Annotated in this window: 48 protein-coding genes (2 of these 48 only partly in view); 31 read left to right on the top strand and 17 right to left on the bottom strand. The window is 56.2% G+C overall.

The genetic code is table 11. The annotated features are described in order from the left end of the window. On the top strand, window positions 1–340 hold the 3' end of the coding sequence (locus HMPREF1631_RS05380) for a S9 family peptidase (protein WP_052047148.1). Its footprint begins 1,811 nt before the window's first position; only the last 340 of its 2,151 coding nucleotides appear in the window; the start codon falls outside the window, past its left edge; the stop codon is at window positions 338–340. A gap of 83 nt (window positions 341–423) precedes the next feature. Here the strand turns inward: HMPREF1631_RS05380 and mtnN are convergent, their stop codons facing one another. Next, complete coding sequence (mtnN, locus tag HMPREF1631_RS07290) at window positions 424–1,653, bottom strand: 5'-methylthioadenosine/S-adenosylhomocysteine nucleosidase (RefSeq protein WP_084707495.1); 1,230 nt, start codon at window positions 1,651–1,653, stop codon at window positions 424–426. Window positions 1,654–2,451: 798 nt separating this feature from the next. Here mtnN and nrdH point away from each other — a divergent pair. From nrdH to HMPREF1631_RS05420, 5 genes are all read left to right on the top strand, one after another. Continuing rightward, on the top strand, window positions 2,452–2,700 hold the full coding sequence (gene nrdH / locus HMPREF1631_RS05400; protein ID WP_034233164.1) for a glutaredoxin-like protein NrdH: 249 nt from the start codon (window positions 2,452–2,454) through the stop codon (window positions 2,698–2,700). A gap of 115 nt (window positions 2,701–2,815) precedes the next feature. After that, window positions 2,816–3,217, top strand: a complete 402-nt coding sequence (gene nrdI / locus HMPREF1631_RS05405) for a class Ib ribonucleoside-diphosphate reductase assembly flavoprotein NrdI (protein WP_034233165.1) — start codon at window positions 2,816–2,818, stop codon at window positions 3,215–3,217. Continuing rightward, window positions 3,202–5,349 carry a class 1b ribonucleoside-diphosphate reductase subunit alpha gene (gene nrdE / locus HMPREF1631_RS05410; RefSeq protein WP_034233166.1) on the top strand — a complete coding sequence of 716 codons (2,148 nt, stop codon included), beginning with the start codon at window positions 3,202–3,204 and terminating at the stop codon, window positions 5,347–5,349. The genes nrdI and nrdE overlap by 16 nt, the downstream gene beginning before the upstream one ends. A gap of 113 nt (window positions 5,350–5,462) precedes the next feature. Then, complete coding sequence (nrdF, locus tag HMPREF1631_RS05415; RefSeq protein WP_034233168.1) at window positions 5,463–6,437, top strand: class 1b ribonucleoside-diphosphate reductase subunit beta; 975 nt, start codon at window positions 5,463–5,465, stop codon at window positions 6,435–6,437. A 76-nt stretch (window positions 6,438–6,513) separates the two neighbouring features. Further along, window positions 6,514–7,074 (top strand): hypothetical protein, encoded by a 561-nt coding sequence (locus HMPREF1631_RS05420; protein WP_052047149.1) that lies wholly within the window; start codon window positions 6,514–6,516, stop codon window positions 7,072–7,074. On the opposite strand, the gene HMPREF1631_RS05425 is transcribed toward HMPREF1631_RS05420, so the two are convergent. Then, complete coding sequence (locus HMPREF1631_RS05425) at window positions 7,075–7,815, bottom strand: hypothetical protein (RefSeq protein ID WP_034233172.1); 741 nt, start codon at window positions 7,813–7,815, stop codon at window positions 7,075–7,077. Between the two features lie 99 nt (window positions 7,816–7,914). After that, a complete protein-coding gene (gene hrpA, locus HMPREF1631_RS05430; protein WP_232215445.1) occupies window positions 7,915–12,105 on the bottom strand; it encodes an ATP-dependent RNA helicase HrpA in 4,191 nt (1,396 codons plus the stop codon). Window positions 12,106–12,287: 182 nt separating this feature from the next. Between hrpA and nrdD the strand changes: the two genes are divergently transcribed. Together nrdD and nrdG are read left to right on the top strand one after the other, a co-directional pair. After that, window positions 12,288–14,441: an anaerobic ribonucleoside-triphosphate reductase gene (gene nrdD / locus HMPREF1631_RS05435; protein ID WP_052047150.1), complete on the top strand. Its 2,154-nt coding sequence runs from the start codon at window positions 12,288–12,290 to the stop codon at window positions 14,439–14,441. A gap of 51 nt (window positions 14,442–14,492) precedes the next feature. After that, window positions 14,493–15,047, top strand: coding sequence for an anaerobic ribonucleoside-triphosphate reductase activating protein (gene nrdG / locus HMPREF1631_RS05440; RefSeq protein ID WP_034233174.1), 555 nt, complete (start codon window positions 14,493–14,495; stop codon window positions 15,045–15,047). 79 nt (window positions 15,048–15,126) lie between these two features. On the opposite strand, the gene HMPREF1631_RS05445 is transcribed toward nrdG, so the two are convergent. Continuing rightward, window positions 15,127–17,829: a VaFE repeat-containing surface-anchored protein gene (locus HMPREF1631_RS05445; protein WP_034233176.1), complete on the bottom strand. Its 2,703-nt coding sequence runs from the start codon at window positions 17,827–17,829 to the stop codon at window positions 15,127–15,129. 215 nt (window positions 17,830–18,044) lie between these two features. On the opposite strand from HMPREF1631_RS05445, the gene HMPREF1631_RS05450 reads away from it, so the two are divergent. Next, window positions 18,045–19,070 (top strand): endonuclease/exonuclease/phosphatase family protein, encoded by a 1,026-nt coding sequence (locus HMPREF1631_RS05450; RefSeq protein WP_034233178.1) that lies wholly within the window; start codon window positions 18,045–18,047, stop codon window positions 19,068–19,070. A gap of 37 nt (window positions 19,071–19,107) precedes the next feature. Next, a complete protein-coding gene (locus tag HMPREF1631_RS05455) occupies window positions 19,108–19,419 on the top strand; it encodes a hypothetical protein (RefSeq protein ID WP_034233180.1) in 312 nt (103 codons plus the stop codon). A 19-nt stretch (window positions 19,420–19,438) separates the two neighbouring features. On the opposite strand, the gene HMPREF1631_RS05460 is transcribed toward HMPREF1631_RS05455, so the two are convergent. The 7 genes from HMPREF1631_RS05460 to purB form a co-directional block, all read right to left on the bottom strand. Beyond that, window positions 19,439–20,557, bottom strand: coding sequence for an App1 family protein (locus HMPREF1631_RS05460; protein ID WP_034233182.1), 1,119 nt, complete (start codon window positions 20,555–20,557; stop codon window positions 19,439–19,441). 77 nt (window positions 20,558–20,634) lie between these two features. Next, window positions 20,635–22,314 (bottom strand): phosphoglucomutase (alpha-D-glucose-1,6-bisphosphate-dependent), encoded by a 1,680-nt coding sequence (pgm, locus tag HMPREF1631_RS05465; protein WP_034233184.1) that lies wholly within the window; start codon window positions 22,312–22,314, stop codon window positions 20,635–20,637. A gap of 76 nt (window positions 22,315–22,390) precedes the next feature. Next, entirely contained in the window at window positions 22,391–25,021 is a 2,631-nt protein-coding gene (locus HMPREF1631_RS05470; protein WP_052047151.1) for a lysylphosphatidylglycerol synthase transmembrane domain-containing protein, read from the bottom strand. Between the two features lie 10 nt (window positions 25,022–25,031). After that, the gene (locus HMPREF1631_RS05475) at window positions 25,032–27,467 is read right to left on the bottom strand and encodes a cation-translocating P-type ATPase (protein ID WP_052047152.1); all 2,436 of its coding nucleotides are present in this window, start codon (window positions 27,465–27,467) and stop codon (window positions 25,032–25,034) included. A gap of 15 nt (window positions 27,468–27,482) precedes the next feature. After that, window positions 27,483–27,716 (bottom strand): heavy-metal-associated domain-containing protein, encoded by a 234-nt coding sequence (locus tag HMPREF1631_RS05480; protein WP_034233186.1) that lies wholly within the window; start codon window positions 27,714–27,716, stop codon window positions 27,483–27,485. A 129-nt stretch (window positions 27,717–27,845) separates the two neighbouring features. After that, complete coding sequence (locus tag HMPREF1631_RS05485) at window positions 27,846–28,532, bottom strand: DedA family protein (RefSeq protein WP_034233188.1); 687 nt, start codon at window positions 28,530–28,532, stop codon at window positions 27,846–27,848. Window positions 28,533–28,552: 20 nt separating this feature from the next. Then, the gene (purB, locus tag HMPREF1631_RS05490) at window positions 28,553–30,070 is read right to left on the bottom strand and encodes an adenylosuccinate lyase (RefSeq protein ID WP_084707497.1); all 1,518 of its coding nucleotides are present in this window, start codon (window positions 30,068–30,070) and stop codon (window positions 28,553–28,555) included. A gap of 204 nt (window positions 30,071–30,274) precedes the next feature. Here purB and HMPREF1631_RS05495 point away from each other — a divergent pair, with 204 nt between their 5' ends. The 7 genes from HMPREF1631_RS05495 (at window position 30,275) to HMPREF1631_RS05525 (ending at window position 37,452) form a co-directional block, all read left to right on the top strand. Continuing rightward, window positions 30,275–30,967: a type I 3-dehydroquinate dehydratase gene (locus tag HMPREF1631_RS05495; RefSeq protein WP_034233196.1), complete on the top strand. Its 693-nt coding sequence runs from the start codon at window positions 30,275–30,277 to the stop codon at window positions 30,965–30,967. A gap of 133 nt (window positions 30,968–31,100) precedes the next feature. After that, a complete protein-coding gene (locus HMPREF1631_RS05500) occupies window positions 31,101–31,940 on the top strand; it encodes an S-adenosyl-l-methionine hydroxide adenosyltransferase family protein (protein ID WP_034233199.1) in 840 nt (279 codons plus the stop codon). Window positions 31,941–32,016: 76 nt separating this feature from the next. After that, window positions 32,017–32,583 (top strand): ECF-type riboflavin transporter substrate-binding protein, encoded by a 567-nt coding sequence (locus tag HMPREF1631_RS05505; RefSeq protein WP_034233201.1) that lies wholly within the window; start codon window positions 32,017–32,019, stop codon window positions 32,581–32,583. 27 nt (window positions 32,584–32,610) lie between these two features. After that, window positions 32,611–34,419 carry an ABC transporter ATP-binding protein gene (locus HMPREF1631_RS05510; protein WP_198017380.1) on the top strand — a complete coding sequence of 603 codons (1,809 nt, stop codon included), beginning with the start codon at window positions 32,611–32,613 and terminating at the stop codon, window positions 34,417–34,419. Further along, on the top strand, window positions 34,420–35,253 hold the full coding sequence (locus HMPREF1631_RS05515; RefSeq protein WP_034233203.1) for an energy-coupling factor transporter transmembrane protein EcfT: 834 nt from the start codon (window positions 34,420–34,422) through the stop codon (window positions 35,251–35,253). Window positions 35,254–35,467: 214 nt separating this feature from the next. Further along, window positions 35,468–36,658, top strand: a complete 1,191-nt coding sequence (locus tag HMPREF1631_RS06855; protein ID WP_052047154.1) for an acyltransferase — start codon at window positions 35,468–35,470, stop codon at window positions 36,656–36,658. Then, window positions 36,655–37,452: a hypothetical protein gene (locus HMPREF1631_RS05525; RefSeq protein ID WP_034233205.1), complete on the top strand. Its 798-nt coding sequence runs from the start codon at window positions 36,655–36,657 to the stop codon at window positions 37,450–37,452. Before HMPREF1631_RS06855 ends, HMPREF1631_RS05525 begins: the two co-directional genes overlap by 4 nt. 36 nt (window positions 37,453–37,488) lie before the next feature. On the opposite strand, the gene HMPREF1631_RS05530 is transcribed toward HMPREF1631_RS05525, so the two are convergent. Beyond that, a complete protein-coding gene (locus HMPREF1631_RS05530) occupies window positions 37,489–38,301 on the bottom strand; it encodes a FadR/GntR family transcriptional regulator (RefSeq protein ID WP_232215446.1) in 813 nt (270 codons plus the stop codon). Window positions 38,302–38,576: 275 nt separating this feature from the next. Here HMPREF1631_RS05530 and HMPREF1631_RS06860 point away from each other — a divergent pair, with 275 nt between their 5' ends. The 5 genes from HMPREF1631_RS06860 (at window position 38,577) to ispF (ending at window position 43,084) form a co-directional block, all read left to right on the top strand. Next, entirely contained in the window at window positions 38,577–40,133 is a 1,557-nt protein-coding gene (locus HMPREF1631_RS06860; RefSeq protein ID WP_052047155.1) for a GH25 family lysozyme, read from the top strand. A 123-nt stretch (window positions 40,134–40,256) separates the two neighbouring features. Further along, window positions 40,257–40,997 carry a phosphoglyceromutase gene (locus HMPREF1631_RS05540; RefSeq protein WP_034233207.1) on the top strand — a complete coding sequence of 247 codons (741 nt, stop codon included), beginning with the start codon at window positions 40,257–40,259 and terminating at the stop codon, window positions 40,995–40,997. 191 nt (window positions 40,998–41,188) lie between these two features. After that, window positions 41,189–41,761 (top strand): CarD family transcriptional regulator, encoded by a 573-nt coding sequence (locus tag HMPREF1631_RS05545; protein WP_034233209.1) that lies wholly within the window; start codon window positions 41,189–41,191, stop codon window positions 41,759–41,761. A 16-nt stretch (window positions 41,762–41,777) separates the two neighbouring features. Further along, window positions 41,778–42,590, top strand: a complete 813-nt coding sequence (gene ispD / locus HMPREF1631_RS05550; protein ID WP_232215447.1) for a 2-C-methyl-D-erythritol 4-phosphate cytidylyltransferase — start codon at window positions 41,778–41,780, stop codon at window positions 42,588–42,590. Continuing rightward, the gene (gene ispF, locus HMPREF1631_RS05555) at window positions 42,587–43,084 is read left to right on the top strand and encodes a 2-C-methyl-D-erythritol 2,4-cyclodiphosphate synthase (protein WP_034233211.1); all 498 of its coding nucleotides are present in this window, start codon (window positions 42,587–42,589) and stop codon (window positions 43,082–43,084) included. Before ispD ends, ispF begins: the two co-directional genes overlap by 4 nt. A gap of 26 nt (window positions 43,085–43,110) precedes the next feature. Here ispF and HMPREF1631_RS05560 read toward each other — a convergent pair whose 3' ends face one another. Beyond that, entirely contained in the window at window positions 43,111–44,514 is a 1,404-nt protein-coding gene (locus HMPREF1631_RS05560) for an MFS transporter (protein ID WP_084707521.1), read from the bottom strand. Window positions 44,515–44,660: 146 nt separating this feature from the next. Between HMPREF1631_RS05560 and cysS the strand changes: the two genes are divergently transcribed. The 4 genes from cysS to HMPREF1631_RS05585 all read left to right on the top strand — a co-directional run bounded on the left by cysS (window position 44,661) and on the right by HMPREF1631_RS05585 (window position 49,362). After that, entirely contained in the window at window positions 44,661–46,106 is a 1,446-nt protein-coding gene (gene cysS / locus HMPREF1631_RS05565) for a cysteine--tRNA ligase (protein WP_034233213.1), read from the top strand. Between the two features lie 113 nt (window positions 46,107–46,219). Continuing rightward, a complete protein-coding gene (gene rlmB, locus HMPREF1631_RS05570; RefSeq protein WP_034233462.1) occupies window positions 46,220–47,176 on the top strand; it encodes a 23S rRNA (guanosine(2251)-2'-O)-methyltransferase RlmB in 957 nt (318 codons plus the stop codon). A 34-nt stretch (window positions 47,177–47,210) separates the two neighbouring features. Beyond that, complete coding sequence (locus tag HMPREF1631_RS05575) at window positions 47,211–47,750, top strand: ASCH domain-containing protein (RefSeq protein WP_052047157.1); 540 nt, start codon at window positions 47,211–47,213, stop codon at window positions 47,748–47,750. 250 nt (window positions 47,751–48,000) lie between these two features. Beyond that, complete coding sequence (locus HMPREF1631_RS05585) at window positions 48,001–49,362, top strand: uracil-xanthine permease family protein (RefSeq protein WP_034233217.1); 1,362 nt, start codon at window positions 48,001–48,003, stop codon at window positions 49,360–49,362. 30 nt (window positions 49,363–49,392) lie between these two features. Here the strand turns inward: HMPREF1631_RS05585 and HMPREF1631_RS05590 are convergent, their stop codons facing one another. Genes HMPREF1631_RS05590 through ahpC form a run of 3 tightly spaced genes read right to left on the bottom strand, consistent with a single transcriptional unit; the run spans window position 49,393 to window position 52,589 of the window. Then, the gene (locus HMPREF1631_RS05590; RefSeq protein WP_034233219.1) at window positions 49,393–50,292 is read right to left on the bottom strand and encodes a LysR substrate-binding domain-containing protein; all 900 of its coding nucleotides are present in this window, start codon (window positions 50,290–50,292) and stop codon (window positions 49,393–49,395) included. A gap of 39 nt (window positions 50,293–50,331) precedes the next feature. After that, window positions 50,332–51,966: an alkyl hydroperoxide reductase subunit F gene (ahpF, locus tag HMPREF1631_RS05595; RefSeq protein ID WP_034233221.1), complete on the bottom strand. Its 1,635-nt coding sequence runs from the start codon at window positions 51,964–51,966 to the stop codon at window positions 50,332–50,334. Window positions 51,967–52,025: 59 nt separating this feature from the next. After that, a complete protein-coding gene (gene ahpC, locus HMPREF1631_RS05600; RefSeq protein ID WP_034233223.1) occupies window positions 52,026–52,589 on the bottom strand; it encodes an alkyl hydroperoxide reductase subunit C in 564 nt (187 codons plus the stop codon). Window positions 52,590–52,949: 360 nt separating this feature from the next. On the opposite strand from ahpC, the gene HMPREF1631_RS05605 reads away from it, so the two are divergent. The 5 genes from HMPREF1631_RS05605 to HMPREF1631_RS05625 all read left to right on the top strand — a co-directional run bounded on the left by HMPREF1631_RS05605 (window position 52,950) and on the right by HMPREF1631_RS05625 (window position 57,427). Next, a complete protein-coding gene (locus tag HMPREF1631_RS05605) occupies window positions 52,950–53,936 on the top strand; it encodes an L-lactate dehydrogenase (RefSeq protein ID WP_034233225.1) in 987 nt (328 codons plus the stop codon). 80 nt (window positions 53,937–54,016) lie between these two features. After that, on the top strand, window positions 54,017–55,033 hold the full coding sequence (locus HMPREF1631_RS05610; RefSeq protein WP_198017381.1) for an ABC transporter substrate-binding protein: 1,017 nt from the start codon (window positions 54,017–54,019) through the stop codon (window positions 55,031–55,033). Between the two features lie 39 nt (window positions 55,034–55,072). Then, window positions 55,073–55,843, top strand: coding sequence for an ABC transporter ATP-binding protein (locus HMPREF1631_RS05615; protein WP_034233227.1), 771 nt, complete (start codon window positions 55,073–55,075; stop codon window positions 55,841–55,843). Further along, window positions 55,836–56,609 carry an ABC transporter permease gene (locus HMPREF1631_RS05620; RefSeq protein WP_198017382.1) on the top strand — a complete coding sequence of 258 codons (774 nt, stop codon included), beginning with the start codon at window positions 55,836–55,838 and terminating at the stop codon, window positions 56,607–56,609. Before HMPREF1631_RS05615 ends, HMPREF1631_RS05620 begins: the two co-directional genes overlap by 8 nt. A gap of 86 nt (window positions 56,610–56,695) precedes the next feature. Further along, on the top strand, window positions 56,696–57,427 hold the full coding sequence (locus tag HMPREF1631_RS05625; RefSeq protein ID WP_034233228.1) for an HNH endonuclease family protein: 732 nt from the start codon (window positions 56,696–56,698) through the stop codon (window positions 57,425–57,427). Window positions 57,428–57,432: 5 nt separating this feature from the next. On the opposite strand, the gene HMPREF1631_RS05630 is transcribed toward HMPREF1631_RS05625, so the two are convergent. Next, a protein-coding gene (locus HMPREF1631_RS05630) for an ATP-grasp domain-containing protein (RefSeq protein WP_052047158.1) crosses the window boundary here: on the bottom strand, window positions 57,433–57,671 show its final stretch. It continues 970 nt past the right edge of the window; the window shows 239 of its 1,209 coding nt (coding positions 971–1,209); the start codon falls outside the window, past its right edge; its stop codon occupies window positions 57,433–57,435.

Here is a 57,671-nt window from a genome sequence, read left to right on the forward strand (position 1 = left end):
GCTGACTGTCGGCGAGTGGGAAGAGTGGGGCAATCCGCTGCACTCCGCGCAGGTCTACCGTTACATGAAGTCTTATTCCCCTTACGAAAATATCCGGGAAAAGGAATACCCGGCTATTTTGGCAACGAGTGCCGTAAACGATGTGCGCGTGAGCTGTGTCGAACCGCTGAAATGGGTTGCACGGCTGCGCGATACCGTGCGCAGCGATCTGCGCAGAAGTCCGATCCTGCTGCGTACGGAAACGGCCGGCGGGCACGGCGGCGGCTCAGGCCGGCAGAAATCGTGGGAGAACCGTTCCCACGAGCTGGCTTTTATTCTCTCCCTGCTTAATGCGGCTTAGCGGCGTGCGTGTTTAATGCGGATGCGTCTGCACGGACGCGGAAACTTCACGCATACTGCGCGGGAGAGTTCTGCGCCGCTTTTTTACTCTGTTACGGGGCGGCGCAGACGGAGATAAGTTTCCAGGATTCCGTAGGCCGTTTCCGCCGCCGACCGGGCGGCATCGGAGAGTTCGGTATGGAAACTTACGGACTGATCGTCAGGTTTTCCGCACAGATCGGAGATTGCGCGGACCGCAACGAACGGAACGGAAAATTCTGCCGCGACTTGGGCAAGAGCCTGGGATTCCATATCCGTGGTGAGGGCCGCCGGGAACGTTTCGCGCACGCTCCCCACGTTTTCTCCGGTGACAAACGTGTCCGAGGAATTCATCTGCCCGAATCTCACGTCCGCTTTTTTCTGCGCGTCTTCGCCCATTTGGCGGCGCAGATATTCTTCTGCCGCTTTCAGCAGACCGGGAGCGGCTTTGAATACCGCGGGCTGCTGCGGAACCTGTCCCGGAACGTAGCCGAAAGCCGTTCCGTCGGCGCCGGCGTTGACGTATTCGGTGCCGATTACCACTTCGCCCACCCGGGTGTCGGCCGCGAGCCCTCCGGCGCTGCCGCAGCAGATAACCGTCTTGGGGGAAAATGTGGAAAGTACGGAGGAAAGTGAGGAGGCGGCGCTGACCATTCCGATTCCGGTGGTGAGGAGAAGGAGTTTTGCGGGCGGCTGCTCGCCGTCGCAGGTCTTTCGCATGGCTATGCTCAGGTTTTTAAAGCTGCTGGAGACGGGATGGATCTCGTAATCCGGAAGAAGTTTTTCAACTTCCGCCGTTTCTTCCCCCATTGCGCAGACAAACAGCGCGTCAACCGCTTTGATCTGCATGGAATCGCGCTCGCGGGACTGTGTGAGATCCGCGCATGTCTGCTGGCATTTGGGGCAGTATCCCCAGAATGTAACTTCCGCTTCGTCAAGACGGTAATCGTGTGTGTCGTTTGGCGTGAGGCAGGGGGCTTCGCCGATAATGCAGTCGATATTGATCATTTCGTAGCAGTTTCGGCATACCAGATGATGATGGTTGAAATTGGAGTTCAGTTCATATACCGGAACGGATCCTGCCGGCTCTGCGCTACGGAGAATGGATTTTTCCGTCAGTGCGTGCAGCACGTCGTAAACCGCCTGTGTAGACACAGAACCCAGAGCCTTCGAAACGGCAACCCGCACCGCATCGGCGGAGGAATGTGGGTGGCGTGACAGAAAGTCGAGAATTGCGAGGCGCGGCTTCGTGACTCTTAAACCGACTTCGCGTAACTGTTCGGCGTAAGTCTTCATATTTTATATAATTGCCTTTCACAGGTATTTTTTCAACCGATTTCATATATTGCGATAAAATTTTCCCACTTTTTGTATGTTATGCCCGGACCCGTGTCGGTATTTGGGAAGTTCTTCCCGATATAATCGGGTTTTGCTGTGATTTTATACGCTAAGCATTCCCTAATTCCTGCGGGCCGGAACGTTTTTGCCCGAACTTTGTTTTCGCCCGGCGGAAATTTGTTTTTACAAATTTGTCATACGTTTTGCGCGGGGGTGTCTGATGCGGCACGCGGTGTGAAACAGTGCAGCCCGAAACGGCCATATTTTCAGCGGATTTTATTCACAGCTGTGGAAAAATTTATTAAATTTTGTGGACAAGTGGATATTTTTTATACACAGGGTGTTTATAACCGCGCGGATCCGCGCTGCCGTGTTCCGCCTCATTTCAGATTCCGCGTTGTTTTCCGAATTGGTTTCGGGCAGAAAAATTCTGTGGAGCGCGGTGGGATGATTGCCCTACGGCATCCGGATGCGGGGGATTTTATGGAAAGGAGTGTGGAGATTTTGTGGAAACGGGTCCTTTCCGCGCGTTGTCCCGGCGGGGATATACACATGGTTTTTTGTTCTTTCCCCGGCGGAAAACGGTTGCCGGAAAAAATAGTGAGATATTACGCAGACACACACCATGTAGTGGTTTGTGCAAAGGGCACATACTAGGTGTAGTGTTTACTTGTATTGTTCGGAAATGGATAAAGCAGTAAAAATTTAGACATACGGCACCGAAATTCTCGGAACACAGAAACAGGAGAAGGAGTAATGAGCATAACGGTTTACACCAAGCCTTCGTGCGTTCAGTGCAACGCCACAAAGCGTGCCCTGAAGAAAAACGGACTGGAATTCAGCGAAGTTGATCTGACCGAAGACGAAGAGGCACTTGCCACGGTGAAGGCGCTGGGATACAGGCAGGCTCCGGTCGTGTTTGCGAACGGCGACCACTGGGCAGGATACCGTCCGGACAAAATCAAAGCCCTGGCCCGGATTTCGGCGCAGGCCGTCACGGCTTAAACAGCACGGGCGCATACAGAGTCGGCCGGAGTTAAAATTTCGGTTTTAACCCCGGCTTCTTTGCGCAAAGACGCTGTATGCGGCCATACCGACGGTATTTTGGGAGACGGTAACGGTGGTTAATATCGTTTATTTTTCTTCTGCCACAAACAACACAAAACGATTCGTGGAAAAACTGGGCTATCCCGCCCGGCGCATTCCCCTGCGGCGGAACGATGAATTTTTACGGGTAAGCGAAGAATATGTGCTTATCGTTCCGACCTACGGAGGGGGAAACGCGAAAGGCGCGGTGCCCAAGCAGGTGATCAGGTTTCTCAACGACAGCCAAAACCGCTCTCTGCTGCGCGGGGTGATCTCCGGGGGAAACACAAATTTCGGCACGGCCTACTGCATGGCGGGAGAAATTATTGCGGCAAAAACCCATGTGCCGCATATGTATAAATTTGAACTTCTGGGCACATCCGAAGATGTGGAGAAAGTACGTAAAGGATTGGAAGAATTTTGGACACAACTCTGACAGACACCGGCGAAGAAATTACGGATCCGGCGCTTGACTACCATTCGCTCAATGCCCGGCTGAACCTGTACAGCAGCGAAGGAAAAATCCAGTTTGAAGCGGACAGGGCGGCGGCAAGGCAGTATTTTCTGCAGCACGTAAACAAAAACACCGTCTATTTCCACGATTTGGAAGAAAAACTGGAGTATCTGACCGAAGAGGGATACTACGAAAAACGGGTGCTGGACATGTACAGTCCCGAATTTATCAAGTCGCTGTATAAAGCCTGCTATGCCCATAAATTCAGGTTTCCCACATTCCTGGGGGCGTTCAAATACTATACGTCTTATACACTGAAAACTTTCGACGGAACCCGCTATCTGGAGCGGTACGAAGACCGCGTCTGCATGGTTGCCCTTACGCTTGCCGAGGGCAGTGAGCAGAGGGCGGAGGAAATTATGGAAGAGATTATCTGCGGCCGCTTTCAGCCTGCCACGCCGACTTTTCTCAATGCGGGCAAAGCCGCGCGCGGCGAGCTGGTTTCCTGCTTTCTGCTGCGCGTCGAAGACAACATGGAATCCATTTCGCGGGCGGTAAATTCGTCCCTGCAGCTTTCCAAACGCGGCGGAGGCGTTGCGCTCAACCTTTCCAATCTGCGTGAAATGGGCGCGCCGATCAAGAAAATCCAAAATCAGTCTTCCGGTGTAAACCCGGTGATGAAAATACTCGAAGACGCATTTTCCTATGCGAATCAGCTGGGAGCCAGACAGGGCGCGGGCGCGGTTTATCTCCATGCGCATCACCCGGATATTATGCGTTTTCTCGACACAAAGCGCGAAAACGCAGACGAAAAAATCCGGATTAAAACGCTTTCGCTGGGTGTCATTATTCCCGATATTACCTTTGAGCTGGCGAAGAAGAATGCCGATATGTATCTTTTTTCGCCTTATGACGTAGAACGCGTATACGGTGTTCCGTTCACCGAGATTTCCGTTACCGAAAAGTATGAGGAAATGGTAAACGATAAGCGGATTCGGAAATCGAAAATAAACGCCAGACATTTCTTCCAGACGCTGGCGGAAATCCAGTTTGAATCCGGATACCCCTATATCCTATTTGAGGATACGGTAAACCGGGCAAATCCGATTGCCGGAAAAGTGACGATGTCCAATCTCTGCTCGGAGATTCTGCAGGTTTCCGAGGCGTCGGAATTTAATCCCGATCTTTCGTACAAAAAAATCGGAAAAGATATTTCCTGCAACCTGGGTTCGCTGAACATTGCCAAAACGATGGATTCGCCCGATTTCGGAAAAACCGTCGAAACGGCAATCAGGGCTCTGACGGCAGTGTCCGATCAGTCCGATATTTCCAGTGTGCCTTCCGTCGAACGCGGAAACAGAATGTCGCATGCGATCGGTCTCGGGCAGATGAATCTGCACGGTTTCCTGGGCAGGGAACGGATTCACTACGGCAGCGAAGAAGCGCTCGATTTTACGAATATGTATTTCTATACGGTTGTGTATCACGCTATCCGCGCTTCGATGACGATTGCCCGCGAACGCGGTGAAAAGTTCGACAACTTTGAAAATTCGCGGTACGCCGACGGCACGTTTTTCAGGAAATACACGGAGAAAACGTGGGAGCCGAAAACGCAGCGTGTTCGCGAACTGTTTGCAAATATCCATATTCCCACCCGGCAGGATTGGCGCGAACTGCAGGCGGATGTGGAAAAATACGGGATGTACAACCAAAATCTGCAGGCGGTTCCGCCTACGGGGTCCATTTCATACATCAACAATTCGACGTCCTCCATTCACCCGATTGTGTCGCGGATAGAGATCCGCAAAGAAGGAAAAATCGGACGTGTTTACTATCCGGCGGCCTATATGACCAATGACAATCTGGAATATTATAAGGATGCGTATGAAATCGGCCCGCAGGCGATTATAGATACCTATGCGGTTGCCACGCAGCACGTGGATCAGGGTCTCTCCCTTACGCTGTTTTACCCGGATACCGTGACCACGCGCGATGTAAACAAAAACTATATCTACGCATGGAGAAAGGGAATCAAGACTCTCTACTATATGCGTATCCGGCAGGCGGCACTGGACGGCACGGAAGTGGACGGCTGTGTCTCCTGTATGCTCTGACTAAATGTTTCGGGCCCGGGCCGCCCCGGGCCCGAAACGGACAGCCGCAAATTCGCGGCGAAAAGCGGAAAACGGAAAAGACGTGAACAAAAGGAACGGAATAGGGATATACAATGAGCGGAAAAATTAAACTCGTAGACTCCGTGCAGGCAATCAACTGGAATAAAATAATCGACGAAAAAGATCAGGAAGTGTGGGAACGGCTCACGGGAAATTTTTGGCTGCCGGAAAAAATTCCGCTGTCGAACGATATTCAGTCCTGGAACACGCTGAAGCCGCACGAACAGACTATGACCACAAGAGTGTTTACCGGTCTTACCCTGCTCGATACGATCCAGGGAACAGTGGGGGCAATCTCCCTGATTCCCGATGCACGCACGCCGCATGAGGAAGCGGTCTATACAAATATCGCTTTTATGGAGTCGGTGCACGCAAAATCCTATTCCTCCATCTTCTCCACGCTGATTTCCTCCGAAGAAATCGAAGAAACTTTCCGCTGGTCGGAAGAAAATGAATTTTTGCAGAAGAAAGCCGAAATCGTGCTCGGTTATTACCGCGGGGACGATCCGGAGAAACGCAAGGTTGCCTCCACGATGCTGGAATCTTTCCTTTTCTATTCCGGTTTTTATACGCCGATGTACTGGTCGGCCCACGCAAAGCTGACGAACACCGCCGATCTGATCCGTCTTATCATTCGCGACGAGGCGGTGCACGGATACTATATCGGATACAAATATCAGCAGGCGGTGAAGGAAGCAACTCCCGCCAGACAGCAGGAGCTGAAAGACTATACTTTCGATCTGCTGTCCGATCTGTACGACAACGAGGAACTGTACACCGAATCCCTTTATGACGAAATGGGACTGACGGAAGACGTGAAAATGTTCCTGCGTTACAATGCAAACAAAGCGTTGATGAATCTCGGTTACGAGGCTCTGTTCACATCCGACCAAACGGCTGTGAACCCTGCCATTCTTGCCGCTCTTTCGCCGAATGCGGACGAAAATCACGACTTCTTCTCCGGCTCCGGTTCCTCCTATGTGATCGGAACGGCGGAAGCCACTGAAGACGACGACTGGGATTTCTGAACGGGAGTCTGCGGGAGGTTTTTAAGTGCCGTATCGGATTTTGGTTGTATGTACGGGAAATATCTGCCGTTCCCCGATGGGGGAGATAGTGCTGCGGGAGAAAATCAGCCGTTTGCCGGAAGCGGAAAACCGGAAAGAGGGGAATTCTGCCGCGCGTACGCCGGCGCGTCCGACGGTGGGTTCAGCCGGTGTTTCGGATGAGGAACACGGCCATTATCTGGATCCGCGGGCGGCACAGATTCTACGGGAAAACGGCTATCCGCTGCCTCGGGAACACCGGGCACACCTTGCCACGCGCGAAGAGCTGAGCCGGGCGGATTTGATTTTGCCAATGACGCTCGGTCAGGCGCGTGCATTAAGGCCAATGCTCAAAGCGGCCGGCGCGGATCCGGCCAAAGTTCACCTGTGGCGGGAATTCGACGGTACGGCTCCGCTGTTTCCCCGCGGTGTATATGCTCCCGGCGCACCGCTGGGGGAAGACAGCGGCGCGCCGGGGTCGCGGCAGGAAAATTTCTACACTTCGGACGGGCGTTTTGATGTGCCTGATCCGTGGTACGGTTCCGTAGACGGCTTTCGTAAAACACTGAAAACGGTAGAAAACGGAGCTGCGGGAATTATAGATTATCTGTATCGGTAGCTATTTGGAAATTTTTGGTCTGCGGATCTGCTGATAGCGGTCTACGGCAGTGACTACCGAAGAACTGATAATTTTTCCGTCCTGCAGAATTTCGGATTTCAAAGTCAGATAATCTTTTGTGACATAAAAACGAAACGTCCTGACGGGAATGCGCCCCTGCGGATCGCGGTTTTCGGCCGAGATTTTTGTAACTTCCCGCCCCAAAAGCGTGGTTTTTCCTTCTATGGAATATGTCTGCTGCGGATCGGTTCCGGCTGCCCGAAGTTTCGGGTTCAGCATTGTTTCGAAATAACGCGGCATCCGGGAGATAAGGGCATAATTTTTGTCTGCGGAATCTGCGCCCGCCTCTTTCCAGGTTCCGTTTTGCCGGATAAACGTCTTTCCCTCAATCAGGATAATTTCCGCATTCGGCAGCGGGGCATTTGCTTTAGTATCGATTTTTACCGCCAGCGGACGCACATTCACAGCCGCTTTCGACACGGGTTTTCCGCCCGGACCGTAGTCTTCCTGCGTCCACCCTTTTATTTTCCCCAAAGATTCGGCAAGACAGAAAGAAATTTCCCGGGCACCGATCCGTTTTCCGCCCCGGGAAAGAGGATCGGTGCATTTGTCGGGGACAGCGGGAGCATGCGCGGAAAGATCCGTATCCTGCCCTTTATGCGCCCTGTGTGCACACGAAGAAAGAGAAAGGCAGAGAAGTGCTGCGCATCCGGCGGCGTAAATTTTCTTTGCCGTATCCATTCCGTGTTCCTTTACGTTTCGCTTTACCTTACCTACCGATCATAATGCGTTCCCGTCCGGGGGCGAAAGCGCAAAGGGATTCTTTGGCCATGGGAAAAATCAGCTTTCCAGCAGTTTGCGGATCCGCTGCACGGATACTTTTCCTTTTGTGCCCAACTGCTGGGCGAATAAAGAAATGCGCAGTTCTTCGAGCATCCACCGTGCCCGGGTTAGTTTCCGCAAAAGCTGCGGGTCGCATACGCCGGGCACAATCCGTTCCCCGAAATCGCAGATCAGATCTTCCGTCTCCCTGATCTGCAGAGAAAAGGCGTCGTCGGCAAAGAGCTTTTCGCCGGCTTTTTCCAGTCGGATGTATGCCCCGCGCAGATAGCGCGGTATCTGCGCCAGATATTCCTCCGGTGTGGCAAAAATAAAACCCGGGAAAATAAGGTTTGCGATCTGTTCCCTGATTTCCCCCGCAACGGGAGCCAGAAGCGGGGCGGATGTGCGCCCCAAAAGCGATTCCAGTTCCGCCTGTGCGGAGAAAATGTGTGTGCAGATCTGCGCCAGCCGGTATGTTTCGTCTTCGCTTTTTTCCCGAATTATTTTCCGCAGGGATTCGTATTCGCTTTCGGTGCGCACGTTTCCCAACTGTATTTTTTCCTGCTTTGCCGCGCGTGCGGCAGTGTTTCTCACCGCCTGCAGCTGCAGATCCGCCACGAGATCCGCCGTATCGGCATACGGCGATCCTCCCAGAAGCAGGCTCTGCGCACCCGTCCAGCGTGAAGTTATTCTGCCGTCGGGCAGGGCGAGTTCGTTTTTCAGCAGCAGCACGAGTCCGTTTGTGTGAACCTGCCGCCGCTGCTGCGCATCGGCCAGAATCTGCAGCGCAACCCCGCTTTTGCGGGTGGGAAGGCGCAGTGTCTGCCCGTAAATTCTACGTTCCTGCGTGTTTTGGGCAACCAGTGCCGGGTAGCCGCGCACGCAGATATTGCCCGGGCCCGGGGTTTCCAGCACTTCCGGGATAATGCCGTTCGGTATCTGTTTCCATGATGTCAGATTTCCTGCGGGGGAGATCTGCGGCTTCGTTTCCGGATGCCCGCCGCGCCCTGCGCCGCGCGTCTTTTCCGCCGCGGACGAATTGCGCGTTTTGCTGCCGCCCGGGCCGGTGTTTTCTTCCATCGCGTGTGCCACTGCCGAAGACACAACCGAGGAAACCGCTTTTTGCGTCTGCGGGGCAAGGGCACGCTGCAGCCGGGTGAGCGAATCTCCCTGATCCAGCACGGCTCCCCTTTCCGAACGGATCAGAAAGGAAATTTTCAGATGTTCGGGCAGATTGGTCTGCTGCCACTGCCCATCGTCGACAGTTACTCCCCGCAGCCTGAAAACAGCGTCGGAAAAAGCCTTCCGAAAGGGGATATGGTCGCGGTGCACGGCTTCTTCCCACGGCGGAAGACATGCCATGATCTGCCGTGCCGCATCGGGTGCGGGTACCAGCTGTTTTCGTACAGGCTTCGGCAGGGCGCGGATAGTGCCAAGAGTCAGTTCCTCCAGCATTCCGGGCACAAGCCAGTCGAAACCCGTGTCTTTGATTTGCGCCAGCAGCGTGACGGGGATTTCAATCGTGAGCCCGTCATCGTATTTTCCGGGGTTAAAACCGTAACGGATGGGAAGCGTAATTTCGCCCTGATGCCATGTGTTGGGAAAATCGTGCGGTGCGGCACGGTTTTCCCCCAATAAAAATTCTTCCGTGAAATTCAGCAGATCCGGATTTTTTCCGCGTTCTTTCTTCCACCAGGCGTCAAAATGGCGTGCGGAAACGATATGGGCCGGGATTATGCGGTCGAAGAACGAAAATTGCTCTTCTTCGTCTGCAACCAGGGCGTATTCGCGCCTTCTGGCTTCCGTTTCATGCGCCTTTTCCAGGGCTGCCCTGTTGTGGGCGGCAAATTTGTGGTGGGTACGCCACTGATTTTGCACAAGCGCATGACGGATAAAAAGTTCGCGGGCAATCTCGCGGCAGTGTTCGCTTCCCGTTTTGGAAAGCAGCGTTTTTCGGTCCGCAACCAAAGTTATCCCATACAGAGTGACTTTTTCGCAGACCATCGCGGCGCCCATGCGCTGAGACCAAAACGGTTCCGAATAGCTCCGTTTTACCAGATGTTTTGCCGCTCTCTCTATCCATGCGGGATCGATTTTTGCCACTGTGCGTGCAAACAGACGGGATGTCTCCACCAATTCCGCGGCAATTACCCACTCCGGGCTGTGTTTATACAGACCGGATCCGGGCCAGATCACGAAATGCGTGCCGCGCGCTCCGCCGTAGTCGTGTTTGCGTTCGTCGCGGTGCCCGATATTGGACAGCAGACCGGTCAGCAGGGAACGGTGAATTGCGTCTGCCGCCGGCGCATCGGAGTATTCCCCCACGTTTTTCACCGCCCGGATCACATCCCGGTGCTGCGTATTGTCGGTATCTTCCGCGGCTGCGCCGCGCAGCTGTGCCGGTGTGGGAAGCGTGATCGGTTTCAGATGGATTCCAAGCTGCTTTGCAGCCTGTTTCAGCTGGGTGACGACGTCCTGCCATTCCCGAAACCGCAGAAAATGCAGATATTCGGCTTTGCACATCCGGCGGAAAGCGGCACCCGAGAGTTCCCGCTGCTGCACACGCAGATATCGCCACAGATTCAGATAAGCCAGGAAGTCCGAGTTTTTATCGGTGAACCGGGCATGAAGGGCATCCGCCTGTGCCTTAAATTCTGCCGGGCGCTCGCGCATATCCTGCACGCTCATCGCCGCAACCAGAATCAGTACTTCGCCGGCGCATCCGTTTTCCCCGGCAGAGAGCAGCATTTTGCCCAGCCGCGGATCGATGGGCAGCCCGGCCAGAGACTTCCCGGTCCGTGTCAGACGCAGCTTTCCGTCTGTGTCTGTTTTTATCGCTCCTATTTCTTCCAGGAGCTGTGTTCCCGCACGTACTGCGCGCGTATCGGGCGGATCTATGAACGGGAAGTGCTTTGCGTCTCCCAGATTCAGAGCCGTCATCCGCAAAATAACGGATGAGAGCGATGTGCGCAGAATTTCCGGTTCCGTGAACGCCGGGCGCGAAAGAAAATCCTGTTCGGAATAGAGACGGATGGCAATTCCGTCCGCCACACGTCCGCATCTTCCCGAACGCTGGTTTGCGGAGGCTTGGGAAATCGGCTCTATCGGAAGACGCTGGACTTTTGTTTTGTTGGAAAAACGCGAGATTCTGGCGGTTCCGGGATCAATTACGCATCGGATTCCGGGGACTGTGAGCGATGTTTCGGCAATGTTCGTGGAAAGTATTATCCGCCGGTGTTTGGGGTGTGAAAAAATCCGGTGCTGTTCGGCGGAGGAAAGACGGGAAAACAGCGGAAGAACTTCGACCGCCCCGGGGATGTCGGATGTGCCGCCCGGGGGAATATAGCGTGTTTTCAGGGCGTCGCGAAAAGCTTTTTCGGTTTCGCGTATCTCTCCCTCGCCGGAGAGAAAAACGAGGATATCTCCCTGTGATGCGGTGAACAGCTCGCGTGCGGCTTCCAGAATTCCGCTTATCTGATCGGCCGCACCGTGTTTCTCCGTTTGCGTTTCCGCAGCGCCGTCATCCGGCAGATACCCGTTTTCCGGCGGGCGGTAGCGTATTTCCACCGGATATGTGCGTCCTGTGACGTTGATAACCGGTGCTTTGCTCCCGGCCGTGCCGCCGTAGCGGTGCAGGCCGAAATGGGCCGCAAATTTTTGCGAGTCGATGGTTGCGGAAGTGACGATCAGTTTCAGATCTTTTCGTTTGGGCAGGAGATTTGCCAGATATCCAAGGAGAAAATCGATGTTGAGCGACCGCTCGTGGGCTTCGTCGATAATAATTGTGTCGTAGCGCAGGAGAAGGGGATCGGATTGGATTTCGGCGAGCAAAATGCCGTCTGTCATCAGTTTGATTAATGTATTTTCCGACACGGTTTCGTTGAATCTGACCTGATATCCGACAATTCCGCCCGTCTGCGTGCCCAGTTCGCGCGAGATTCTCTCGGCTACCGCGCGTGCCGCGATTCTGCGGGGCTGGGTGTGTCCGATCAGTCCGTTTATTCCCCGTCCGAGTTCGAGACATATTTTGGGCAGCTGAGTGGTTTTTCCGGATCCCGTTTCCCCGGAGACAATCACGACCTGGCTGCGTTTGATGGCTTCTGCTATTTCCGCGCGTTTTGCACAGACGGGGAGCTCTTCCGGGTAGGTGATATCCGGCACGCTCTGTGCGCGCATCAGGAGCTGTTGGGGTGTAAACGGTTTTGGCACACATATATTGTGGCACATTTTCCGCACTCTTTTTGCGCCGTTTTCCCCTTCCCGGAAAAGAGAAAAGATGGGTGTGGGGGTGTATCGGAAAAGTACACAAAACACGCGTGCGGAGAAGTTTTAATTTTTGAAAAATACCCTTAGAATCTATATCTAGTGGTTAAAAAAAAATAGGACGCAATATGTTGATTAATTCTAAAGTTATTACAGATCTTGAAGTGGTGAAACGGGACGGACGGAAGGTACAGTTCGACCCGGCGAAGATTTACCGTGCGGTTTACCTTGCGTTAAACAGCCGGGGCATCGAAGATCATCCTTTCGCGATGCGGGCTGTGCGTGAGGTGCTCGCGGCTCTGCCGGAAAAGGAACTGTCTATCGAAGAAATCCAGACTGCCACGGAAAATTTCTTAATGCGTTCCGAATATCCGCAGGTTGCCCGGGCGTATATCGAATACCGCCACGACCGTGACGTCATCCGCGACCAAAGCATGGATCTGCTTCACTCTGTGGGCAAGCTTCTCAGCCGCGACAAAACAGTGGTGAATGAAAACGCAAACAAAGATTCAACCGTTTTCAACACCCAGCGCGATCTGACTGCCGGCTCGGTGGCAAAGGCATACGCGCTGCGAAAAATTCTTCCCCGGGCCGTGGCCAATGCGCACATCAAAGGGGAAATCCATTTTCACGACCTGGATTACAACCCGTTCCAGCCGATGACGAACTGCTGCCTGATCGACGTTGCCGGGATGCTCCGCGAAGGTTTCCAGATCGGAAACGCCCGTGTGGAGTCCCCGCGTTCAATCAACACCGCGACCGCCCAGATTGCGCAGATCATCGCCAATGTGGCTTCCTCGCAGTACGGCGGATGTTCCGTGGACCGTGCGGACGAAGTGCTTGCACCCTATGCCAAGATCAATTACCGCAAGCATCTTGCCGACGCCCGGGAATGGGTGGCGGAAGACCGCAGGGAAGAGTACGCCTGGGTAAAAACGAAAAAAGATATCTATGACGCGATGCAGTCTTTGGAATATGAGATCAATACGCTCTACTCCTCGAACGGGCAGACCCCGTTTGTGACTCTCGGCTTCGGCATGGGAACATCGCGTTTTGAGCGGGAAATACAGAAAGCGATTTTGCGGGTTAGGATTCAGGGAATCGGAAAAGACCGGCATACGGCTATTTTCCCGAAACTGGTATTCGGTCTGCGCCGGGGCGTAAATCTGAATCCGCAGGATCCCAATTACGATGTGAAACAGCTGGCTTTGGAATGTTCGGCAAAAAGAATGTATCCGGATATTCTTTCCTACGACAAACTCACCGAGCTGGAAGGCGATTACAAAGCCCCCATGGGCTGCCGTTCATTCCTTCCGAAATGGGTCGATCCCGAAACGGGTGAAGCGGTGAACGCCGGACGGAACAACCTTGGCGTGGTTACGCTCAACATTCCGCGGATCGCCATTGAGGCACACGGTGAAAAAGAACGGTTCTGGAAGATTTTTGCAGAACGGATGGAAGTTGTAAAAGAGGCGCTGCTGTTTAGAATCCGCCGCTGCGAGGATGCCACGCCGGACAATGCTCCGATACTTTACAAGTACGGCGCTTTGGGAATCCGGGCAAAGGACGGGGAGAAGAGCGTCACGCAGTTCTTCCGCAACCACCGCGCCACGGCTTCCATCGGATATATCGGTCTGTATGAGGCGGCAACCTGTTTTTACGGTGCGCAGTGGGAAGAAAACCGGGAGGCGAAAGAGTTTACGCTCGACATTATGCGCAAACTCAACGAATACGCGGCACAGTGGAAGAAAGACTATCCGTATTGGTTCTCGATTTACTCCACTCCGTCGGAGTCTCTGACCGACCGTTTCTGCCGTTTGGATCAGGAAAAATTCGGTATGATTCCCGACGTCACCGACAAGGATTACTACACCAATTCTTTCCACTACGATATCCGCAAAAAAGTTACGCCGTTTGAGAAGATTGCCTTTGAATCCGAGTATGCGCCCTACACGGCAGGCGGATTTATTCACTACTGTGAATATCCGAAGCTCGTGCACAATCTTTCGGCGCTGGAGGCGGTCTGGGACTATGCCTACGACCGTGTGGCGTACCTGGGCACAAATACGCCGATTGACCACTGCTACAGGTGCGGGTTTGACGGCGAGTTTCTGCCTACCGCGGAAGGATTCCGCTGCCCGGACTGCGGAAATGAAGATCCTGCGACCTGCGACGTGGTAAAGCGTACCTGCGGATATTTGGGCAATCCCCAAAAGCGTCCCATGGTTCACGGCCGCCACGTGGAGATTTCCAAGCGGGTAAAGCACATGGATCTTTCCTGAGCAGCTGCGCGTTAAGCATTCGGTTTTAACAAACTGCTGAGGTGAAGCACGATGGCAAAAAAGGATGCTTACGGTATCACTCAGCCCGATGTGGGAGAGTGGCGGGGAGAGAAGCTGTGCCGCCGCTACATCGCCGATTATAAACCGTTCAATTTTGTGGACGGGGAAGGTGTGCGCTGTTCGCTCTACGTTTCCGGGTGTCCGTTCAAATGCCCCGGATGCTACAATGCCGCCGCGCAGAGTTTTCGCTACGGCCGGCAGTACACGGCGGAGTTGGAAGAACAGATTATCTCCGATTTGGCACAGCCTTACGTGGCAGGTCTTTCCCTGCTGGGCGGGGAACCGTTTCTCAGTACGCCGATTCTGCTTCCCCTGGTGCGCAAAGTGCGCAAGCGCTTCGGGAAGGAAAAAACCGTATGGATCTGGTCCGGGTATCTGTATGAACAGCTGCTGGCGGAACCGGAGAAACGCGAACTGCTGAATCTGTGCGACGTACTGGTGGACGGTCCGTTTATCCGCAAAAAATTTGTGCGGGATCTGCCGTTTCGCGGTTCACTCAATCAGCGGATTATTGATCTGCACACGGGCGGGGAATACCGAATTTAGCTTCCGTGTTTTACGGACCGGCAGCCGTGGGGTGCGCCCGCCCCCGCAGGGCCGGCCGAAAATCAGCCGGCCGGAAAACTCAGCGTTTCTTCCGCCGCGGGAAACGCATACACATTCCCCCGGAAACCGCCGCTCCGCAAAAAGCCGATATTCCCCCGATAAATATGCCCGTTTGTGCCAGCTTCTTTTGCCGCGCGGGAGGATGCGGTTCCCGGGGACCCGGATTTTCCCGCGGCAGGAAAAAGGATACGGTCTGCTGCCGGTCGTTTATGTCCCGGTGCGCGGCAAGCAGTTTTCCGTGCAGATAAAGATCTTCAAAAACCACCACTTTCCTGCCCGCCAGCCCGGAAGCATCAAATCTGATCGGAATATATGCGCACCCGTCGGCAGTTTCCGGAGTAAAAACAGTTCTGATCGCGGAGGGAAGCACGCTCTTCGGTTTTTCGCCGCCGTTTTCCGCCACCACCGCATCGGTATGGATTTCATAGGTCTCTCCCGGAATCAAAGCGGAGTTGCGCTCGCATACCCGATCGGTTATTTCGGCGTTTTTCGTTGCCGGGAGAGTTTTGTCTCCGTCTGCGGAATCGGATGCGACCGTTTCCAGCCGGGGAAGAAAAGAAAATTTTACGCTTTGGTTTTCATTGCGGATGTCTTCGTGCGCCGCCGTTTCTTTTCCGCCGTGAAACAGTTTTTCAAACGCAACCGCGGTTTTTCCTGCGAATACATTGGCGTGCAGCGAAAATTCCACTTCAACACATCCGGCCGCGCCGGCTGCGGTGAAATCCTTCCGGGCCCGGATTTCCTGCCCGTTTTCCGTAAGGGGTTTTTCCGTTTCCCTGTCCATCAGTATGCCTTCTATCCGATACGCTTCTCCTGCACGGAGATTGGTGTGGCACACAAGATCGGTAAGTGTCTGCACGCCTTTGGCGGGCACTGTTTTCCCTTTCCCGTGGGTTAAAATGGTGTGCAGTTCCGGTTTGGACGATATTCTGTACTGTTCTTTTACATCCGTAACCTTGGACGCAAACGGTTTTACGCGCGAGTCGCCGGGAAAAGATGTAACGAAAACATATGTGCCTGCCCGAATTTTACCCCCACTGTCTCTCCGGACCAGATATTCGGTGGATCCGAGAGCGGGATAGTATCCGTTTTTTGCGGGGATCTGCAGCGGCTGCCCGATTTTTTCCGCGCGTGCGCGATTTTCTTCCCGTACATCCAGACCTTCCGGGAAAAACAGCAGTTCCTGGAGGATATACTGCCCATCCTGTTCAAAGCGCCCATCTCCCGCAAACGACTGATGATTTTGGGGAAACCCCGTTACGAAAAGGTCGTCGGTGAGGTATGTGCCCGATTTTGTTTCCCTGATCTGCAGCGCGGAATCAATTTCCGCATGGTGACGCGAAGAAACGGTTTCTTCGGGAATGCCGTAGTTGTCGGACCGGTCCGCGTGAATCAGTTCGCCAAGCGCGCCCTGTTCGGATTTGACCACTTTCCACACCACGGTGGCAAATCCGGGTTTGGCTCCCGTGAACCGGGCTGTGAGTTTTCCGGGCCCCGGAGCAGTGATTTTCCGTGTGCCGATTATCTGTGCGCCGGCCGGCACGGATCCTGTTTCCTGCGCGGGCAAATCTCCCGTATGGTAGGCGGTTACGGTGTAGGTTACGGGGACGGTTCCCGGCCGTACGCCGTAATGTTTCGCCGCCTGTTCGTTTAGGATCAGCCATTTTCCCTGTGCGTAGCCGGGGTCGGCGGCGGCTTCAAAGGTGTCGGTGAAAGTCCCGTCGTCGGTGATCAACGCTGCCTGCGATACGCCGGCGGGCTGAAAATCGAAAATAACTTCCCAGGTGGGAGTCTCAATTTTGGTTTCGACGATGTCCGAGGCGGGCCGCAGGCCGTAAGTGATGACTTTTTGTGTGCTCCGACCTGTTTCCACCAGGGAAAGCGTGCTGCGGACGGTTTTATAGGCGAGTGTTGCGTGCACGGTTCCGTTCCCGGTTGCCTTCCATGCAAAGCTTAACGGGATGCGCTGTGAGATACCGGTCCATACGTTTTTCCCGGAGTCGGAAAAGACGGCCGGCCCGTGCAAAGTTACCGTCATTGCGATACCGCCCGTGTATTCCCCGTTTTTGTTGACCACGCCGATATCGCTGAGCATTCCGCTGCGCATTCCCGCACCCGAGACGACACCCTTTTTGTAGCCGCGAACGCCGGAGGAGACGGCCTCCGAGACAAGAGAACGCGCCCTGCGGTCGATTATTGCCGCCTGAGCGTCATTTTGCACCAGTTTCAGCATCCAATTCACATTTTTCTGCGCCGCAGTGTGTGATCCGCGCGTGGGCTGTTCAAAATTTCCGTGTACAAGATAAGAGAGCGCCGCCATCACAGTTCGGTCGGCGGTATTTTGATATCTGTCCAAAATATATGCCATCTGTGCTGTTGTTACCCGCAGTCCCGCTCCCGGGTTTACCGTGGGGGCGGTGAGTGTGGCAACGTTGAGGATCGGAGTGTCGGCAGAGGTGGAAGATTTCTCCATCTCTGTGCAAAACGAGGGCATACCGTCTATTTTCATGCTTTGCACGCCCAGCCAGAGCTCGTATTTTCCGGTGTCGGTATGCGCTCCGACAGCGTATCCGAGACGGTTGCGGTGTGCCGGATCGGATGCCAGGATACCTGCGTGCGCAGGCGCAACGGAAGTAAAAGACAACGTGCAGGCGCACAGGACGGTTAAACTGAAAAATACGGCGTATTTTCGCAAGGATGCGAAATTCAGAGCTGATTTCAATGTTCCTCCAAAGTAGATATCCGACGGGTAAAGGCTGATATATCATTTTTAAGGATGCGCCCGGCAGGACGGATCATCCGGGAGAAAAACATTTTTGGGGACAAATATGCCGCCACGGAAAAATGTGACCAACAGACACACAGACACAGCCCCATTACCGAAAATTTTTTCTCCGGCGGTTTAGGATAAAACTGAAGGAAAACACAGAGGATAAAATGACGTTAATTTTTCTGGCGGCGGCCCTTGTTCTGGCGGCGGCCGCGCTTTTCACGGTGTCGCCGACGCTGTTTCTCCCCCCGGCAATACTTTTGGAACCGCCTTTCGCACAGCTGCTTGCCCTGCGCGCGGAAACAGCGGTTGTGCTTCTCGTATTGGCTGCGGTAATGCTTTGTCTTCGGATGCTGTGCAGAAACAGAATCAGAAAACTGATTGTTGCCCTCGCGGCAGCGATTCTTTTTCTGTGCAGCGGATTTCAGTTTTCCGTGCTGCTGAAACGCGGTATGTCCGCAGTGGAAAAAATTTCTTCCTCCGCTTCGTCCCATTCTTTGGGGCAGATAGTGTTTTTGACATACAACACAAAGGGCGGAGCCACACCGCCGGCCCGGCTGGCGGAAATAATTGCGGAAAACGGGGTAAATGTTGCGGTATTGCCGGAAACCTCCGCTGCCGACGGACGGCGTCTGCTGAAGCTGCTGGCAGAGCGAAATCTGCGTTTTCAGTATTTTGACACGCATACCGACAGATGGACGCCCGCTTTTGCATCCACCGTTTTGCTTATTTCCCCGCAGCTGGGGCGGTATGTGCCCTATCGGAGTGTGTTTTCGGGGGCAAAAGAAGCGCGGGTATCTCTTGTGGGCGCCCGTCCTCTTTCCGCCGCGGGCCCGAAAATAGTGGGCGTGCATCCCGTTTCGCCCATCGTAGGCCGAACCGACGTGTGGAAAAAAGGGATAAGCGGAGTTTACGCAATGTGCGGAAAAGACAGCAATCTGATTATCGGCGGAGATTTTAATTCAACTTTCGACCATCAGCGGATTGTCGGCGCCCGGTGCGCGGACGCCGCCCGGGAAGCCGGAATCGGGGGTCTGGGAAGCTGGCCGAGCAGCGTTCCGAATCTGCTTGCTTCCCCGATCGACAGAATAATCCACACTCAGACCAAATACCGCGGATATGAGGGTAAATTTGTGCGCAGGGGAGATTCCGACCATTACGGAATGATAATTTCGCTCAGAATTAAAAAATAGACAAAACCTGATATTGTAGAAATGTCAAAGGAGAAAAATGAGTCTGTTTTCCAAAATTGCCGTCGGTATGGCTGCCTATACGCTGGGAGCCCGTGCGGGCAGAAAACGCTATATGCAAATCAAAAATACCGCCGCGAAAGTATGGGAATCTTCTCCCGTTAAATTCGGGCGCGACGCCGTTAAGGGTGCCGCCTGCGGCACATTCGGATCCGTTTGCGAAACGGCATTCGAAAAAGTAAAGACCACCGCGGACCGGGTGCAGGAACAGCTCCGGGAAAAACGGGAAGTGGAAGTGCCGGACACGGTCTGCACCGCAGACGAGGCCGCCTGGGACTGCGAACCCGCATAAAATGCCTGCCGCGGCAGATCTACGCGAAAATTTCGCGCGCCGCGCCAAGCAGTTTCTCCCTGATTGCGTAACCGTCTTTTCCGCGTACGACAAGCGTTCCCTGACGTTCTATATCGGAGTCGTTTCGGCTTGGCTCGGTCGCTTCCGGCGTTCCGTGTGAAAGTACCTGCTCCACCATGCCCAGCTCGCGGAGCATAATTATTTTCACGCGCGAAGGATGCTCGCGCGCCAATTCGTCGTAAATCAGCGGGTCATGCTGCCCGTCGTCCCCAACCAAAATCCATTTCAGCCGGGGAAACATAATCAGCAGATTACGCAGCTGCGTTTTTTTGTGCTCGGAACCCGAACGGAACAGTCCCGTGGGAGTCGGACCCCAGTCGGTGAGGAGAAGCGGTCCCACAGGATAGCGGTATGCGGAAATAAATTCCAGCAGCGTCGAATAGGTGTTCCATGCGCCCGTGGAAAGATAAAAAATCGGCACGTCGGGTTTTTTGGCCAGGATTTCCCGATACAGTTCGGCCATTCCCGATACCGCCTGACGCGTATTGGTATGTTTCACAAAAGAATTCCAGGCCGCCAGGGCCGGCCGCGGCAGCCAGGTAACCATAATTGTGTCGTCCACATCGGAAACGATTCCCGTTGTTTCGCTCTCGGGCACGATCATCACGGGCGCGGGCACACATTTTCCGTGCAGGGGAGTAATGTTTACTTCCTGCCATCCCGGCTGCAGCCCATGCCCTTCCACCAGCAAATCAAGGTATCCGTTGCGGTCGGTGCGCGTGTGGATGATTTTCTTTCCGATGCGTACCGTAACGGGCAGAAATCCAACCTGCGTGGTAAAAAACTGCCGCCATCCGCGCTGGGCCTGTGCGCCGCGCTGAATTACCGGCCGGGCAAAATCGCGCACGGCGTCTATGTTCAGTCTGCTGCCCTGCCGGAGCAGAAAATTCAGGTTCAGCCGGGCGGGGGCGTTTTTTGGTTTCACCATCAGGGCGCGGGCCATGATTTTTACGGCGGCGGCAGAGCCGTATCCCGCATAGGGGATAATTTCGGGTACCCAGCCGTCGGCGCGTTTTTTTACGATTCCGCGGCGATTTATCCCGTCTTCCAAAGAGCGGGCAAAATCAGCAAGAGCCATATCAGTCCTTTATCTGCGCACGGAACGCCCGTAATTTGGCGCACCGCTGCCGGCCGTGTGCCCCCTCCAAGGGGCGTTTACTCTTCCAGCGCGGCAGCTACCACGCTTTTTGCCTCTTCCTGCACGCGGTGCAGATGCTCTTCGCCAAGGAACGATTCGGCATAGATCTTGTATACGTCCTCGGTGCCCGAAGGGCGTGCGGCAAACCATGCGTTTTCGGTAACGACTTTCAAACCGCCGATCGGAGCCCCGTTGCCCGGGGCTTTTACCAGACGGGAGACGATAGGCTCTCCCGCCAGTTCCGTTGCCGTTACGGCAGAAGCGGACAGCGCGGCAAGCCTGGCTTTCTGCGCCTTTGTTGCGGGAGCGTCGATCCGCGCATAGGCAGATACGCCGTATCTGTCGGTTAATTCGCGGTGAATCTGCGAAGGTGTCTTTCCCGTTACGGCAAGAATTTCGGAAGCAAGGAGATTCATCACCAAACCGTCTTTGTCGGTTGTCCAGACGGTTCCGTCTTTACGCAGGAAAGAACCTCCCGCCGACTCTTCTCCTCCGAATCCCGCGGTCCCCGTGAGAAGACCGGGAACGAACCATTTGAATCCGACCGGCACTTCCGTCAGTTTCTTTCCCATACCTGCAACAACGCGGTCAATCAGGGACGAAGACACAAGAGTCTTCCCCACATAATCCGTATGCCACTGCGGACGGTGGGTAAACAGATACTGAATCGCCGCTGCCAGATAATGGTTTGGATTCATCAGCCCGGCGTCCGGTGTCACAATTCCGTGACGGTCCGAATCGGCGTCGTTTCCCGTGGCAATATCGAAGGGGAAACGCCCTTCACCGTCCGGCTGCATTCTGTGCAGCAGGGAAGCCATCGCATAGGGGGAGGAGCAGTCCATTCTGATTTTTCCGTCCCAGTCCAGCGTCATAAAACGCCAGGTGGGATCGACAACGGTATTTACGACCGTCAGATCCAGGCCGTAACGTTCCCCGATGGCACTCCAGTAGAGAGCCGAGGCGCCGCCCATCGGATCTGCGCCGATCCGCACTCCGGCATTGCGGATTGCGTCAAAATCGATCACGGAAGCCAAATCCTCCACATATGCCGAGAGATAGTCGTGGCCGCGCACAAGATCCGAAGACTTGGCTTTCTCATACGGCACCCGGGGCACGGACTTCCATCCTTCGCGCAGAATCCGGTTTGCCCGCTCGGCGATCACCTGCGTGGCATCGGTATCCGCCGGGCCGCCGTGGGGAGGATTGTATTTGAAGCCTCCGTCGCGCGGAGGATTGTGGGAAGGCGTGACCACGATTCCGTCAGCCAGACCGGGACCTTTCGTGCGTACGCCCGCTGTGGTCCCGGCGCCGTTTGCGGTTAAAACAGCCAGAGACACGGCGGGAGTGGGCGTCCATGAATCGCGGGCATCTATGCGCACTTCCACCCCGTTTGCCACCAGTACTTCAACAGCTGTTCTCTGCGCCGGTTCGGACAGGGCGTGGGAATCTCTGCCGATGTAGAGCGGACCGTCCGTTCCCTGCGATTTTCTGTAGTCTGCAATCGCCTGCGTAATGGCGACGATGTGTGCCTCGTTGAACGCGGAATCGAAAGCACTGCCGCGGTGCCCGGAAGTACCGAACACAACTTTCTGCGCCGGGTTTTCCGGATCCGGTTCGAGAGTGTAATATGCGTCGGTCAGCGCATCGGTATCAATCAAATCCTGAGGAAGGGCAAATTTGCCGGCACGTTCGTTCATACTTCCATCTTGCCAAAAATAATGCCAAAAGTTAATTGATTCGGGCAAAAGTAATAAATCTGCCGGATTGGGCCGGTTAAATAATATTTTTTCTTCCGGCGATCCGCAGTGCTATCCATCCCAGCGGAACACGGCCCCAGAAAGTGAAAAAACGGTACAGAACGGCGGTGGAGAAAGCAACGGAATACGGAATTCCCGCCAGGGCCAGCCCCCCGGTCAGCGCCGCTTCCACGGGTCCGATTCCCCCCGGGGAGGGGACCGCGGAGCCGACGGAATTGGCCAGCAGATACGTCAGCGCCAAAGTGATCAGCGGCAGAGTGTATCCGAATGCCTGCAGTGCGAAACCGAAACACGCCACAAACGAGGCGGTCATCAGAATTGAGCCGGCAAAACCGAGCAGAATCCGCCGCGGGTGCGTCCCCAGCCAGATCATCCGCGGCCAGATCTGCGACAGTGTGGGTTTTAGTTTTTCCCACAGCCAGACCCGCAGTTTCGGCACGGCCGCAGCGGTTATTGCCACCGCCGCGCTCACCGCGACCACGGCGATAACGGTACCCGCAGGCATATCCACCGACTGCAGCTGTCCGGAGCCGAGAGACAGAACGAGCAGAAGAATAACCGTCGTCACAAACTGTGCCACCTGAACCAGGGAAACAGTGGCCAGGGCGGGTGAAAGGGAAACTCCCCTCCGCTGCAGAAAACGCAGATTCAGCGCCGCCGGGCCGATTCCCGCCGGTGCAACCAAAGTAACCACGGAGGCGGCAATCTGCACGAGAATTGTCTCGCCGAGCCGTATATTTTCTTTTGTGTATGCTTTCAGCGTCAGACCCGCGCCCGGATAGGTGAGCAGGGCGGCCGCGAAAGACAGTGCCATCCAGAGCGGATTGGCGTGCATAACGGCATTTTTCACATCCGTAAAATTCATTGAGCCGAGAAGCAGACCGAGGGCGGCCACGCCCACAGTTACGGTCAGAATTGTCTTCAGCGAAAATCTGCGCAGCGCAACGGGCTCGGCGTTCTCCGTTTCGGGGACTTTTTCCGCAAGTTCCTCACGCAGCTGCCGGAATTTGTCTGTGCCGGCAAAATAGGCGCGCGTCTGTGCGGGCATGATTGTCTGCTGCAAAAACGGGGCGAGGCCCACAATCTGATCCAGAGGCATATTGCGCGTAACGGCGTCCACCGCCCGATCCGTGCCGATCACGCCGGCAAGCATTGCCGTCAGCTGTGCCAAATCTATCTGCCGTGCCGTTTCCGGGGAAATAGCCGATCCGTTGTCCCAGTGCTCCAGATACGGCGCAGGATCGCGCAGAATAACATTTCCCGCTCTGATATCCCCGTGCGACAGGCCGTGCCGGTGGGCGTTTTCCAGCCCCTGCCACAGCGCGTCGATCATCCCGTCCGAAATTCCCTCCGGGGAGGCGTCGGCCAAAGTTTTTTGCGCGGGTGCCTGTATTGCCAGCACAACGGAGGAATCCGAATCCGCCATTCCCGTGAAACGCCGGGGTGTGATTCCCAGATGCTCCGTTTGCAGATACATCAGGGCAATCTGCTGCGCAGTGGCGTTCAGAGAGGAAGGCGTTTGGCGAAAAACCGCCCGAAAACTTATTTTTTGCCTAAGGGCCTCGAGTATGCCCATAATCCGGCGGTCTTCGTCAAGAACGAATAAGTGAAATTCCTTTCCCGTATGATCCGTGACCAGATATATGCGCGAAACTTCCGGCGTCCGCGTAATTTTATATTTTTCCCGCGCCCCGCGGCAAAGAGATACGGCGTCGATATGCGGAGCGGATGAGACGGTATCCGGTGCGCTTAGGGAATCGACTTCCGAAATCAGTTTTACGGCGGAAGAAGAAGCGTGGTTTAAAATTATCCGGCGCAGGCGCAAAATACCGGATATGTCGCTGTAATGCAGGGGAGAATAGGTGACGATATTCCATGCGTGCAGATCTTCGCCCGGATCGGGATAGTCAAGACGGATAATCTGCGTTACGTCTATTCCCGCTTTTCTCACCAAAGCGACAAGGTCGGCAAGTGTGGCCCGGTCCGGTTCGGTGCCGATTATCCAGCGCACGGTCAGAGCAACCGTCTGCCCGAGGAGAACGCCCGTAAAAGCGCCCGTCAGCGTCTGATTTCCCTGAATAACCGAAAATGTGACCGCTGCGGCCAGGATCCACCGGCTTATTTTTACCGCGCTGGTGTCTTTAAGGGCGCCGGCAACAACCAAAATTGCGCTGATTACGGTGATGTACGGCAGCAGGGTATGCAGCGACTGAATTTTTACCGCGGAGGCGAAATCATCGGCAAATTCCGAATCCGGCCACCACTTATTGGAGATCCAAAGGATCGTAAACGACGCACCCGCCGCCGCAATTCCGGCAACGGCCATGGTTGCCAGCGTACGCCAGCGCCGTCTGATAAGCATCAGCGAAACCAGCACACAGGGGACGGCGAAAAATACCATGCCTTCGACAAATTTAACCGGGATAAACAGCAGCGTCTGAATTGTAACTTCCGCCGCGGAACGCATATCCATTGTGACGGCGAGAGTGGTGGTTGAGGCATAGGTGGTGAGCAGGGCGACGAAAATGATTCCCAGCAGGGAAATGACCGCGCCCAGCAGGTCGCGCGGACGGCGCACCCAATGCTGCGGCGCATCTGCCAGAACTACAGTGCGCCGCGGACCGAGTGTTTGGGATTCAATGCTCACGAACTAGATTTTACGTGCTGTGGGTGTAAATGTCTGTATCCGCCGCCAAATGTTTCAGGCGCAGGGAATTGAGCACCACGAGCACGGAGGAAGCCGCCATTGCGGCAGCCGCGATCGAGGGGAAAATAAATCCGCAGCAGGCAAGGGGGATTGCAATCAGGTTGTAGCCGAAAGCCCAGGCGAAATTCTGCCGGATAATTCTCCGTGTGGCCCGGGAAATCCGCAGCGCGGAAATGAGCGAATGCAGATTTGAATTCATAATAATGAAATCTGCCGTGTTTTGCGCAACGTCGGTTCCCGATCCCATGGCCACGGAGAGATCGGCTGCCGCCAGAGCGGCGGCGTCGTTCACGCCGTCGCCGATCATTGCCACGCGCTTTCCCGATTTCTGCAGCTTTCGCACCAGATCGATTTTCCCTTTCGGCGTTATTCTGCCCAGGCCGGGAATATCCAGCTGTGCGGCGGCCATTTCGGTGGCCCGCTGTGTGTCGCCGCTGGCCAGGATCGGTTCTATCTGCTGTTCCTTCAAAGCGGCAATAAATTCGCAGGCTTCCGGGCGGAGTTTGTCGTTAAGAAGAATCAGCCCCGCTCCCACGGCACTCTGCGCCGCTGCGGTTTCGGGGCCGGGCGTTACGGAGGCGATAAAAACACTGCTCTGCCCGCGCTGGGTAGAACGCATACAGGCATCCGGAAACACGTCGTTAAACATTTCCTCCGGGATGTATTCTTTAATCCACTCCGCAGTTCCCGCCAAATACAGTGTGTCCTGCTGCTGTGCGCGAACTGAACGGGCGCTGATTCCCGATCCGTGCACGGCACGGAACGAAGTCATTGCCGCGGGAGTGATATTTTGCTGCCGTGCCCCGCGCAGAATGGCTTTTCCGATCGGATGCTCGGAGCCGGTCTCTATTCCCGCCGCCAGTGCGAGCAGTGATTCTTCCGTGAATCCCGCCTGCGTATTGGGGATTACGGAACTTATCTCCATTACCCCGCCGGTGAGCGTGCCGGTTTTGTCGAGTACGATTGTGTTTATCCGATGCGCTGTTTCCAGCGCCTCGGGCCCGCTGATCAAAATTCCCCTGCGCGCCGCAAGGCCGGAGGAAACAAGAAGCGCGGTGGGCACGGCAAGTCCCAGAGCGCAGGGGCAGGCAATCACCAAAACAGTAACGGCGCAGTTCAGAGCGTAGTCGGGGGCGTTGTGAAACACAAAGATACGCACTATGCAGGTCAGACAGGAAAGGATAATCACAGCGGGAACAAAAACGGCCGAAATTTTATCCGCCATCCGCTGGATATGCGTTTTCCCTGTTTGGGCGGCCGCCAGAAGTTTGCCGATCTGTGCCAGAGCCGTCTGTTCCCCGACACGCAGGGCGCGTACCCGCAGCATTCCGAAAGTGTTTAGCGTTGCGCCCGTGACGCGCCCGCCCACACCTGTTTCCACGGGAATGGATTCGCCCGTGATCAGCGAACAGTCAATTGCGGATTTTCCTTCAATAACTTCCCCGTCGGTGGCTACTTTTTCTCCCGGCCGGACACGAAAAATATCGTTTACGCAGATTTCCCCTACCGGCACCTCGCGGTTTACCGGTCTGCCGTCCGCCCGCGATTCCAAAAATACGGTTTTCGCTCCCAGCCGGAACAGCGACTGCAGGGAATCGCCCACTGTGTGCCGTGCCCGCGATTCCAGCCATCTTCCCAGAAGCAGGAACGTGATGATGAGGGCGGCGGATTCAAAATATACGGGCGGAAGCGCATGTGCATGGTAGCGCAGCTGCCCGGCAGTGAAAAATCCCGGCATCCGCATTGTGTATCCTATTTTTCCCGCTCCGCCCCAAAGCAGTGCCCACAGCGAAAGGCCCATGGAAGACAGAACGCCGAGGGCAATCAGTGTGTCCATGGTGAAGCTGCCGTGCCGCAGGGCGCGGGCGGCGTTGCGCAGGAAAGAATAACCGCACCACAGCACGACGGGCAGACTCAGTGCCGCGCTTACCCACTGCCAACCGGCGAACTGAAGCGCGAAAATCATGGACAGTGCCGTGATCGGCACGGAGAAAAGAAGGGAAATGAAGAAATGTTTTTTGTACTTCCGTGTCAGATTCAGATTTGTTTCTTCGGCGGAGGCCATATTTTCCGGAGTCTGCGTCTGCAGGCATGTTTCTCTTGTTCCGTCGGGCAGAATCCGCACCCGGTTCAGGACCCGTGCGCCGTAACCGGCTTTTTCCACAACTTCCAGGATTTCCCTGTCGCTTAGCTTTGCCGCCTGCCCTTTCAGTGTGAGCTGCGCTTTTTCCGTGGCAAGATTAACCGAGGCGCTGATTCCCGGAATTTTATTCAGTTTTTTCTCCACACGCGCCACGCATGAGGCGCACGTCATTCCGGAAACGGAAAGTTCCATTTCCCCGCCGGATTCTTTTGCGCAGCCCTGCCCGGAATCGGTTTTTCGCATAATGCGTCCGATCCTCTAGCGGATAATATCCGTAACGGTGTAGCTGCCGGCTTCCGCCACCGCTTCGCGAAGTTCCTGATCGCCGGGCTGCCGTGAGGAAATGACGCTGACCGAAGAAGTGCCTTCGGGCCGAAGATCCACCGTCACCTTTTCCGTTCCCGCAAGCGCGCTCAGTTCTTCGGTGACGTGCGCGGCACAGTGTGCGCACGTCATTCCGGTAACCTTTAACACGGTTTCGTAATTCTTCATTGTAAAGTCCTTCGGTTGTTGTTCTGTTTTATTTATACATGCATTGCACCGGAGGCGAAAACTCCGCTCCGGCCGGTGCAGTGTCTGCGGCAGTTTTGCCCATGCCCGGTGCTGCGCATTTTATTCGTCTTATTCGCTTTGTCCGCCGCGGGAGCGGTTGCGCAAAAGACGCAGAGATACCCATCCGACTGCAAAAATTATAATCACAGCCACCGTAATTTTGCTGAAGATACCCACATACTCCCCGACGGCAGACCATTTTTCCCCCAGCAGATATCCGGCGGAAATCAAAACTGTGTTCCAAATTGCCGAGCCGACGGCGGTAAATACCACAAACTGCACCGGATTCATTTTGATTACGCCGGCGGGAAGGGAAATGAGCGAACGGAAAACAGGGATAATACGTCCGAAAAATACGGTGGATCGGTCGTGTTTTTCAAAAAAGTCCTCTGTTTTGTCTATATCCGATTCTTTGAACAGCGGCATTTTCCCCATGACTGCCCGGGTGCGCCCGCGCCCGAAAATCCGCGCGGCGGCGTAAAGGACGAGTGCCCCGATCAGCGATCCGGCCGTGGCCCAGACAATCGCCGCCGCAAGCGTGAATTCCGTGCCCCGGGAAGCGGTGAATCCCGCAAGCGGAAGGATGATTTCCGAGGGGAGCGGCGGAAACAGATTTTCCAGCGCAATGAGCAGTGCGATTCCGATTCCGCCCAAAGATTCCATAATGCTTACCGCCCATGCGGCGATTCCGTCCGCCTGCGAAGAGTGCGCGCCGGCTGCCGTAAGCACGGCAATGCCCGTTAAAACAGGATTCATATTGTGTTCTCTTTACCTCTTTATTTTTCCGTTTTTCCCCCGGCCGCCGGCATATCCGCCGTCGGCGGGTTACTTCGGCCGTGCCCGCGCCCGCCCGCTTCCGTCTCCGGCGCGTCCGTGTTGTTGGGACCCAATGCGAAGCGGGTCAGTTCGCCGGCGAGACCCGTGTATGTTTCGGGAGTGAGGTTTTCAAGCCGTTTTGCGATTTTTTCGGGAAGATTCAGTTTCCCGATAAAATCGCGGATCTGTTTTTGCGTTACGCTGTGCCCGCGCGTGAGTTCTTTCAGTTTTTCGTAGGAGTTTTTCAAATCGTCTCTGCCTCCGATCGCGGCCACGCGCATTACCTGCTGTATCGGCTCCGCAAGCACCTCCCAGGACTGTGCCAGATCCCTGCCGGTTTTTTCGCGGCTGACGGCAACCCCTTCCAGGCCCTGCGTCAGATTCCGCAGGGCAAGAAGGGAATATCCCAGTCCGATTCCGATGTTGCGCAGTGTGGACGAATCCGTGAGATCGCGCTGCATGCGGGAGGTGACGAGCGTGACGGAAAGCGTGTCGAGCAGTGCGTTTGAAATTTCGAGGTTTGCTTCGGCGTTTTCAAATCGGATCGGATTTATTTTGTGGGGCATGGTGGACGAGCCGGTTGTACCCTGGGCGGAGGGAAGCTGGCGAAAATATCCGAACGAAATATACATCCAAAAATCCGTGGCAAGATTGTGCGCAATTCGGTTGAAATGTGCCACTGAGGAAAAAATTTCCGCCATCCAGTCGTGGGGTTCTATCTGTGTGGTCAGCGGATTCCAGGTCAGCCCGAGCGAGGAGACGAAATCGCGCGATACCCCAATCCAGTCAACTTCGGGCAAGGAGACGGCGTGCGCGCCGAACGTTCCCGTTGCTCCGTTGAATTTTCCCAGGTATTCGGCGCGTTCGAGGTTGCGCAGCTGCCGGCAGAGACGGTAGATGAATACGGATATTTCTTTACCGACGGTTGTCGGAGTGGCGTTTTGCCCGTGGGTGCGTGCGGGCATGGGGCAGTCCGCCGTTGCCTGTGCCAGCCGCCGCAGACGTGCGATCAGATCCTGTGCGGCGGGGAGCCAGATTTTCAGCATGGCGGATTTAACCGAAAGAGCGTATGCCAAATTGTTTATGTCTTCGGAAGTGCAGAAAAGGTGTATGATTTCCCGCATTTGCGCCAACGGCCCTTCGCCGGCAGCATCCAGACGGCGTTTAAGAAAGTATTCTACGGCTTTGACGTCGTGTTTTGTTTCCCGCTCCAGTTCTTTCAGCTCCCGCATCTCTTCTTTTCCGAATGACTGCGTGATCCCGTGCAGGTATTCCTTCTCTGCCCCGCCGAGGGCGGGCGTGTGCGGAAGGATATGCCGGTCAGTGAGGTAAATCAGCCAGCGGATTTCTATGTCTATGCGGGCCCTGTTGAGTGCCGGTTCGGAAAGATAGTTCGTAAGACCGGCTATTTTACTGCGGTAACGCCCATCCAGCGGACTGAGCGTAATCGGCGGTGTAATATCGGCAAAATTCTGCATAAACCTATTCTTCCACGGACAGGCCCGAAAGGGTAGCTGTGAAAAGCCGATGCCTCTGATCAGTCCCGCATTGCGGCACCCATAAATCGGCGTGCGGACCTGCGCGGCCCGCGCGCGGCTTTTCTGCCGGCTGTGTGTTTAATGGTTTAAAGTTATGCGTTAAAATGGTCTGAGTTGCATATTTTTAAGATTGCGGGAGGGCAGATGATTTTTGATACAGCGCAAAAACCTGCCTTGGTTGTGCCCATTGCGGGCACTACGCCGCAGCTGCTGGTATCCGAAGCCGAAGAGGCCGCGGCCGCCGGTGCGGATGTGATTGAATGGCGGATGGATTTTCTGGTAGGTGCGCACGGTACGCTCTCGTGCGCGGCTTTGGCCAACGATGTGGTGGCGCCGATTTTGAAAAAAGTGCCCGTTCCCCTGCTGCTTACAATGCGGACCGTCGGGCAGGGCGGCCGTGCGCGGCTGGCTCCCGGGCGGTATCGCCTGTTTTTCGCCGAAATGCTCGATACGCTGCTGCATTTGGAGGCCGATCCGCAGCGGATCGGAATTGATCTGGAATACGCTTTTCCCCAGACTCCCCAGCTCGCGCGCCAGGCTCTGCGGCTTGGTTTTACGGTGGTTGTTTCGCACTGCGACTGGGATGAGGAAATGCCGGATGCGGATATGCTTCGTCTGATACTGGCGGAAATGCTGGAACTTCCCGATGTGGCGGTGAAACTTGCCGTCAACGCCTCCGCGCCGGAGGATATCCGCAGGCTTTTGGCTGTGGCCCGGGAAATGGGGGCGGAGTATAACCGGATGATTATTGCGCTTCCCCTCGGAGCGGACGCCGCCGGAGTGCGAAAATGCTGTGCGGTATCGGACATGCCGGCGGTATGGGGCAGTTTTGCCTGATCGCAGACGCGCCCGTTTTTCCCGCGTTTCGGAGCCGTCCACATTGTATTACCTTAAATTTCACATTCCGGGAGTTGGTTTGATGTTTTTTGCGCGAATTAAAATAATTGGGTTATGAAGGAGGCACAATTTTATGAATGCGCTTGTTTTACAGTCTGATTTTGGTTTGGATGACGGAGCCGTAAGCGCGATGCGGGGCGTGGCACTCGGCGTGCGCAGCGATCTGCAGATTCACGACGTCACGCACAATATTCCTCCCTACCAAATTTGGGAAGGGAGCTACCGGCTCGCGCAGGTAGTGGATTTTTGGCCGAAAGGCACGGTATTCGTTTCGGTGGTTGATCCGGGAGTGGGATCCGACCGTCTGAGCGTGGTTGCGAAACTGAAGACAGGCCATTACGTGGTTACGCCAAACAACGGTACGCTTACGCATCTTCACCTTTTCCACGGAGTTGAGGAACTGCGTCAGATAGACGAAGAAAAAAACAGGCGGGAGGGTTCGGCTCACTCCTACACATTCCACGGACGCGATATCTACGCATACACCGGCGCCCGGCTTGCCGCAGGCGTCATTACATGGGAAGAAGTAGGGCCGAAAATTCCGCAGGAAAAAATGGTTCTTCTTGAAGTAGACAAACCGCAGATTGCCGACGGCACGGTGAAAGGCAACATCGATACGCACGATGTCCGTTACGGTTCTCTGTGGACGTCCATTCCCCGCACACTGTTTGCCGAACTGAATATCAAATACGGCGACTATGTGCGGATGACGATCCGTTACCAGGGGCAGGTTGCCCATTCTGCCCGAATGGTATACGAACCGAGTTTCGCTCACGTGGAAATCGGTGAATCTTTGGTCTATGTGAATTCCCTCGACAGGATTGCGGTGGCGATCAACCGCGGTTCGTACGCAAAGGCTTTTTCCCTGGGAGCAGGGAAAGCCTGGCACGTGGAATTCAGAAAAGACAGCTGAGACCGGCAGAAGTCCGGTTTGTTAAATTCTCGGAGCACTGATCGGCTTTACGCCGAATATACGGAAAGAAGGCACTATGTCCGCTTTGAAAAATTCCGGCCATTCCCCTGTTGTGCAGGTGGTGGCCACCGGTATCGGGGCAGCACTGTTTTTTGTGCTGGCACGTTTTGTGATTATTCCCAGTCCGATTCCCAACACGTCGATTAATCTGCAGTATGCGCTGCTGGCCGTGCTGGCTGTGGTCTATGCGCCCGCAACGGCTGCCGTAGGCGGGTTCGTGGGGCACATTATTGCCGACGCCACCTCCTACGGCGTGTGGATTTCATGGGAAATCCCGACCGCCGTTTTCGGCCTGATTGTCGGATACGCCCTTTACCGCAACAAAATTGCGGAAGGTGAATTCGGCACAAAAGAACTGGTCCGTTTTAACCTGGCGGCAGTTGTGGCCCACGCCGTGTGCTGGATCGTTGTTGCGCCTCTGCTGGATATCACAATTATGAGCGAACCGGCGAACAAAGTGTTTGTGCAAGGCGCGTTTGCATTCGTATCCAACGCGGTTGTGACGTGCATAGTCGGTTCGGTAATTCTCCTCGCATACGTAAAGACACGCGTACGCACCGGGGAATTGGAAGCGGAAAAGTAAATACATCCCTTCGGCCAGGAAATAATTTTGAGCAGTAAACCGGCAGGTGTGCATCCCGGCGAGATCGTTTTTGAAAACGTCGGGGTGCACTACCGCACACAGAAACATCCGAGCCTGGAAAACATCACTTTCACCGTTTCCCCCGGGGAGAAAGCAGTGATTGTCGGGGCCAGCGGTTCGGGTAAATCCACATTAATCCATGCGGTCAATTCTTTGGCGCGTCATCGCTACGAGGCGCGGATTACCGGCTCTCTGCGTGTGGGGCAGACGAATCCGGCAACTGCGGAACTGACCGAAGTTTCGCGGGCGGTCGGAACCGTGCTGCAAAATTCGGATTCCCAGTTTGTGGCGCCCACCGTGGCCGAAGACATCGCTTTTGCCCTGGAAAACAGGGAAGTGCCGACAGATGAGATGGAAGAAAAAATTCACCGTGCCGCCCGCCGCGTGCATGTGGAGGAACTTCTGGACGCAAGTCCGCACGGGCTTTCCGGCGGGCAGAAACAGCGCGTGGCAATTGCCGGTGTGCTGGCGGACGACGTTCCCACGCTGATTTTTGACGAGCCGCTGGCGAATCTCGATCCGGCTTCCGGTCTGGGCACCGTGGAACTGATCGACGAATTAAACCGCGACTGCGGCACAACGGTTCTGATTGTCGAACACCGTCTGGAAGAAGTGCTGCACCGCGGTGTGGATCGGATTATCGTGATGGACGCGGGAAAAATCGTGGCAAACGGAACCCCCGCCCGGATTCTCTCTTCCCGTGTGCCGGACGAAGTGGGAATCCGCCGCCCTCTGTATCTGACTGCGCTGCAGGCTGCCGGGATAAGCGTGGGGGAGGAAAGACACCCGGAAGATCTGTCCCGGATTGATTTGACCGACGAAGAGAAACAGACAATGCGAAATTGGGTGCACGCCTCGGAGCAGCAGAAAGCGCGCGGCGAGACCCTCAAAATTTCCGAAATGCCCGAAACGTCCCCGTCTTCCCCCACCGAGCCCGACGCGGTCAGTGTTTCCGGTGCAGTGGTGGAATACCGCGATTACGGTTCGGAGCGTACGGTGCGCGCGCTCGACGGCGTGGACCTTCGCGTGCGCCGCGGCGAACTGCTGGCCGTTTTGGGCACGAACGGAGCGGGAAAATCCACGCTTGCCGGCGCTGTCTGCGGTTTTGAAAAGACCGTCTCGGGAACGATAAAAATTCAGGGTGCGGATATCTCCGGAATGACTTTGGCGCAGATCGGCAAACGGGTGGCATTCGTGCTGCAAAACCCGATGAACATGATTTCGCAGCCGCGTGTGGAAGACGAAGTCGCACTGGGCCTGCGCGCCCGCGCGGTTCCCGGGGACGAAGTGCGCTCCCGGGTGCGCAAAGCGCTGCAGACGTGCGGTATTGCGCCGTTTGCGAAATGGCCGGTGAGCGCCCTGAGCCACGGGCAGAAAAAGCGCGTGACGATCGCCTCGGCACTTGTTTTGGGGGCCGATATTCTGATTTTGGACGAGCCCACGGCGGGCCAGGATCTGCGTCATTACACCGAATTTATGGAATTTATCCGTGAACTGAATCAGTCGGGCACAACAGTTTTGCTTATCACCCATGATATGCACCTGGCTTTGGAATATGCGCCCCGGGCCGTCGTCCTCTCCCGGGGAAAGGTGATTGCAGACGCTTCTCCGGCACAGATTCTCACCGATCCGCAGATCTGCGCCCGCGGATCGCTGGTTCCCACGAGTCTCCACGATCTGGCGCGGATGTGCGGAATATCCCCTGCCGCAAAGCTGGTTGACGCGGTGATTGAAAATCAGCGGCGGGCGCGCGCCGAACACGGGGAGGTGGCATAGATGGAAAACAAACCGCTTCTCGGATACATCAGCCGTCCGGGTGTTTTGCACCGGCTCTCCGGCACTTCAAAGCTGATTTTGATGCTTGCGTGCATTATCGGGGCCTCGGTGGGCGCGGACGTACGTTACCTGCTGGCGCTGTCCGCGGTGAATATCGTGCTGTGGTTTCTCAGCAACATGAAATTTAAGGATTTTACGTTTGTGCTCGTCACAATCGCAATCATGATGGTGCTGAACAATATCTTTATTTTTCTTTTTGCCCCTGCGCACGGCACCGAGCTCTTTGGCACAAAAAGCGTGCTTTGGGAGGGCGTGGGACGCTGGCAGGTGACATGGGAACAGCTTTACTATCAGTCCACGGTGACGCTGAAGTATTTTGCCGTTATGCCGACCGTGCTTCTGTTTATGGCCACTACCCGCCCGCCGGAATTCGCAGCCGCACTCAACCGGATCGGTATTCCCTACCGCAGTGCCTATGCCGTGAACATCGCCATGCGTTACATTCCCGATATTCAGCGTGAATACCATATTATTTCAAAAGCGCAGCAGGCGCGCGGATTGGACACGAGCCGCAGGACGGGTGTGAAAACCCGGGTGAAGAACACGGTAAACACGATATTTCCGCTGCTTCTGGGAACGTTTGAGCGTATCGAAGAAGTGAATGCGGCAATGGAACTGCGCGGATTCGGATGCGGGAAAAAACGCACGTGGTACGGTTCGCGTCCGTTTGCCAAAGGCGACTATGTGCTTCTCGTGCTGAGTGTTTTTATTCTTGCCGTACCGATTGCGCTGCGGATAACCGACGGGGGACCGTTTTGGAATCCTTTTTCCTAAGGGAAGGGGTTTGCCGGCCTTGGCATTTTCTCCGCTGCGCCGGCCTGCGCAGTGGCGTGTTTGGGCCAAAGATTGCAGTTTTGTAACGGAAATTCCGCCTGTTTCTTTTTCTGCGCGAAATACTGCGCTTTTGCGTTTCGCGCAGAAAACAAGTGTGAGCTACTAGAAAATTTCAGAATATGTAATTGAAAAAATATCTGTCTATGCTTATCGGGTGAGTGAAAATACGGCGCCGGATAAGGATTCCGCAGGCCTTTCCGCCTCCCGGGGATTTTATCTGGGAGGATTGGACGGGCTGCGCGCGCTCGCCTGCTGCGCGGTGCTTTTTTACCACACTCTGCCCGATTTTGTGCCCGGGGGTTTTCTGGGTGTGGATGTGTTTTTCGTGCTTTCCGGATTTCTGATCACCGCTATTTTGCTGCGGGAAAGAGAGCTGAAAGGCAGGATTGACATTCCGGGATTTTGGCTCCGCCGCTGGCGGCGGCTGTTTCCCGCGGTGTTCACGGTGGTGTTTGTTACGGTTCCCGTTGCCGCGGCCGTGAATCTTGATCTGCTGGCGAAGCTGCGCACGCAGGTCTTTGGCGCTTTTACTTTTTCCTACAATTGGTTTGCCATTTATACCGGCGATTCGTATTTCACGCAGGCTCTTCCGAGATTTTTTACGAATATGTGGACACTCTCGGTTGAACAGCAGTTTTATCTGATTTGGCCGCTGCTTACCGTTCTGATTTGGCGTCTGCCGCCCCGGCTGCGCATTTTTGTGCCGGCGGCCCTGGCTCTGCTCTCGATGGTGCTGATGGCGGTATATGCCGACGGCGCACAGGATTTTACACGGGCCTATATGGGCACGGACTGCCATGCGTTCGGTCTGATGATCGGCGCTGCGGCCGCCGTTTTCTCCCGGAAAGCACTTGATCCGCTGCCTTCGGCGGGAAGATGTGTCTGCCCGAAACCGGCGGGGGTAACTGCTTTTGCGGGACTTTTTCTGCTTTTTGCCGCGTTCGCGAAAGCGGACGGAAATTCGTGGGTGGTCTATCCGTGGGTGACTGTGGCTGTCTGTGTGTTTACGGCCGTGATATGCATGGTAATGACGGCCCCCTATCAGCGCTTCTCTGTGTCGCGGGCAATCCGCACGGTTTTGGATATCCGGGTTCTGCGCTGGGTGGGAATCCGTTCTTACGGAATTTACCTGTGGCACTGGCCGCTGCTGGTGATCTGGTGGGAGATCGCTCCGCGTGCGGCGGCATGGACCGCTTTGCCGGCGGTGGGGGGACTTTCTTTTGTCTGTGCGGCGCTGAGCTATCGTTTTGTGGAGAATCCGATGCGCCGCCGGGGTATTTTCCCCGTGCTTTGGATTTGGTGTGAAAACCTGGCACAGATTTGCAAAGGTGTGGAAAAAGAATGATCAGGCAGAAAATGAAAGTAGTTTTTGCCGTACTCGCCACAGTGGCCGTTTTTCTGTGGGCGGCGGTTTTCGTGGCCGCTCTGTGGCTGGCTCCCGACAATACCTCGCTGGAAGACGGGTTTGCCCGTGAAGAACACCGCTCCGCGCAGCATCCGGGGGCAAAGGCGAAACCCGGCGGGCAAAAACAGAGAGCCAAAGCGCCAAAGGCCAATCCCGGCAGACACAAAACGGAAAAAGGGGAATCGGCCTCCGCTTCCGCTGCGCGCCCGCAGGCGGAAGTAAAAGGCGAAAATATCACCGTCATCGGGGATTCGGTGATTGCGATGGTGGATTCGGCCATAAAGGCAAAATGGCCGGGTGTCGTGGTGGACGGGGAAAAGAACCGTTCCTGTTTCGTGATCGACGCTCTGCTGCAAAAACATATCGCGGCCGGCACTCTGCGCCATTATGTGGTGCTGGGTGTGGCAAACAACGGCCCGATTACGCCGGAAAAAATTGACGGCTGGGTAAATGCCCTCGGTCCGCAGCGTGTGCTGATTCTCGTTACCGGGCACGGTACGGCACGTACCACATGGATTCCGAAAGCAAATGCGGCTATTGCCGATGCCGTAAAGCGTTACCCAAACCGGGTGCTGGCTGCGGACTGGTTTTCTGTGGCCGAAGCGCATCCGGAGGGTCTGTACAGAGACCGGACCCATCCGAATCCGGCCGGAACCGCACTGTTTGTAAACGAAGTGGAACGCGTTTTGACGCAGGCGGCCGATTTCGCCGCTTCCGCGCAGAAGGCGCACTGAAAACGCAGAGCAAAAAGCGCGCCGATTCTTCGCGGATTATTTTTCCGCGTGTGTGCGGTGCGTCGTGACGAGTTTTTCCAAAGGGGTATAGTGCAGGGTTATTGCCCGCCGATATTCTTCCGGATTCCCCTCTTCCGCGGCTTGGAGAATCATTTTGTGCGCCTTTGCGGCGGCTTTCATTGATTCCGCGGTTTCTTCCTGCCCCAGCCGGGGGATAAGTGTGCGGTGAATCAGCCACATTGCCGAGAGGAGCTGCCGGATCAGATTGTTGTCCAGGTGGGCGTACAGGGCTTTGTGGAAGGCGAGGTCTTCGGTGAAGAAACTTTCTGCCCGTTCGGCTTTCTCCCGCATTTTGGCTACGAGAAAATGCATTTCGCCGTCGTAGGTGCCTTTCATGCGGGAAGTCAGTTCGTCTCCCAGGCCGAGGTCGATAATTTTACGGACGGCAATCACGTCCCGCAGCGAGCCGATGCCGCGGCCGGCGTCAAGTGAAGTGCGGAGGATGAGGGTGTCGACAAGAGGGCGGAGAGACATATTGCCCACGAAAGAGCCGCTTCCCTGCCGGGCGGACACAATATCCAGTGCTTCGAGTCTGCGCAGTGCCTCACGCACGGAAGAGCGCGAGACTCCGATATGCCCGCAGAGTTTCGCTTCGGTGGGCAGGGGATCGCCGGGTTTCAGACCGTTTGAAATGATATAGGATTTGATGGCGTCCATTGTTGTCTGTGAACGTGTTATGTGCGCGCGCCCGCATTGCTTCGCATTTTCTGTCTGTTCGGACGGCCTGTTGGGTAAATTCTGTGTGTGGATCGCGCTCATCGTCTCCCCGTATGCAATGAAAAACGGCATTTTTTTCATTCTACATATCGGGAGGGAAAATAAATATATGTAACCAAATTTCGGGCAAAATTTTTGCCGGGGGCCGCGGTGTCCTCTTCCGGTGTTTTCGTGTCTGTTTCTGCCGCGCGGCCGGCGCGGAAAGAGTCCGCACCGTAAAACAAAACGTCCGCCTTACGGAACAGATGCGCTATCCGCTCGTTTCCGGACAGGGAAAAAGAGCGTGAAATATGGCATTTGTGTTACTATTGTGGCGCCGTGAGACGTAAACACAGACTAGGAGCAGTATGTATTCTTTCCCGCGCGCCGGCCGGATCCGCTTTGTTTCGGTTCTGGTGTTTTGTTTTGGACTGATTTTCGGCGCTGCGGGCAGCGCCGCGCCGGCTTCCGCATTGCCCGCCGCCCGGGAAGCAGAGGCGGCACAAATGGTTTCCGGCTGGCAGTATATCGACGGCAGCTGGTATTACGGCGTGAACGGCAGCCCTGTCACCGGTTGGCTGAACCGTGGGGGAACCTGGTATTATCTGGATCCCCAAAAGGGCGGGAAGATGGCTGTGGGTCTTTTTTCCGTAGGCGGCAGGTATTATGCGGCTTCGGATTCCGGTGCGATGCTTTCTTCGTCCTGGGTGTCTGTGGGTGAGGATTGGTATTTTGCCGGGGATTCGGGTGCTTTTGTCACCGGTTGGCTGAACCGTGGGGGAACCTGGTTTTATCTCGATCCCCAAAAGGGCGGGAAGATGGCCGCCGGGATGCAGAATATAAACGGCAGTTATTACTATTTCGCCGGCTCCGGTGCGATGCTGACAGGCTGGTTCTCTTCCGCAGACAAATATTATTATGCCCTGGGCTCGGGTGCCGTGGTTATCGCCGAAAAATATACGGACGGCGTCAAATACTTCTATACTCCCGACGGGAAACCGTCCTCGGGCTGGGTCAGCGTGGAAGGACAGTGGTATTGGACGAAGCCCGACGGCTCTTTGCCCACGCAATGGGTGCGCTCCGGTGACGATTGGTATTACGTGGAATCGGGCGTGCCGGCGAAAAACACCTGGAAACTCGTCGGGAGATGGTGGTATTACCTGAAGAGTGACGGCGTAATGGTCACCGGTTGGCTGAACCGTGGAGGGACCTGGTATTATCTGGATCCCCAAAACGGGGGTGCGATGGCTGTGGGCCGGCTGAAAATAGAGGGGAAAGTCAACCGTTTCAATGCTTCCGGGGCCTGGGAGGGAACCGAAGACACACTTTCAAAACCGGTTATTGATATTTCCCATCACCAAAACCCCGCCGATATTGATTACGATCTGCTCGCCTCCCAAATCAGCGGTGCAATTATCCGCATAGGATATACGGGAACCGGCTCTCTCAAACCTTACATGGACGAAACGTTTGACCGGCACTATTGGGAGCTGACCCGGCGCGGGGTGCATGTAGGTGCATATTGGTACAGTGCGGCGCACGAAGGCGACGACGGCGTGCGCGAAGCCCGAGCCGCCCTGAAATATCTGAACGGGAGACATCTTGATCTTCCGCTGTACATCGACGTCGAAGACCCGACGCATCAGGAGGGGCTGAGCCGCAAAGATCTTACCGATCAGGCGATACAGTTTATCAGAACGGTTCGGGGCGGGGGATATTCCCCGGGTATCTATTCCGGTGCCCTGTGGTTTAAGAACAAACTTGACCGCGGCAGGCTTGACGGGGTCACCCCCTCATACTGGGTGGCACACTGGACCGGGAAAAGCAGGCCTTCGTTCAGCGGCAAATATGATTTATGGCAGTATACCTCGAAGGGAAGACTGGACGGCTATGCGAAAAACCTGGATTTGAGCCGGCGCGGATAACTGCCGGCGGCGGAATTTTTCCGGGTAATTGGTGCCGGATGTGCCGGGGAGAAAAGAGATAGAATAAAGGGTGTGCGCCGAAAGCGCATTCCCAGGTTAATTCGAGGCAGAGGGAAAATAAATATGACTTACAAATTGGTGCTGATGCGCCACGGTGAAAGCGAATGGAACGCAAAGAATCTGTTTACCGGATGGGTGGACGTTGCCCTTTCGGAAAAGGGACGGAGTGAGGGCGTACGCGCCGGCAAACTGCTGAAAGATGCGCAGGTGCTGCCCGATATTCTGCATACCTCTCTGCTGCGCAGGGCGATTACGACCGCTAATCTTGCCCTGGACGGCGCAGACCGGCACTGGATTCCGGTAAAACGCTCATGGCGGCTGAACGAACGCCATTACGGCGCGCTGCAGGGCAAAAACAAAAAAGAAATCCGTGACGAATACGGCGAAGAAAAGTTTATGCAGTGGCGCCGTTCCTACGACTGCCCGCCGCCGGCAATCGAACCGGGATCTGAATTCTCCCAGGACCGCGATCCGCGTTATGCCGGCGAGCCGATTCCCGCCACCGAGTGCCTGAAGGACGTTCTGGCACGTCTGCTGCCCTATTGGGAAGAAGCGGTTGTGCCGGATCTGCGCACCGGAAAGACGGTGATGATCGCGGCGCACGGCAATTCCCTGCGTGCAATCGTGAAGCACCTGGACCATATTTCCGACGCCGAAATTTCGGGAGTGAATATCCCCACCGGGATTCCGCTGTATTACGAATTGGACGAAGCCACTTTGCAACCCGTGGTTAAAGGCGGCAGATATCTTGATCCCGAAGCGGCCAAGGCTGCAATTCAGGCAGTGGCAAATCAGGGGAAGTAATCCGCATATTGCGAATCTGCGCGGTTTAATCCGTTGTATATTCCCGTGTGCCGTACGGAAGAATACGGCACACGGGAGTTTTTTATCCGCTGCGCCGCCGCGCGGATTAGCAGGTTGGGGGCCGGTTACAGACCTAATGTTTATTTTTTGTTAAAATAGAGCTGATAAAGACACGAGAGAGCTGAGCTGTTATGGAGTTCAAAGTTGGGGAAACAGTGGTGTACCCGCATCACGGAGCAGCGCTGATCGAAGATATTTCGGAGCGCATTATCCGCGGGGAGAAACGGCTGTATCTTACGCTGCGGATTGTGCAGGGCGATCTGACGATTCAGGTTCCCGCAGATTCCCTCGAAGAAGTGGGAATCCGCAATGTTTCCGACGAAGACCGGCTTACGGAAGTTTTTGCCGTGCTGCGCGAAAAAGAAATCGAGGAGCCGGCCAACTGGTCGCGCCGCTATAAGGCCAACGGCGAAAAACTCACTTCCGGCGACGTAAAACGTGTTGCGGAAGTAGTGCGGGATCTTTCGCGCAGAGAATCGGTGCGGGGTCTGTCTGCGGGGGAAAAAAGAATGCTTTCTCAGGCGATGACGGTTTTGGCGGCGGAGGTTGCTCTCGCCCGGGAAATTTCCGCCGGGGAAGCCACCGTTTTGGTGGAGCGGATTTTAGACGGGTATGTGCCGCGCCTGCACGGCGAAGATTCCGAATCCGGCTGCGTAGGCGGGGAGAAAGAAAAAGATGCGCGTCCCGCTGCGGCCGAAGAATAGTACGGTAGAAGGAAAAGTGAAGTTTGCGGCGATTGTGGCGGGCGCAGGCAGCGGTACCCGTTTGGGTTTCGACCGGCCGAAAGCGCTTGTGGAGCTGGGCGGGCAGGCGCTTATTGTGCATGCGGTGCGTACGCTCTGCGCAGCCGGGATAGAATCGGTGACGGTAACGGTTCCGGCCGGTGAAGAGAAAAATTTTCGTGCGGTGCTGGATGCGGCACATCTGTCCGCGCAGCTGACGGAAGGCGGAAATACAAGGCAGGAATCGGTCTGCCGGGGACTTGCAAAGACGGATTCGCAGTTCGTGCTGGTGCATGATGCGGCGCGGGCACTTACGCCGCCTGCCGTGGTGCGCCGCGTGATGGCCACTTTGGAGAAGGGCTACGATGCCGTGATCCCCGTGATTCCCGTGACGGACACAATCAAGGTTGCGGGCCGGAAAATAGCCGTGAGCCGCGGTGTTTCCGGTTTGCGGGAAAACGACGCATACGATCCCGGGGAAGCGGAAGAAGTGGATCAGACACTCACCCGTTCCGCGCTGCGTGCGGTTCAGACACCGCAGGGATTTCGCACGCAGGTGCTGCGCCTTGCGCACAGTTCCGCTGCGCAGCTTTCGGGCGGAAACACTCCCGCTTCGGATGACGCTTTTTTGGTGGAGCGGATCGGCAGACAGGTTGTGATGGTTCCGGGAGACGCGGAAGCTTTGAAAATAACCGTTCCCACGGATTTTATTCTTGCCCGCGAAATTCTGCGCGGACGGGAAAATTTTCCCGCGGCGCAGTCTCTGCCGGGATTGGAAGGCAAAACCGGCAGAGAGAAGGGACGCGGATGAATTTTTCCGATTTCAGGACGGCAACAGCCGTGGACGTGCACGCTTTCGGCGACGACCCCTCCCGCCCTCTGATGCTGGCCTGTTTAAGGTGGCCCGGGGAGCGTGGTCTGGCGGGTCATTCTGATGCGGACGCCGCCGCCCACGCCCTGGCAGATGCGCTGCTGATAGGTTCGGGTGTGGGAGAGCTGGGGACTGTGTTCGGCACGGACCGTCCGCAGTGGGCAAATGCTTCCGGTTCGGCTCTGCTTTCCGAGGCGCTGCGCCTGATACGTTCTGCCGGCTGGCAGCCGGTGAATGCGACTTTGCAGATTATCTGCCAGCGGCCGAAGTTTGCGCCGCGGAAAAAAGAGGCGGAAAAAATCATGACGGATATTGTGGGCGCACCGGTTTCCGTGGCTGCCACAAGCACGGATCATCTTGGCTTTATCGGCGAGAAAAAAGGAATCGCCGCTCTCGCCTCGGTTCTCCTTTTTCGCGGCGGGGACGCGCGGTAAGCCCGCGCCGTCTCTGCCCGCCGGCTTTATTTGGATTTGGCGTGCGAAGCCTGCGTTTTCACGGGCAGGAAAGCCAGCAGGCCCAAAACGAGAACTGCCGCAATTCCCAAAATTCCCGTGTAGGCCACTTTGTCCTGTGGAAGTGCGGTGACGTTCGCCGCAATCCCGATTGCCGCCGCGTACATGAACGGGGCGAGGAAAGATACGGCCCGTCCGGTTGTGGCATACAGCCCGAAAAGTTCCGCTTCTTCGCCTTTGGGCGCGATCCGTGCCAGATACGTGCGCGAAGCGGACTGTGTCGGGCCGACGAAAATGCACAGACCCAGACCGAAAATCCAGTAAACGTGTTTTGCCGTCATTCCCATTATTCCGTCATGGCCGAAAAACACGATCAGGCTGAAAAGAATCATGGCGGTTACGGAAATGACGATCACCGCCCGCGAGCCCAGTCTGTCGTCGAGGTATCCGAAGCTGATCGTGGCGATGCCTGCCACCACGTTTGCCACGATCCCGAAAATAATTACTTCCCCCGGGGCAAAACCGAAGGCGGCAGAGGCCAAAATCGCACCGAAGGTAAACACCCCGGCGAGTCCGTCGCGGTAGATGGCCGATGAAATCAAAAACCAGACCACAGAGCGGTCGTTTTGCCACAAATGGCGAATAGAGGCGAAAAGACGGCGGTAGGAACCGACAATGCCCAATTTTTCCAGATCGTTGCGCCGGGGTTTGTTTTTGGCGCTTATCAGCAGCGGGGAAGCCAGGACGAGCGTCCACAGCGCGGCGACAAGCATTGCGGCGCGCACGTTCAGCCCGTTTTCCGCCGTAACGCCGAACCAGCCCACTTCGGGCTGAATAAAGCCGACAAACAGGATCAGAAGCAGAATAATGCCGCCGATGTATCCCAGTCCCCAGCCGAAACCGGAAATCCTTCCCACGTTTGAGGGCGTGGAGATATCGGAAATCATCGCGTTGTAGATCACCGACCCGGTTTCAAACAGGACATTCCCCACAGCCAGCAGAAACAGACCGAGCCAAAGCCGGTTTTCCTGCGGGGAAACAAAAAACAGACCGGTAATTACCGCCACGGTCAGCAATGTGGTAATGCGCAGCACAAGTGCCGATTTTCCCGAACGGTCGACGCTCTGCCCGAGCGCGGGGGCGATGACCGCCACCAAAATTCCCGCAACGGACAGCGCGTATCCCAGCTGCGAATTGGCGTCGGGGCCGAACAGTTTCGCGTTGGTCAGATATACGGAAAACACAAAAGTGGTGACGATGGCGTTAAACGCCGCGCCCGACATATCCCACAGGCCCCATGCGACTACGGCTTTGGTGAATGTGTGTGTACGTTCGGGCTGAAGGTCTGAGGTAACCGGAATATGATCGCCGGGAACCGGAATTACCGGCTGCTGTGAGATATTTTCACCCATGGATACAAACATACTTCAACTTTTTGCAATTGTCTCTGTTTTTGGCGGTTTTGCACGGCCGCCGGCTGCGGGCAAATCCGTATCCGTTCGCCCAATCCGGGAGTTTTGGCTGGCATTGCGGTGTTTATACGGGGTAGGCTAGAGGCGTGACATTACATTTATATGATTCTGCGGCGCGCGGACTGCGCGAGTTTGTTCCTCTTGTTCCGGGTAAAGTCGGAATTTATCTGTGCGGGGCCACGGTGCAGGGCTCCCCGCATATCGGGCATATCCGTTCTGCCCTTGCTTTTGACGTTCTGGTGCGGTGGCTGCGCCGGTGCGGCTACGATGTTACAATGGTCCGCAACGTTACCGATATCGACGATAAAATCCTCGCCAAATCGGCGCAGGCGAACCGTCCGTGGTGGGCGTGGGCATACAGGTTTGAAAACGAATTTTCCCGGGCATACGATGCCCTGGGTGTTCTCCGTCCCACATACGAACCGCGCGCAACGGGCCATGTTCCGGAAATGATCGAACTGATTGAAAAGATTATCGCTGCGGGACATGCCTATACCGGAGATCCCGGCAATGTTTATTTCGACGTTTCCTCGCTTCCCGATTACGGTTCCCTGACGCGTCAGACGCCGGAGAATATGAGTGCCAACGAAACCGAAGGAGAACCGGACAAGCGCTCCGTCCATGATTTTGCGCTGTGGAAAGCCTCCAAGCCGGGCGAACCGCGTACGGCTTCATGGGATACCCCCTGGGGACGGGGACGCCCCGGGTGGCATCTGGAGTGTTCCACAATGAGCGGCAAATATCTGGGGGAAACGTTCGATATTCACGGCGGGGGAATCGATCTGCGTTTCCCGCACCACGAAAACGAGCAGGCGCAGTCCCATGCGGCAGGTTTCGGTTTTGCGCGCTACTGGATGCACAACGCCTGGGTTACCATCGACGGCGAAAAAATGAGCAAGTCGCTGGGCAATTCGCTGACCGTGGAGAATATACTGCGGGACAATCCCGCCGTGCTGGTCCGTTTTGCGCTCGGCACGGTTCATTACCGCTCGACCGTGGCATATTCGCAGACCACGCTGGCCGAGGCGGGCGCAGTGTGGGAGCGTCTGCAGGGATTTGTGGCGCGCGCCGCACAGGCCGCGGGAGAAGTGCCCGCGCAGGAAGTGGCGCAGCTGCCGGCAGACGAACTGCCTGCGCAGTTTACGGAGGCGATGAACGAGGATCTGAACGTGTCTGCCGCGCTCGCGGTGATTCACGCACACGTGAAGGCGGGCAATGCCGCGCTGAATGCCACGCGGCAGGATACTGCCGCCGTGCGCAGGGAGCAGCTCCTTGTGCGCGCAATGCTCGACGTGCTTGGTCTGGATCCGCTGGCGCGTCCGTGGCGTGACGCCGGCAGCGGCACAGGCAGCACCGACAGCCGGACGATGGCTGCCCTTGATTCGCTCGTGCAGGGAATTTTGGCGCAGCGTGCCCGGGCGCGCGGCGAAAAAGACTGGGCACAGGCCGACCGGCTGCGCGATACTTTGGCGGAAGCGGGAATCGAAGTTGCCGATTCTCCCGAAGGTGCGGTGTGGAAGCTGCGAAAATAATGTTTTGCCGGGCGCCCGCCGGGCAAGGCTGATTTTCGCGCATTTACCGCGGCAGACAGACTGATTTTTGCGTGCGTTTGCCGCACGCGGAAAAGAGCGGGAAAGAGGAGACAGTGGCAGGTCATTTCGGACGTCCGGGCGCGGTACGCAAAGGCAGAAAAGGAGCCAAAGTCGGTTCCGGCGGTCAGCGCCGCGCGGCTTTGGAAGGGAAAGGCCCGACGCCGAAGGCCGAGGACCGCACCTATCATCCCGCCTATCGGCGGAAGAAGGAAGCACAGGCCCGGGCGCGCGCGGCGGAGCCGAAACTGCGCGGGGTTTTACGCATAGCCCCGGGGCATGAGCTCATTGTAGGCAGGAATCCGGTTTCGGAGGCGGTTGCCTGCGGCATTCCGTATCTGCGTGTATTTGCGGCTGCCGCGTTGGCGAACGACGAACGGGTGTCTGCCGTGCTGCGTGCCGCCATGGAAAAAGGTGTGCCGTGCGTGGAGGTGACCCGTACGGAATTGGATCTGATGAGCGGCAATGCGGCGCATCAGGGAGTGGCGCTCGAAGTTCCCCCATACGGGTATGCCGATATCGGGGATTTGATCGATGCGGCGCACGGCGGATCCCGTCCGGGACTGATCGTGGCTCTCGACGGGGTAACCGATCCGCACAATCTGGGCGCGGTTGCCCGCAGCGCGGCGGCGTTCGGTGCGGACGGAATTCTTCTTCCCGTGCGGCGTTCGGCTTCGGTGTCCGCCGCGGCATGGAAGGTTTCGGCCGGTGCGCTGGCGCGTATCCCGGTGGCCAGGGAGACGAATTTGGTGCGGGCTTTGCAGACCCTGCAGAAAGAGGGATATTTTGCGGTTGGTCTGGCGGGAGAGGCAGATACTGCGCTTGCGGATCTGCAGTTGGCCGGAATGCCGCTGGTATTGGTGATCGGTTCGGAAGGCAGCGGGCTGTCCCGTCTGGTGCGCGAAACCTGTGACGTGCTGGTTTCGATTCCGATTTCTTCGCGTACGGAGTCGCTGAATGCCGCCGTTGCCGCAGGGATCGCGCTGTATCAGACCGACCTGATGAGGAAGTAGGCGTTTTGCGTTTGGCGGGAAGGAAAGGCAGGGTATGTCCGAAAACTGTGCGCAGGAGGCGGCTGTTCCGCCAAGTGCGGAAAATCTGAATGCTTTTTGGCGCAACGCGGTGCTTGCCGCGCGTTTCAATCCCGCGGAAGCGTATATGGGGCAAAGTGACCTGGTTTCGCTGCGTCCGCCGGCTTTTTCTTTCGGGGACTGTGCGCGCGAGGCGGACCGTCTCTGCTCTCTGGTGCTGCGGGGTGCGAAAACGGCGGTGTCGGGGTATGAACCGGTTTACCGGGCGGAAAATGTCGGTCTGCCGCGTCCGGGGCAGCTCTCGATTCTCTGCGACGGCGGAGGCCTGCCGCGCGCTCTGCTGCAGACCCGGGAAGTGCGCACGGTTTCGTTTGCGCAAGTTACCCCGGAAATTGCCGCCGCCGAGGGGGAGCCTGATTTAAGACAGTGGATCTTAGATCATGAGATACTGTTTCGGAAAGAATGTGAGGGGCTAGGCATTGATTTTTCCCCGTCCGCCGCGGCGGTAATAGAATATTTTGCCGTACTTTATACGGCAAAAGGGAATAAAAATTAACCGGAACCCAGCTCAGAAAGAAAAAATAAAATATGTCCTCGGATCCGGACCCGGATTTTCCGTGCGCTGCCGTGCGCATTTTTCTCCCGCGGGAAAACGTTTTCCCCGAAAAAGAAAACCGGATAAAACAATACTTTGATTTTCCCGAAAAATCATGTTTTTTTGCGGTGAATACAATAACATCCCCAAATCCGGAAATTTTCCTTTCCCGCACATTACGATTACTGGGAATTAACAACCAGGAGGAGATATGGCACAGATAGGATGGAAACTTCACGGAGACGGAACCCATATCGGGGCCAATGAGGTGGTGTCTCCCAACGAGCGGATGAAATGGCCGATTACGGTTGGGATCGGAGCCCAACACGTGGTGGCAATGTTTGGGGCCACGTTTTTGGTTCCGCTGCTCACAGGTTTCGAACCGGCAACAACACTGTTTTTCACCGGATTCGGAACCATTCTTTTTATTCTGGTTACGGCAGGACGGCTTCCAAGTTACTTGGGGTCGTCTTTTGCTTTACTGGCGCCCATCGGTGCGGTCACCGGTTATACGGCCGGCGGAGGCGCGCCTCTGGACCAGCACAAAGCCGCTCTTGCGCAGGGCGGAATCATCGCCGTGGGTCTTACGCTCGCGCTGGTCGGCGTAGTTGTGCATTTTGCCGGAGCGCGTTGGATAGACAAACTGATGCCCCCGGTCGTAACGGGTGCCATCGTGTCGCTGATCGGCTTTAATCTTGCGCCCGCGGCATGGAACAACGTCAAACAGGCTCCCGTGACCGCAGTTGGCACAATTCTGGCGATTTTACTGGTAACGGTACTGTTTAAGGGAATTGTGGGGCGTCTTTCGATCCTCATCGGAGTTATTGTCGGCTACGTGGTGGCGGTTGTGCGCGGCGAAGTCGATTTTGGCGCGATTTCCGCCGCAGGCTGGGTAGGTGTGCCCCATTTCCGCGCCCCGGCATTTGATTTGTCGCTGCTGGGTCTGTTTGTCCCCGTAGTGCTGGTGCTGATTGCCGAAAACGTGGGCCACGTAAAGTCGGTTTCGGCGATGACGGGCAGGGATTTGGACGATATCACCGGCCGGGCACTCTTTGCGGACGGTATCTCCACCGTATTTGCAGGCAGCGGCGGCGGCTCCGGAACCACCACCTATGCCGAAAATATCGGCGTGATGGCCGCGACGCGCGTTTACTCCACGGCGGCATACATCGTTGCCGCGGCAATCGCCCTGGTGCTGTCGATGTTTCCGAAATTCGGGCAGCTGATCGCGACTATCCCTCCGGGGGTGCTCGGCGGCGCGGCAACAGTGCTGTACGGCATGATCGGAATGCTCGGAGTGCGGATCTGGGTGCAGAACAGGGTTGATTTCTCCGATCCGGTTAATCTGAATACGGCAGCGGTGGCAATGATCGTGGCAATCGCGAATTACACGCTCACGGTGGGCGGGGTCAGCTTTGAGGGGATCGCGCTCGGATCATTCAGCGCGATTGTCGTCTACCACGTTATGCGCTCTTTGGCGCGGTGGAGAGGAACATCGGTGGAATCGGCTTCCCCGGCCTCCGCTCCCGCCGGCGCGGAACTCGAACCCGGAATGCTGAAGCGGGAACACTGAGCCTAAGGTGCCGCCGTCTGTGCCGACGAGTTACCTGTGTAAATCGGCGCAGGCGGTGGCAATCAGCTGTCCCAGACCGGTCATCACCGTATCAATCGGGGAGGCGGCCCGCCAGTTCAGAAAGAGAGACCGGTAGGGTTTGGGCGGGGTGAATTCGCGCAGCACCAAACCTGCCGGCTGGGCAATGGGCGGAAGTGTGGACAGGCGCGGCAGGAGCGTGGTGTCCGGGGAGCCCACAACCATATAGCGCAGAGTTTCCAAAGAAGTGGCGTGGAACTGCGCCGGCACGGCACGGAATCTGCGGCACACTTCGAGCATATTCCTGCGCATGCAGTGCCCGTCTTCGAGAAGAAGCACGCGTTTGGAGAGCAGATCCGAAGGATCCACCGCAGCCTCGCTTTGCGCAAAAGAGGAGTCCGCGCTCGCTGCCAGAAGAAAATCTTCGTCAAAAAGATGTTTTGTTTTTATTGCCGGCGACGGCAGAGGTGAACTGAGAATCGCGGCGTCCACCTGTCCGCTGTCGAGCAGTTCCTCCAACCGGGCGGATTTTTCCTCCGTGAAACGCACGGTGAGATTGGGGCGGTAACGCCGGATAACCGGCATTATTCTGGGAAGCAGGTACGGGCACAGCGTGGGAAACACGCCCAGAATAAGCGTGGACGACCACGGATCCGCGCAGCGTTTTCCGACCTGTCTGATCCGTGCCGCATCAGACTGAATCCGTTTTGCGTAATAAACCGTTTCCCGCCCCGCGGGAGTTAAAATCTGTTTTCCGCAGGAGCGTTCTATAAGCTCGGTGCCCAGTGTCTCTTCCAGCTTCCTGATCTGCGTGGAAAGCGTGGGCTGGGAAACGTTCATTTTGGCTGCGGCTTTGGTAAAACTTCCCTCGTGCGCAAAAGCGATCAGATATTCCAAATCCCTGATATTCATACTCTTCTCCGTGCGGTTCCCCTGCGGGCGCCCCTGAGCTTATGCATGGTTTGGGTCGCGGATCAGATAGTCGAAAGCGCTCAGTGCGGCATTTGCCCCGGAGCCGTAGGCGGTTACGATTTGCTTGTACGGTTCGTCGCTGCAGTCGCCGGCGGCAAAAATTCCCGCAACGGAAGTATGCCCGCTTCTGTCGGTTACGATTTCCCCTGCTCCGTTCAGCCGCAGTGTGTCTTTGAGCCACTGCGTGTTTGGCAGCAGACCGATCTGAATGAATACGCCGTCGGTATCCAGGGTGTGTTCCCGCGCGGGCGCATCAGTGTCGGCCCGGTCCAGATAATGCACCGAAGTAACCTTTTTTCCGTTTCCCTCTATCCTGTTCACCTGTGCATTTGTGATAACTGAGGTGTTTGGCAGACTGTGCAGCGTATTAAGAAGAATTCGGTCGGCTTTCAGCGAGTCGGCAAATTCGACCACGGTCACCCGGCGTGCGATACCCGCAAGATCGATGGCGGCTTCGACCCCGGAGTTTCCGCCTCCGACAACGGTCACGTCTTTGTCTTTAAACAGCGGCCCGTCGCAGTGCGGGCAGAACGATACGCCTTTATTGCGGTATTCGTTTTCTCCCGGAACTTTCAGCGTGCGCCAGGTCGCGCCGCAGGCGACAATTACGCAGCGTGCCCGCAGCGTGCCCCCGCCTTCCGTGCGGACGGTGTGCAGACCGTAGGGAGAATCTGCCGGCTGCAGACTCTGCGCGGTTTCGGGAGCGAAAATGTCGATGTCGTACTGTGCCAGATGCGCGCCGAGATCGGCGGCAAGCTGCGGACCGGTGGTTCGGATTTGGGAGATGTGATTTTCGATGCTTTCGGTTTCCGTTATCTGCCCGCCGCGCCGCTGCATTACCATCGCGGTGCGCAGGCCTTTGCGCGCAGTGTAAATCGCGGCTGCCGAGGCGGCCGGTCCCCCGCCGATCAGGAGGACGTCGTAGGGCGGCTGCGCATTCATCTTTTCGGCGTTTATTCCGGTTTTCGGCGCGGCCGTCCCGCCGTTTTCCCCGGCGGCAAGAATCCGGATTATTTCGTCGGTTTCCGCGCGTCCCGACATAAGGAGCGTTCCGTTTTCGAATACCGCCGGCACGCTCATCACGCCGAGTTTTTCCGTCTCTTCACGAAATGCGCTGCCTTCCACGGCAGTGTGCCTGACTTTCGGGTTTAAAATCGCAACGGTGTTCAGTGCCTGTACCACTTCGGGGCAGTTCAGGCAGGAAACGGACATATATGTGGTGATCTCGTGCTCTCCGAGTGCCTCAATCGCCTTCCGTGTTTCGGCGGTGATTTTGGGTGCGTGCCCGCTTACCTGCAAAATTGCCAGAACCAGGGAACTGAACTCGTGCCCCAGAGGCAGACCGGCAAATACCGCTTCCCCCACGCCGCGCTCCGCGCCGGCTTCGGCATCGGTTTGCGCGCGTCTTATTGTGAAGCGCGGCACCCGTCCGCCGTCCGCGCCGGCTTCGGTAACGGTTATTTTGCCGCTTTGTGCCGCTATCTCCGTCAGCAGTTCACGTACCTGCCCCGATGTCCGCGAAGAGTCGGTGTGTGCGGTAATCTGCACGGGAAACACCATCTTTTTCAGCAGTTCGGCGAGCTGCGCGGTAAGGGAATCGTTTAACAGGGACATAATTTCACACTTTCGGATATTGACTGACTGACGGAGACGGCGGCTGCGGCGGCACTGTTTTAGATCTTGCCTACGAGGTCAATCGACGGAGCCATGGTGGCTTCGCCTTCTTCCCACTTCGCGGGGCAGACTTCGCCCGGGTGCGCGGCAATGTACTGCGCGGCCTTTACTTTGCGCAGCAGTTCGTCGGCGTTGCGCCCGATTCCGTCTGCCGTTGTTTCGTGGAACTGAATCACTCCCTGCGGATCGATCAGGAAAGTGGCGCGGTTTGCGAGACCGCTCTGTTCGTCGAGAGCCTCAAAGTTGCGCGACAGTTCGCCCGAGGGATCCCCGATCATGGTGTACTTAACCTTGCCGATGGCTTCGGACTCGTCGTGCCATGCCTTGTGCACGAAGTGCGTGTCGGTTGAGACCGAGTACACTTCCACGCCCAGCTTCTGCAGTTCCTCATAGTGGTTTGCCAGGTCTTCCAGTTCGGTCGGGCAGACGAACGAGAAGTCTGCGGGGTAGAAGAAGAAGATTGTCCATTTGCCCAGCACGTCGGTATCGCCCACCCGGGTGAATTTGCCGTCTTTGTATGCGTTGGCGCCAAACGGAAGAATGTGTGTGTTAATCAGACCCATCGGGTAACTCCTATTCTGTTCCGGTATTTGCCGCGCACCCGTCCGGGCGCGCCGGCTACGTTCTTTCTTACGTTCATATAATAGGAAATATCTATCAAAAATGCAATGGGTATAGTTTATATCTATGACCGACATACGGTATGCCAATAATTATTTCCTCCGTGCGCAGGCGGTGTCCGCCCGGCGCCGCCGGTGCCGGGCGAAATGTTTCCCCGTCTGAGATGGGCCGGATTTCGCGGCAAAAAAGAATTTTCCGGTTTTCCGCCGCCTCCTGCGCCGCGGGCGGTGTGAGAAAAACCTATTGAGTGCGCGAAGACGATAGGGGATAATGGGAACGGAACTTCAGGGAAAGGAATAATTATGCGTGAAACTGCAACCGGAATGTATCCAATGTCCACCGGACGTCCGTCAAAAATTGCCGTGATCGGCGCCGGCGCCGTGGGTACGGCGGTCGCCTATGCCTGTGCGATTAAGGGAGACGCGCGCTCTATTGTGCTCCACGATATCAACAAACCGAAAGTGGAAGCCGAAGCGCTCGATATTGCGCATGGAATTCAGTTCACGCCCACCTCCAGTGTGGAAGGTTCCGACGATGTTGAAATCGTGCGCGGAGCGGATATGGTAATCGTCACCGCAGGGGCAAAGCAGAAACCGGGGCAGACGCGTCTCGACCTCGCCGGCTCAACGGTTGATCTGATGAAAAAAATTCTGCCCAATCTGCAGGAAGTGGCCCCCGACGCAATTTTCATGTTTATTACCAACCCCGTGGACGTAGTCACATATGTTGCCCTGAAGCTGATGGGTTTGCCGCGTGAGCGCGTATTCGGTTCCGGCACGGTGCTCGACACCTCCCGCCTGCGCTATCTTGTTTCCCGCGAAACGGGCGTAGCCACGCAGAATATCCATGCCTATGTGGCAGGCGAACACGGCGATTCCGAAGTTGCCCTGTGGTCCAGCGCGGAAATCGGCAATGTGCCGCTGCGTCACTGGGGTCCCACGCTTGGCGGCAGACTGTTCGACGCCGAAATGCGCGAAAATATCGCGCACGACGTGGTGCAGTCCGCCTACCGGATTATCGAGGGCAAGGGAGCTACGAATTACGCAATCGGTTTAACGGCTTCCCGGATTGTGGGAGCGGTGCTGCGCGACGAAAACCGGGTGCTTACCGTCTCCACGCTGCTGGAAGAATGGGAAGGAATTTCCGATGTGTGCATGGCTGCTCCGACGATCGTCGGACGCGAAGGTGCCGGACGGGTGCTCACCCCGCCCCTGACGCTTGCCGAACGCGACGGACTCACCGCCTCGGCAGTCCGTCTGCGGCAGGTTGCCCGCGATCTGGGCTTCTGAAAAGCCGGTTTCCATCCCGGTTTTACTGCCGGCATTTTCCGTGGAAATATTATAGTGACGTTCTATGATATGAAGGGTAAATGATGGGTGGATCTCTCTCTTTGCTGAAAAAATCGATGGCTGTTTTTGCCGCGGGAGCACTGGCGGTGCTCGGTTTGGCCGCCTGCTCCGATTCGACGGCGCAAAGCACGAAAAAGGCATCCGCAGACAGGCCGGCGGCGCAGGAACAGACCGTGAATGTGGGCACACTGGCCACAGAGGATTTTCTTCCGATGTGGAAAGCCGAAAAGGAAAAGCTGTTTGCAAAGCAGGGCGTGAAAGTCAAAATTTCGGTGTTTTCCTCCGCGCAGGAGCTTTCCGCCGCGCTCGCGGCAAAGGCAATTGACGGGGCAATGACGGACATTCCCGTTGCCGCCTCCTTAACCAAAGGCGGCACACCGATGACTCTTTCCTGGGTGACACTCGGGCAGACGGCAAAAGAGGGCAGATTCGGAATCATGGTCGGGCCGAAATCGAAAGTACGGGATCTGAAAGACCTGGCAGGAACGCCAATCGGTGTGGGTTCGGGCACGATGCTTGAATATGTGATGGACCGGCTCATGCTCAATGCGGGCGTGGAAAAGTCGCAGATCATGAAAGAGGAGCTGAAAAAACTGCCCGTGCGCTTCCAGCTGGTAATGCAGGGAGAGGCGGAAGCCGGCGTATTTCCCGCTTCGCTGCTGGCATTGGGCGAACTGCAGGGGGCAAAGGTGATTGCCGAGGATACAGCCGGTGAAAATCTTTCGCAGTCGGTGATGGCATTCAGAAGTGATTTCGTAAAAGACCGCGCCGGGCAAAAAGCGGTTAAGGCTTTGCGCGCTGCCTGGGACGCGGCGGTGAAGCAGATCAACGCCAATCCCGAAATGCAGCGTGAACTGATGGTGGCCAATACAAAACTGGCCGATCCGCTGAAGGCAACCTATCCGGTTCCCCATTATCCGGCGGCGGCGCGGCCGCAGGCCGAATCTGTGAAGTCCGTGCTGGAATGGATGAAGGAGAAAGGCTATGCCGACTCTCTTTCCTACGATCCGAAGAGCGGAGCGCTGAAAAAGGCATAACGGAAATACGCGAACGGATTAAGGCAGAGTTCTTTTACGATGCGTGTTTTGTCTCTTGAAAAAGTAACACACCGCTACCGGACCCGCAGCGGCGAAGTAACGGCGCTGCGTGAGGTGGATTTGCGGATTGAAGCCCGTGAAAGTGTGGCTGTTTTGGGCCCTTCGGGCTGCGGAAAATCAACCCTGCTGCGGATTATCGACGGCCTTTTGCCGCCGACTTCGGGTACTGTGCGCGTGGACGGCAGAAAACTGACCGCTCCCAGAGAGCGCACGGCTCTGATTCTTCAGGATCTGGGTCTGCTGCCGTGGAAAACCGTACTGGAAAATGCCTGCGTCGGGCAGGAGATAAGAGGAGTGCCGAAAGCCCGGGCCCGCGCCGCCGCGATGGAATTTCTGCATAAGGTGGAGCTGGAGCGCAGCGCGGACTTGTATCCGCAGGAGCTCTCCGGAGGCATGAGACAGCGTCTGGCAATTGCGCGGGCGATGATTTTGGGCTGTGACCTGCTTTTAATGGACGAGCCGCTGTCTGCCCTGGATGCGCTGCTGCGCGAAAGAATGCAGAGGCTTTTGCTCGATATGCAAAAGACATACGGATATGCGCAGGTGGTGGTGACGCATTCGATTGAGGAGGCTGCTCTGCTGGGCAAAAAAATTGTGGTGATGGCCGCCAATCCCGGGCGGATCGTCTCGGTTGTGGACAATCCGGGGCAGGGCGGGCAGGACTACCGCAACTCCGGGGAACTGTTTGAGATGACGAAGCTGTTGCGCGCCCTGCTGCGCCGGGCCCGGGAGGAGAAGCCCGGTGCATAGAACACGGAAAAGAAAAATACGGAAAATATATTCCCTGTGGGGCTACTGCGCCGCTCTGCTCCTGATTCTTTTGGGCTGGGAGGCAACGGCACTCGTTCTGCGTTCCCCGGCCGTGCCCGGTCCCTATACCACTTTCACTGTGTTCTTCCTCCAATTTCCCGCACTTCTGCCGCAGTTTGCGGTTTCCTTTTACCGCGTGCTCTGTGCCCTGTGCCTGGGGACTGCCGCTGCTTTCCCCGTGGCGGTGACGCTTGCGCGCAGTGAAAAAGCGGATAGGGTGTTTGCCCCGTTTCTGTTTCTTACCTACCCGGTTCCGAAAGTCGTTCTGCTGCCCGTATTTCTGGTTCTGCTCGGCCTCGGTGACGCCGCAAAAATCGCGCTGATCGGCGTGACGGTGTTTTTCCAGGTAATGATGGCGATGAGGGACGCGGTGCGGCGCGTTCCGCACTCATATATTGATTCCGTGCGTTCCATGGGTGCCCGGAGGGCGGATATATACCGGCATGTTATTGTGCCGGCGGTATTGCCCGATTTATATGCGGCGCTGCGGATTGCCGGCGGAACGGGTGTGGCACTGCTGTTTATTGCCGAGTCGGTGGCGGGTACTTCCGGTCTGGGATATATGATCATGAACGCCTGGAGCCTTGTGGATTATCCGAATATGTTTGCCGCAATCACGGCAATGGCGGTTTTGGGACTTGCCGTATATGAAATTATTTCTCTTTTGGAATATAAGACCTGCTCCTGGACGCGTGCGGGAAAATAGTGCCGGACCCGGCGCACCCGGAAAACATAAAAGCCTGCTGTGGAAAGAATTTCTGCCGCGGATAATTTTTCGGGATAATGTGTTCCATGGGAAAAACACGGAGAAAAAGGATTATTTTGCTGTGCGCGGCCGTTCTTTTCCTCTGGCTGTCCGTTCCTGGGCTCGGTCCGGATATAGCCGGGTTGGAGGCCGAATACGGGTGGAAAGTCGGGGGAAATCTGCGCGCTCTTCTATCCGGTGCGCCGCCGGCGGAATTGCCCGACACCCCCTCTGCCCGCCGGCTGGAACGGCTGGCTGTCCGCACAGATACCGGCTATCGGCATTACCGGCGGGAAGAATTCGGGCCGGCATGGGCAGACACCGACCGCAACGGGTGCGATACGCGAAACGATATTCTTGGGCGCGATCTGAAAAATCCCGTATTTAAGGCAAAAACACATCACTGCGTGGTACTCTCCGGCACGCTGAACGATCCTTATACGGGAGAAACGATTGAATTTCGGCGGGGGAAAAATACATCGCAGAAAGTTCAGATAGATCATGTGGTTGCGCTCGCCGATGCATGGCGCTCGGGTGCCTATCGGTGGACTGCCCGGGAGCGCGCCGAGTTTGCCAACGATACCGAAAATCTTCTTGCCGTAGACGGTCCGCAAAACGTTGCCAAAGGCGCGTCCGATATCAGTGAGTGGGTTCCCCCGAACAGCTCTTTTCGGTGCGCGTACGCAAAACAGCAGATTCTGGTGAAGAGCAAATGGAAGCTCAGTGTATCGGCCGCGGAAAAACGGGCATTTGGGCAGATACTGCGCCGCTGCCCGTAACGAACCTATCCGCGAACCATCTGCGCCAGTTCGGAACCCAGTTTCTTTCGGTGCGCGGTAATTCTTGCCCTGCGCAGCGCATCGGAATCCGCCGCGTAGTCAAGTGCGTTGCCCGTATTCCGATACCTTTCTTCGGCCCGGAAATGAGCCAGATTCTCCCCATCCAGCAGCTTTTCGACGGATGCGCGGTCGGCTGTGATCCAGTTAAACGGCCTGCGTTTGATTTCGGGCAGATCCGCGCCCG

It is taken from the genome of Arcanobacterium sp. S3PF19, assembly GCF_000758825.1.
GTDB lineage: Bacteria > Actinomycetota > Actinomycetes > Actinomycetales > Actinomycetaceae > Arcanobacterium_A.

Bases quoted from the DNA above. Each gene is read 5' to 3' on its own strand.
- mtnN (WP_084707495.1), bottom strand. From the start codon at position 1,653: ATGAAGACTTACGCCGAACAGTTACGCGAAGTCGGTTTAAGAGTCACG.
- nrdH (WP_034233164.1), top strand. From the start codon at position 2,452: ATGAGCATAACGGTTTACACCAAGCCTTCGTGCGTTCAGTGCAACGCC.
- nrdF (WP_034233168.1), top strand. From the start codon at position 5,463: ATGAGCGGAAAAATTAAACTCGTAGACTCCGTGCAGGCAATCAACTGG.
- HMPREF1631_RS05420 (WP_052047149.1), top strand. From the start codon at position 6,514: ATGGGGGAGATAGTGCTGCGGGAGAAAATCAGCCGTTTGCCGGAAGCG.
- HMPREF1631_RS05425 (WP_034233172.1), bottom strand. From the start codon at position 7,815: ATGGATACGGCAAAGAAAATTTACGCCGCCGGATGCGCAGCACTTCTC.
- nrdD (WP_052047150.1), top strand. From the start codon at position 12,288: ATGTTGATTAATTCTAAAGTTATTACAGATCTTGAAGTGGTGAAACGG.
- nrdG (WP_034233174.1), top strand. From the start codon at position 14,493: ATGGCAAAAAAGGATGCTTACGGTATCACTCAGCCCGATGTGGGAGAG.
- HMPREF1631_RS05450 (WP_034233178.1), top strand. From the start codon at position 18,045: ATGACGTTAATTTTTCTGGCGGCGGCCCTTGTTCTGGCGGCGGCCGCG.
- HMPREF1631_RS05455 (WP_034233180.1), top strand. From the start codon at position 19,108: ATGAGTCTGTTTTCCAAAATTGCCGTCGGTATGGCTGCCTATACGCTG.
- HMPREF1631_RS05460 (WP_034233182.1), bottom strand. From the start codon at position 20,557: ATGGCTCTTGCTGATTTTGCCCGCTCTTTGGAAGACGGGATAAATCGC.
- pgm (WP_034233184.1), bottom strand. From the start codon at position 22,314: ATGAACGAACGTGCCGGCAAATTTGCCCTTCCTCAGGATTTGATTGAT.
- HMPREF1631_RS05475 (WP_052047152.1), bottom strand. From the start codon at position 27,467: ATGCGAAAAACCGATTCCGGGCAGGGCTGCGCAAAAGAATCCGGCGGG.
- HMPREF1631_RS05480 (WP_034233186.1), bottom strand. From the start codon at position 27,716: ATGAAGAATTACGAAACCGTGTTAAAGGTTACCGGAATGACGTGCGCA.
- HMPREF1631_RS05485 (WP_034233188.1), bottom strand. From the start codon at position 28,532: ATGAATCCTGTTTTAACGGGCATTGCCGTGCTTACGGCAGCCGGCGCG.
- purB (WP_084707497.1), bottom strand. From the start codon at position 30,070: ATGCAGAATTTTGCCGATATTACACCGCCGATTACGCTCAGTCCGCTG.
- HMPREF1631_RS05495 (WP_034233196.1), top strand. From the start codon at position 30,275: ATGATTTTTGATACAGCGCAAAAACCTGCCTTGGTTGTGCCCATTGCG.
- HMPREF1631_RS05500 (WP_034233199.1), top strand. From the start codon at position 31,101: ATGAATGCGCTTGTTTTACAGTCTGATTTTGGTTTGGATGACGGAGCC.
- HMPREF1631_RS05505 (WP_034233201.1), top strand. From the start codon at position 32,017: ATGTCCGCTTTGAAAAATTCCGGCCATTCCCCTGTTGTGCAGGTGGTG.
- HMPREF1631_RS05515 (WP_034233203.1), top strand. From the start codon at position 34,420: ATGGAAAACAAACCGCTTCTCGGATACATCAGCCGTCCGGGTGTTTTG.
- HMPREF1631_RS05525 (WP_034233205.1), top strand. From the start codon at position 36,655: ATGATCAGGCAGAAAATGAAAGTAGTTTTTGCCGTACTCGCCACAGTG.
- HMPREF1631_RS05530 (WP_232215446.1), bottom strand. From the start codon at position 38,301: ATGCCGTTTTTCATTGCATACGGGGAGACGATGAGCGCGATCCACACA.
- HMPREF1631_RS06860 (WP_052047155.1), top strand. From the start codon at position 38,577: ATGTATTCTTTCCCGCGCGCCGGCCGGATCCGCTTTGTTTCGGTTCTG.
- HMPREF1631_RS05540 (WP_034233207.1), top strand. From the start codon at position 40,257: ATGACTTACAAATTGGTGCTGATGCGCCACGGTGAAAGCGAATGGAAC.
- HMPREF1631_RS05545 (WP_034233209.1), top strand. From the start codon at position 41,189: ATGGAGTTCAAAGTTGGGGAAACAGTGGTGTACCCGCATCACGGAGCA.
- ispF (WP_034233211.1), top strand. From the start codon at position 42,587: ATGAATTTTTCCGATTTCAGGACGGCAACAGCCGTGGACGTGCACGCT.
- HMPREF1631_RS05560 (WP_084707521.1), bottom strand. From the start codon at position 44,514: ATGGGTGAAAATATCTCACAGCAGCCGGTAATTCCGGTTCCCGGCGAT.
- HMPREF1631_RS05575 (WP_052047157.1), top strand. From the start codon at position 47,211: ATGTCCGAAAACTGTGCGCAGGAGGCGGCTGTTCCGCCAAGTGCGGAA.
- HMPREF1631_RS05585 (WP_034233217.1), top strand. From the start codon at position 48,001: ATGGCACAGATAGGATGGAAACTTCACGGAGACGGAACCCATATCGGG.
- HMPREF1631_RS05590 (WP_034233219.1), bottom strand. From the start codon at position 50,292: ATGAATATCAGGGATTTGGAATATCTGATCGCTTTTGCGCACGAGGGA.
- ahpF (WP_034233221.1), bottom strand. From the start codon at position 51,966: ATGTCCCTGTTAAACGATTCCCTTACCGCGCAGCTCGCCGAACTGCTG.
- ahpC (WP_034233223.1), bottom strand. From the start codon at position 52,589: ATGGGTCTGATTAACACACACATTCTTCCGTTTGGCGCCAACGCATAC.
- HMPREF1631_RS05605 (WP_034233225.1), top strand. From the start codon at position 52,950: ATGCGTGAAACTGCAACCGGAATGTATCCAATGTCCACCGGACGTCCG.
- HMPREF1631_RS05610 (WP_198017381.1), top strand. From the start codon at position 54,017: ATGATGGGTGGATCTCTCTCTTTGCTGAAAAAATCGATGGCTGTTTTT.
- HMPREF1631_RS05615 (WP_034233227.1), top strand. From the start codon at position 55,073: ATGCGTGTTTTGTCTCTTGAAAAAGTAACACACCGCTACCGGACCCGC.
- HMPREF1631_RS05625 (WP_034233228.1), top strand. From the start codon at position 56,696: ATGGGAAAAACACGGAGAAAAAGGATTATTTTGCTGTGCGCGGCCGTT.